Origin of the sequence: Snodgrassella sp. W8132 (genome assembly GCF_016100865.1) — a bacterium.
Classification (GTDB): domain Bacteria; phylum Pseudomonadota; class Gammaproteobacteria; order Burkholderiales; family Neisseriaceae; genus Snodgrassella; species Snodgrassella alvi.
In genome coordinates this window covers 1-42576 of record NZ_JACFRQ010000007.1, presented here as the reverse complement: position 1 = coordinate 42576, position 42576 = coordinate 1, and the positions used below count along the sequence as shown (strand labels likewise).

31 protein-coding genes and 1 tRNA gene are annotated in these 42576 nt (G+C 40.5%); 14 read left to right on the top strand and 18 right to left on the bottom strand.

The annotated features are described in order from the left end of the window. Nucleotides 1–409: 409 nt before the first annotated feature. A complete protein-coding gene (locus tag H3U82_RS10540; RefSeq protein ID WP_037475162.1) occupies nt 410–1135 on the top strand; it encodes a 16S rRNA (uracil(1498)-N(3))-methyltransferase in 726 nt (241 codons plus the stop codon). 65 nt (nt 1136–1200) lie between these two features. Here H3U82_RS10540 and ppk2 read toward each other — a convergent pair whose 3' ends face one another. Then, nucleotides 1201–2094 carry a polyphosphate kinase 2 gene (ppk2, locus tag H3U82_RS10535; protein ID WP_084547499.1) on the bottom strand — a complete coding sequence of 298 codons (894 nt, stop codon included), beginning with the start codon at nt 2092–2094 and terminating at the stop codon, nt 1201–1203. Between the two features lie 139 nt (nt 2095–2233). Beyond that, nucleotides 2234–3427, bottom strand: a complete 1194-nt coding sequence (locus H3U82_RS10530) for an MFS transporter (protein WP_198210460.1) — start codon at nt 3425–3427, stop codon at nt 2234–2236. A 393-nt stretch (nt 3428–3820) separates the two neighbouring features. Here H3U82_RS10530 and H3U82_RS10525 point away from each other — a divergent pair, with 393 nt between their 5' ends. The 3 genes from H3U82_RS10525 to H3U82_RS10515 are packed head-to-tail and all read left to right on the top strand — an operon-like array spanning nt 3821 to nt 7261. Then, nucleotides 3821–5236, top strand: coding sequence for an aspartate aminotransferase family protein (locus H3U82_RS10525; protein WP_084547501.1), 1416 nt, complete (start codon nt 3821–3823; stop codon nt 5234–5236). Between the two features lie 53 nt (nt 5237–5289). Then, on the top strand, nt 5290–6378 hold the full coding sequence (locus H3U82_RS10520; protein ID WP_025329812.1) for a GNAT family N-acetyltransferase: 1089 nt from the start codon (nt 5290–5292) through the stop codon (nt 6376–6378). Further along, nucleotides 6371–7261: an arginase family protein gene (locus tag H3U82_RS10515; protein ID WP_198210458.1), complete on the top strand. Its 891-nt coding sequence runs from the start codon at nt 6371–6373 to the stop codon at nt 7259–7261. Before H3U82_RS10520 ends, H3U82_RS10515 begins: the two co-directional genes overlap by 8 nt. On the opposite strand, the gene H3U82_RS10510 is transcribed toward H3U82_RS10515, so the two are convergent. From H3U82_RS10510 to H3U82_RS10485, 6 genes are all read right to left on the bottom strand, one after another. After that, the gene (locus tag H3U82_RS10510) at nt 7243–8430 is read right to left on the bottom strand and encodes a DegT/DnrJ/EryC1/StrS family aminotransferase (protein WP_198210457.1); all 1188 of its coding nucleotides are present in this window, start codon (nt 8428–8430) and stop codon (nt 7243–7245) included. The two genes, H3U82_RS10515 and H3U82_RS10510, sit on opposite strands and share 19 nt — an antisense overlap. Before the next feature lie 30 nt (nt 8431–8460). Then, nucleotides 8461–8871, bottom strand: a complete 411-nt coding sequence (locus H3U82_RS10505; RefSeq protein WP_037392847.1) for a multidrug efflux SMR transporter — start codon at nt 8869–8871, stop codon at nt 8461–8463. After that, nucleotides 8871–9227, bottom strand: a complete 357-nt coding sequence (locus H3U82_RS10500; RefSeq protein WP_037392850.1) for an EamA family transporter — start codon at nt 9225–9227, stop codon at nt 8871–8873. Before H3U82_RS10500 ends, H3U82_RS10505 begins: the two co-directional genes overlap by 1 nt. Nucleotides 9228–9261: 34 nt before the next feature. Further along, complete coding sequence (locus tag H3U82_RS10495; RefSeq protein WP_174830989.1) at nt 9262–10083, bottom strand: carboxylesterase; 822 nt, start codon at nt 10081–10083, stop codon at nt 9262–9264. Nucleotides 10084–10107: 24 nt separating this feature from the next. Further along, complete coding sequence (locus H3U82_RS10490) at nt 10108–10854, bottom strand: MtnX-like HAD-IB family phosphatase (protein ID WP_198210456.1); 747 nt, start codon at nt 10852–10854, stop codon at nt 10108–10110. Nucleotides 10855–11658: 804 nt separating this feature from the next. After that, entirely contained in the window at nt 11659–12876 is a 1218-nt protein-coding gene (locus tag H3U82_RS10485; protein ID WP_198210455.1) for a LysM peptidoglycan-binding domain-containing protein, read from the bottom strand. Between the two features lie 161 nt (nt 12877–13037). Between H3U82_RS10485 and def the strand changes: the two genes are divergently transcribed. The 7 genes from def (at nt 13038) to metF (ending at nt 20729) form a co-directional block, all read left to right on the top strand. Next, nucleotides 13038–13541 (top strand): peptide deformylase, encoded by a 504-nt coding sequence (gene def, locus H3U82_RS10480; protein WP_198210454.1) that lies wholly within the window; start codon nt 13038–13040, stop codon nt 13539–13541. Nucleotides 13542–13611: 70 nt separating this feature from the next. After that, nucleotides 13612–14553: a methionyl-tRNA formyltransferase gene (gene fmt, locus H3U82_RS10475; protein ID WP_198210453.1), complete on the top strand. Its 942-nt coding sequence runs from the start codon at nt 13612–13614 to the stop codon at nt 14551–14553. Beyond that, nucleotides 14550–15803 carry a 16S rRNA (cytosine(967)-C(5))-methyltransferase RsmB gene (rsmB, locus tag H3U82_RS10470; protein WP_198210452.1) on the top strand — a complete coding sequence of 418 codons (1254 nt, stop codon included), beginning with the start codon at nt 14550–14552 and terminating at the stop codon, nt 15801–15803. Before fmt ends, rsmB begins: the two co-directional genes overlap by 4 nt. After that, nucleotides 15769–16365, top strand: coding sequence for a DUF4390 domain-containing protein (locus tag H3U82_RS10465; RefSeq protein ID WP_025329802.1), 597 nt, complete (start codon nt 15769–15771; stop codon nt 16363–16365). Before rsmB ends, H3U82_RS10465 begins: the two co-directional genes overlap by 35 nt. 5 nt (nt 16366–16370) lie before the next feature. Continuing rightward, complete coding sequence (locus tag H3U82_RS10460; protein WP_084550136.1) at nt 16371–18473, top strand: PAS domain-containing sensor histidine kinase; 2103 nt, start codon at nt 16371–16373, stop codon at nt 18471–18473. Beyond that, entirely contained in the window at nt 18460–19731 is a 1272-nt protein-coding gene (locus tag H3U82_RS10455) for a sigma-54 dependent transcriptional regulator (protein WP_025329800.1), read from the top strand. The genes H3U82_RS10460 and H3U82_RS10455 overlap by 14 nt, the downstream gene beginning before the upstream one ends. A 164-nt stretch (nt 19732–19895) precedes the next feature. Then, on the top strand, nt 19896–20729 hold the full coding sequence (gene metF / locus H3U82_RS10450; protein WP_025329799.1) for a methylenetetrahydrofolate reductase [NAD(P)H]: 834 nt from the start codon (nt 19896–19898) through the stop codon (nt 20727–20729). Between the two features lie 164 nt (nt 20730–20893). Here metF and H3U82_RS10445 read toward each other — a convergent pair whose 3' ends face one another. From H3U82_RS10445 to H3U82_RS10435, 3 genes are all read right to left on the bottom strand, one after another. Then, the gene (locus H3U82_RS10445; RefSeq protein WP_025329798.1) at nt 20894–21622 is read right to left on the bottom strand and encodes an amino acid ABC transporter ATP-binding protein; all 729 of its coding nucleotides are present in this window, start codon (nt 21620–21622) and stop codon (nt 20894–20896) included. A 37-nt stretch (nt 21623–21659) separates the two neighbouring features. Next, complete coding sequence (gene rsmA / locus H3U82_RS10440; protein ID WP_041880532.1) at nt 21660–22445, bottom strand: 16S rRNA (adenine(1518)-N(6)/adenine(1519)-N(6))-dimethyltransferase RsmA; 786 nt, start codon at nt 22443–22445, stop codon at nt 21660–21662. 107 nt (nt 22446–22552) lie between these two features. Further along, nucleotides 22553–23290 (bottom strand): peptidoglycan DD-metalloendopeptidase family protein, encoded by a 738-nt coding sequence (locus H3U82_RS10435; RefSeq protein ID WP_232336166.1) that lies wholly within the window; start codon nt 23288–23290, stop codon nt 22553–22555. A 207-nt stretch (nt 23291–23497) separates the two neighbouring features. Between H3U82_RS10435 and H3U82_RS10430 the strand changes: the two genes are divergently transcribed. Continuing rightward, a complete protein-coding gene (locus tag H3U82_RS10430) occupies nt 23498–23956 on the top strand; it encodes an FxsA family protein (protein ID WP_025329795.1) in 459 nt (152 codons plus the stop codon). A 70-nt stretch (nt 23957–24026) separates the two neighbouring features. Here the strand turns inward: H3U82_RS10430 and lysS are convergent, their stop codons facing one another. Further along, nucleotides 24027–25550 (bottom strand): lysine--tRNA ligase, encoded by a 1524-nt coding sequence (lysS, locus tag H3U82_RS10425; RefSeq protein ID WP_084585625.1) that lies wholly within the window; start codon nt 25548–25550, stop codon nt 24027–24029. A 636-nt stretch (nt 25551–26186) separates the two neighbouring features. Between lysS and pgl the strand changes: the two genes are divergently transcribed. Continuing rightward, on the top strand, nt 26187–26885 hold the full coding sequence (gene pgl / locus H3U82_RS10420) for a 6-phosphogluconolactonase (protein ID WP_084564054.1): 699 nt from the start codon (nt 26187–26189) through the stop codon (nt 26883–26885). Between the two features lie 45 nt (nt 26886–26930). Here the strand turns inward: pgl and H3U82_RS10415 are convergent, their stop codons facing one another. The 6 genes from H3U82_RS10415 to phoB all read right to left on the bottom strand — a co-directional run bounded on the left by H3U82_RS10415 (nt 26931) and on the right by phoB (nt 38479). Further along, nucleotides 26931–29411, bottom strand: coding sequence for an autotransporter outer membrane beta-barrel domain-containing protein (locus H3U82_RS10415; RefSeq protein ID WP_198210450.1), 2481 nt, complete (start codon nt 29409–29411; stop codon nt 26931–26933). A 485-nt stretch (nt 29412–29896) separates the two neighbouring features. After that, entirely contained in the window at nt 29897–33112 is a 3216-nt protein-coding gene (locus tag H3U82_RS10410; RefSeq protein WP_198210448.1) for an autotransporter outer membrane beta-barrel domain-containing protein, read from the bottom strand. A 1767-nt stretch (nt 33113–34879) separates the two neighbouring features. Then, nucleotides 34880–35197, bottom strand: a complete 318-nt coding sequence (locus tag H3U82_RS10405) for a DUF3761 domain-containing protein (protein ID WP_198210446.1) — start codon at nt 35195–35197, stop codon at nt 34880–34882. A gap of 1106 nt (nt 35198–36303) precedes the next feature. Further along, nucleotides 36304–36379 (bottom strand) — tRNA-Lys (locus H3U82_RS10400). Nucleotides 36380–36392: 13 nt separating this feature from the next. Further along, nucleotides 36393–37754 carry a phosphate regulon sensor histidine kinase PhoR gene (gene phoR / locus H3U82_RS10395; protein WP_198210444.1) on the bottom strand — a complete coding sequence of 454 codons (1362 nt, stop codon included), beginning with the start codon at nt 37752–37754 and terminating at the stop codon, nt 36393–36395. Nucleotides 37755–37792: 38 nt separating this feature from the next. Further along, nucleotides 37793–38479: a phosphate regulon transcriptional regulator PhoB gene (gene phoB, locus H3U82_RS10390; protein WP_078474191.1), complete on the bottom strand. Its 687-nt coding sequence runs from the start codon at nt 38477–38479 to the stop codon at nt 37793–37795. Between the two features lie 982 nt (nt 38480–39461). On the opposite strand from phoB, the gene H3U82_RS10385 reads away from it, so the two are divergent. Then, the coding region (locus H3U82_RS10385) for an autotransporter outer membrane beta-barrel domain-containing protein (RefSeq protein WP_198210462.1) at nt 39462–42576 on the top strand (3115 nt) is incomplete at its 3' end.

Below are 42576 nucleotides of genomic sequence, written 5' to 3'. Positions count from 1 at the left end.
GCCTCCACAAATCCCCTGTCAACTCCTGCCTGCATTTATTTTTGACTTTCTCTTCACTCAACTGTTTTTCCTGTGTTTATTTTTGGTGCCTTTGACTCAGTTTGATTACTTTTCAAACTTTCATGACTTGCTTTGTCTGTGTGTTTATTAAACGAGCTGTGTATTCATATTCGTTAGTTCTAAGAATTAATACTCTTTAGATTGCGAAAAGGTATCATTGTTTATAATTTGTATTGCTGATATAAGAATTAATGTTTGTAGATTTATTTAAATGTATGGCTTATAGATTAGGTATTTTTATACTCATTTTTGTATTTCTATAAACAATTAGAATAGTCATTTAATTTTTTAAATGTTAATCCGGCTATTTTTATTCTCTGGATTATTGATTGATTTTTTTACTACTATTATGCCCCGTTTTTATTTACCGCCCAGTGTTTTAGTTTCAGATGCATTCTCTTTACCTGATACGGCTGCTCGCCATGTACAGGTGTTACGCTACCAGCCAGGTGAGGTAATTGAGCTTTTTGATGGGCTTGGAAAGGTCTATCAGGCTGAAATTACGTCAATGGGTAAGAAAAATGTGGATGTACTGATTCGTGAAAGTACAGATATTAATTTAGAGTCACCATTAAATATTACATTGATGCAATCCATATCAAGTAGTGATCGTATGGATTTAACTATTCAAAAGGCTGTGGAACTGGGTGTAACTATGATTCAGCCAGTACTAACGGAACGCAGTAGCCAGCGCTTAAGTGGCGAACGGGCAATGAAAAAACTTGAGCGCTGGCTGGATATCGCTATTGGTGCCTGTGAACAATGCGGCAGAACGGTAGTACCACGAATTCAACCGATAACGGGATTGTCAGATGCATTGTGTGCTCTGGGTGTGGATGATTTAAAACTGCTGATGAGTTTAAACCAGCCCCGAGCATTAAATCAGTTTACACAGCCACAGGCAGTAGTATTGCTGGTTGGTCCTGAAGGCGGATTAAGCCAGGCTGAAGAAGAGCTGGCAATTAATCATGGCTTTAATGCAATCAGCACAGGACCCAGAGTATTACGGACAGAAACAGCATCTTTGGCAGCTATTGCGGCAATGCAGTTGCTATGGGGAGACTTTCGCGGGTAAATTAGAAAAATTCGGAACTGATAATAAAACCAGCCAGTTTAGTCTGCTATCTGGCTGGTTCTGTATTAATATTCTTCTGGTATATAACGATAGGGATAATTAGGTTCCTGATAATCACCCTTATCCTGACGTTTTGGTAATTCGACCTTTTTCCGTGGCGTCTTTTTATACGGAATTTCACTCAATATATGTTTAATGATATTCAGACGCGCTTTCTTTTTATCATTAGAATCAACCACGTACCACGGCGCCCATGAGGTATCAGTTGCCATAATCATTTCATCACGAGCCCGGGAGTAGTCATACCAGCGGCTGTAAGACTTGATATCCATAGGAGAAAGCTTCCAGATTTTACGCGGGTCGTTAATTCGCCCAAGCATACGTCTATGCTGTTCTTCCATACTCACTTCAAGCCAGTATTTAAGCAGGATGATACCGGAATTAACTATAGCTTTTTCCATAAATGGAATAACTTCTAGAAATTCCTTACTTTCTTCTTCGGTACAGAATCCCATCACGCGTTCTACACCAGCACGGTTATACCAGCTACGGTCGAAAATCACGACTTCTCCAGCCGCAGGTAAATGAGGAATATAGCGCTGCATGTACATTTGTGACTTTTGGCGTTCACTTGGTGCCGGCAAGGCAATAGTTTGAAAAATACGAGGGCTGACTCTCTCAGTGACAGCTTTAATTGCACCACCCTTACCCGCTCCGTCGCGACCTTCAAAAATAATACATACTTTTTGTCCGGAGGCTTTTACCCATTCTTGCAGGGCAACCATTTCACCCTGAAGTTTTTCCAACTCTTTGTAGTATTTCTTTTGGGATAATTTTTTATGTTTGGTATTTTTATCTTGATTATGTTTGGTAGTTTTATTCGGACAAGTGTTATTCTGGCTTTCTCCCTGCTCAGTATCAGGTATTTTGGTTTCAGATTGCTGCTGGTTTGCAGTCATAATACTTCCCCTATCTGTTGTTATTAATAATTAAAGTAAATTTAATATTAACAGATTATTAATGTTAACAGTTATTTGCAACATCAGTTACATGTTTTTACAATATTATTTACTGTTCTGTATACATGAATAAACTTAGTTATTGCAGATTTGCGGCAGCAGTGCGCTGTTCATCTTTTACTGTAAACCACCATACGATTAAACCGATGATAGCAAGAGCAACGCCAACCCATGCTGTACTTGTCCATCCCCAGCCGGCGGCAATGGTTAAACCGCCTAAATAGGGTCCTAAGGCATTGGCAGCATTAAAAGCACTATGGTTGAGTGCTGCAGCCAGTGTCTGAGCTTCTTTAGCTACATCCATCAAACGAATTTGTAATAATGTACCTACAGCACCGCTCATACCGATTAGTACAACCTGAATACATATCCAGTAAGGATGATGCACTGCAAAAGGATATAAGGCCAGCATAGCAGCAGACCAGGCCAGTAAGCATGCTAATCCACCCATCACATGGCGACCGGCCAGGCGTGGCACGATAATATTGCCAAGAGTCATACCTACACCGTAAAGACACATCACCAGTGGTACGCTTTTAGGTGACATACCGGTAATATCTTCAAGTGTTGAAGCCATGTAAGCATATATGCCAAACATGCCGCCAAAACCGATGGCTCCTATAACCAGTGTCAACCATATTTGCCGGTTGGTCAGTGCACTAAGTTCACGCAGCGCATTGCTACCGCCTCCCTGCATACAATTTGCCGGTAAAAAAAGAGCTACCAGTATCACTGTTAAAGCAGCCAGTATGGCAACGATAAGAAAAACAACCCGCCAGCCTACTGCTTGAGCCAGCCAGCTACTCAAAGGCACGCCGATGGTGGTAGCAATGGTTAAACCTATCATCATTAATCCTACAGCCTGAGTTCTCTTATCCGGAGGCACCATAGCTGCGGCAACCAGTGCACCAACACCAAAATAGGCACCATGCGGCAAGCCACTTAAAAAGCGACATAACATCATACTGCGGTAATCTGGAGCCAGCATCGTGCCGAGATGTGTCAGAGAGAAAAATGCCATAAGCACCAGTAACAGGCTGCGCCTGCTAAAGCGTGCACCAAATATGGCAATAACCGGAGCGCCTATGACAACACCCAGTGCGTAAATGCTGATTAGATGGCCTGCTACGGGTTCGCTTATATTTAAACCACTGGCGATATAGGGCAAAACACTCATGGTGGCAAATTCTGTAGTGCCGATTGCAAAACCGCCAACAGCAAGAGCAAATAAAAGCCAGCGAGGATGAGGAATACGATTAGGTTCTGTGTTCATAGGTGTGTGATTAGGCTGGTCAATAGTAGCCAGTAAAATTGTGTGTTTATTGTGATTTAAGTCTAACTGATTGAGAAATATTAGTAAAAATTGATTTTAGTTTTTTTTGCATAAGTCTATTGCGGATAATTAAATATTGTTTAGTTTTGTGAATATAAAATTTTATTTGGTTAGGGTGCAATCTATATATTGTCGGTAAATTGCTAAGCCAATATGTTTTACACATTTTCTTTTTTTAAATTAAGTGCAAAGATAATTGAATATTGAGCAGATAATGGTTTTATCAGGTTATTAGCCTTTGTTTCTTACGGTTTTGATGCTTTAGCAGGATATAATAGTATTAATTATGTACTTTTTATTAAGATGTTTTATTTTAAATGAATGGAATAAATGATGAGTAAGCCTAGTGCTCAAACACTTGTAAATCGTCCTGATGATGCACAGTTACTGGCAGATGAAGCAAAGTACTGTTCGTTTGGTGATACGGTACATTATGTGAATCCGCCAAAAATCTTTGATGGCTGCGAAGGCAGCTATATGTACGATAAAAATGGTACACCTTATCTGGACTTACAGATGTGGTATTCGGCCTGTAATTTTGGCTATGCAAATGAACGGCTGAATGCTGTGCTGAAGCAGCAGGTTGATACATTACCGCAATGTGCCAGCCAGTATTTGCATCCTACTAAAATTGAGCTGGCTAAAACCATTGCTCTGGATATGAAACGTAAATTTGGTCACGATGGTCGTGTGCATTTCAATGTCGGCGGTTCTCAGTGTATTGAAGATTCATTGAAAATTATCCGTAATGCATCTGAAGGGCGTTCATTAATGTTTGCCTTTGAAGGTGGCTACCATGGACGTACTTTAGGTGCATCTTCGATTACATCTAGCTTCCGTTATCGCCGGCGTTATGGCCATTTTGGTGATCGCGCTATGTTTATTCCGTTTCCTTATCCGTTCCGCCGTCCTAAAGGAATGACGGCAGAAGAATATGGTGAACATTTGGTGGCAGATTTTGCCCGCCTGTTTGAAACAGAATACCATGGTGTGTGGGATCCGAAAGCCGGACAAGCTGAATATGCAGCATTCTATGTGGAACCACTGCAAGGGACAGGCGGATATATTGTACCGCCACGCAACTACTTTAAAGGACTGAAAAAGGTTCTGGATCAATATGGTATTTTGCTGGTTGTTGATGAAATTCAGATGGGTTTTTATCGCACCGGTAAATTATGGTCAATTGAACACTTTGATGTAAAACCAGATATGCTGGTATTCGCTAAGGCACTGACCAATGGCATGAATCCGCTTGGTGGTCTGTGGGCGCGGGAAGAACTGATTAATCCTCAGGTATTTCCCGCTGGTTCTACTCATTCTACTTTTGCCTCAAATCCATTAGGAACAGCGGTAGGTCTGGAAGTATTTAAGATGATGGCCGAAACTGACTATGAAAAAATGGTTATGGAAAGCGGAGCGTATTTCCTTGAGGGCTTAAAAACACTGGAACAGCGCCATAAGGAAATAGGTGAAGTAGACGGTCTGGGGCTGGCTTTACGTGCCGAAATCTGCACAGAAGACGGATTTACTCCAAATAAAGCTCTGGTAGACAAAATGGTGGATATTGGTATGTCCGGTGATCTGGACTGGCAGGGTCAGAAAATGGGGCTGGTACTGGATATTGGCGGCTATTACAAAAATGTCATTACTTTCGCGCCTTCATTACATATTACTAAACAGGAAATTGATCAGGGTATTGAATTGCTGGATCAATTGATTACACGTGCTAAAAAAGAGTTAACAGCTTAGGGCTGGTAATGGCAGCCGGCTGATATTCAGGCTGGCTGCCGTATTAGTAAATTATGAATTATCTGACTCAACTGGAACCGAATGAACTGGTCGACACTTTTCTGACCAGTCCGCCTCAGGATTTTACAGCATGGCAATTAACTAGCGGGGTACCGGCATTTGCTGCACGGTTTGATTTACTGACTACCGCAGAATCTGATTTTCAGCAAAAAATTCGCCATTGGCCGTTATTTAACTGGTGGCAGCAGTTTCTGAAACCTGAAACTTGTTTTATTGGTACTACTGTATCGGAATATGCGCTGTTTACTCAACAACAATCTGTGCAGCAGTTAGCTACGGAAATTAAACAGCATTATGGCAAAAAATATCCGCTGCTGATTGTGAAAGATATTCCTCAGCAATCACCATTACTGAATCATCAGGCAAATGAATATGCTGCATCACTGATACAGGTATTGCAACAAGAAGGATTTATTGCAGTAGAAGGTCAGGCATTAGCCTGGGTACCGATAGATTTTAATGATATTGATGAATATCTAGGCCGTCTGTCTTATCAGCGGCGTAAAAACTTCCGGCGCAAATTAAAAACGCAATCGCTGGTAGAAATCGGTTGTATACACAGTGGTGATGCCTATTTTCAGAATAAGGCCGTTTTAGATGAGTACTATCAGTTATATTTGAATGTTTATAATCAAAGTGAAATCCATTTTGATTTATTAACCAAAGATTTTTTTGTGCGCCTGTTACAGGACAGCAGCAATCAGGCCAGGATTTTTACCTACCATTATCAGCAAGAACTAATTGGTTACAATATCTGTTTTGTTCTGAACGGTATGCTGGTAGATAAGTATATCGGTTTTGTTTATCCTCAGGCACGGGAACTGAATTTGTATTATCTGAGCTGGTTTTACAATCTGAATTATGCCAAAGAGCATGGACTTAAAGTTTATGTCGCCGGCTGGACGGATCCGCAAGTTAAAGCATCTTTAGGTGCACAATTTACTTTTACCAAACATATGGTGTATGTCCGCAATCCTGTTTTAAGAAAGCTACTGGCAAAAATCAGTACTCGTTTCGAACAGGATAAAATCTGGCAGGAAAATAGCAATCAGCCTACTCAGGATAGTAAAAAACATGAATAAAACGATAATTCTGGATTTTGACCACAGTACAGGATCTATACCAGATGCAGTAAGAATTGAACTTGGTCAATGGCAGGAAGTTATTCGTTTTGGTTGCTCTCAGACTAGTTTTAAGAAATTACAGGCTGAACTGAATCAGCAATTACCCGAACATTATGGTACGGTATTAACCGGCAGTGGCGACTATCATCATATTTCACTATTGTTGATTAAGCGCTTACAGCAATTTTTCAGTGCCTCCAATCCGATACAAATCATTATTTTTGATAATCATCCGGATAATATGCGTTATCTGTTCGGAATTCACTGTGGTTCGTGGGTCAGTTACGTGGCGCAATTGCCTTTTGTCAGCCATGTACATGTATTAGGTATTACTTCAAATGATATAGGGGTGGCACATAGCTGGGAAAACCGGCTGGCGCCATTATTTCAGGGTAAATTAACTTACTGGTGTATGGATGTACAGGTTGGCTGGGCAAGAACAATTGGTCTGAAACAGGCTTTTCGGGCATTCTCCTCACCAGAAGAACTGGTAAGCGCTTTTATCCAGACACAGCAACAAGCTAATGAACCTGTATATATCTCGATAGACAAAGATGTTCTGGGTAAGGACGTAGTACAAACCAACTGGGATCAGGGGCGCATGCAACTGGAACATTTATTAACTGTGATTAACGCTATGAATCAGCGGATTATTGGCAGCGATATTACTGGTGAAGTATCTCAGTGGGAATATACCAGCCTGCTAAAACGCTTACTGAGTGCAATGGACAAACAGGAACCTATTCCGGCTACTACACTGACTACATGGCAAGAAAAACATCATGCTGTTAATCAGCAATTGCTTGCCTCTCTGGCTCAGAATCAGCGCACAGCATCCTGAATAACTTCACATATCTGGGAAAATTGAGCATCAGTAAGCCACAGGCTGTTGGTAATAGTGAACATACGTGCAGCAAAGTCTTCAGCATTCGGCATGGATGAAGCAGGTACAATCGGCTGCAAATAATCGTATTGAGACAGTGGGTGAATAAATAACCGTGTTACCCCCAGCGGACTAGTCCATAGCTGTTTTAATACAGCATCGCGATGTTGGCCTGTAGGCAATAACACCATTAGAAAAGGCCATACACCCCGCCCATGCTGATCGACGATCACGTCTATTCCGGAAATACTCTGCAATTGTTCACTACGCTGGTAGGCCTGCTTTTGCAAAGCATCTAAAAATGCCGGTAAACGCAGGAAAGCATTAGCAGCTACATGCTGACGCCAGCGACTAACCCGATGCATTGGAATATCAAAATCAAAATCATCTCCAACGGCTGCAATCCATTGCTGCCGGCGCAATGCCTTTCTCCTGCCTTGCCCATAAACAAAATGTAAACCGGCAGGATTATACAAAGCAGTATATCCAAATAATTCGAGAGTTCTCAGCAATTCCCATTTGCACCGGCGTGGCAATAATTTCTTGGACATAGCTTGTAAATTACTGCGTAATTGCATATCACTGGCGGTTAACAAACCGCCTTCATACATAGTTAGCCCTTTACCGGCCGCCAGACTGAACAGCACAATATCGCCATGCTGCCCTACTTCTGCACCCAATGCCTGCGCTGCATCCTCTATCACACTAATCTGATAGGACTGAGCCAGTTGTTTAACGGTACTGACATCTGTCACTCGGCCGCCCAAGTGTGTAGGTATCACTGCCAATACCTGCTCATTTAACAGAGTACTTAACTGAGCGATATCCATATCGATACTACCGGGTTTTAAATCACATAACTGTAACTGTAAACCACAATGATGAACGGCCAGCGCAACCAGCGGACAGGTATATGCTGGTACAATTACGATTTTACGCTGTGGCTGCTGCTGTGTCAGTGTTGTTAACGCAATAATCAGTGCTGCTGTACCTGAACAGGTAAGCTGTAAGGGCGGCAGATGCAATTGTTCGCTGACTCTGCTCGTAAGTGACTGACCAGCCGGCCACCAGTCAGACCACTTTAGCGGTAATCCGGCAGTAGGCGGGTTCTCATAGTAGTATGACATATATAATACTAATCTTCTGAACCGGAAAAGTTAACACGGCTCATCATCTTTACTATGTTCCTCGGTTTCCATGATCTCTTTTTCAGCCAGTGCTAAAAAGATAATACCAGCCACAATAAATATCGCGCCGAGGATACGAATGTTTGTGATGTGCTCATGAAACAGAAAAGCTGAAACCAGCATTACTGTAACCACTTCCAGATGCGATGCAGCAAATGCCGGACCAACCGGTGCTTTTTTCAACAACATCATCCAAGTAAAAAAAGCGCCAATATAACCGGCAATGGCAATATATACCCACGGCTGAGTAAATACGCGGGAAATCCAGTCCCAATCCGCAGCAAGTGGCTGCGCATGAATAGCAGTTAATTTAAAACTACTCTGCCCCAATGTATCAAACAATAATAAGAGCGCAAAACCAACTATATAAAATTTACGCATTATGACGCTCCTACCAGTACTACTCCGATGGTAATACAAAACATACCGGCTAACCGGAAACGGGTAAGCTTTTCCTGAAACAAAACCCGTCCTACCAGCATCAGCACGATAATGTTAATTGAGCCAAGTAAAATACCCTGTGACAATGGTACCTGACTTAAAAATGCCAGCCAAAGCAAAAATTCAGCGACATAGGAACCAATCCCAATCCACAACCAGTAATTACTGAACAGATCAATCCAGTAATACCAGCCATTGCGGTTATCTGGCGCAATGGCTGCATATTTAAATGCTATTTGCCCGAGCGTATCAAAACAGATATTGGCAAACCATAAAATGAATACAAGCATCGTCATATAATATTTCCTTTGCTGCGAGATAGATATTCACTTACGCTGTTTGCGCTATATGCTCGAAAAAGGCAACTGATTCATTGATTACTTCGCGCCGCTGGCGATCAATGGTAATCAGGTGATAGCTGTCATCCAGAACGATAAATTTTGTTACTCCGCTGACATATTTTTCTACCAGACGCGCATTAGTTTTGATATTGGCAATATCATCATGACCGGAATGCATAATCAGACAGGGAGCTGTAATCTGTGGCAATTGTCGCCGCACTATTTTGGCCAGTGCCTGCATTTCTGCCAGTGCCGGAAACGGATTACCGGCCAGACCGGCACTGGCACTATCACCACTGAACATACTGGCAGCAACAGTTGCACGAATACGTTCATCTTTCAGCCCATACGGTGGTTTCTCTATAAATGAGGTTTTCTGAAATAAATGAAATTTTTTAAAAAAAGGTAGTAGCACAAAAGATTGTTTTGCCCAGAATGGAATAGACCAGCCATCATAGCTGAATGTTACACCATAGACACCCACACCCTTTACAAGCTCAGGCTGATCGGCCGCCAGTTTCAATGCCAGCAGCGCACCCATCGATAATCCTGCTACAAACAGACAATCGACTTTTTGTTTTAGAAATTGCGCAGCCTCCTGCACACTGGCATACCAGTCACGCCAGGTAGTCTGACATAAATCAGCTTCATCACCGCAATGACCAGCCAGCTGCATGGCATAGACAGTAAAACCTGCCTGATGCAGCCCTTTGGCCAGAATACGCATTTCATTGGGTGTACCGGTAAGACCATGTACCAGCAGAACACCGTTGCGATTACCGGGTAAAAAATAGGAAGAGTCTTGAATCATAATTATAAATCAGGTATTAATGCCTTATGCTGGAATCAGGCAGCTATTCTCGGTCGGAGCTTTCAGCAACTCAGGTAAAATGGCAGTAACATCGCCAAAATTCTTGATTGGATAATACGCAATCCGCTGTTGCTGACAAAAATCAATTAATTTATCTTTGGCAAATACCATATCTACTTTATCTGCCACACAAAAATCCGATGTACCATCACCAACATAAAAAATCTTTTGAAAACCAGTCAGTTTCCGGCGGTGCTGACATTTACAATTACCACTGGCTTTAAGGCAGTGATCATTGGCATAAGGAAAATCCAGTGCCCAGTCTTGCTGTTGATTATGCAATAAGCGATTGGCAAAAACCGGTAAAAAGTTCAGATTATACCGCTTAAGGATGGACTGAATGGCATAGTCCAGTCCATCACTGACAATATGTACATTTAAATTTCTGCTTTGTGCAAAGCTGATAAACTCACTAAAAGCAGGATCAATTTTAATTTGTGCCAGCACACTGTCCAACTCAGCCTTACTGGCCTGCATATTAGCAATCTGCTGATGCATGCATTCCCGCGAACCAATAATACTTTCCTGCCACTGCTGCTCAAATAAGGCACATTTCTCATTACCAAAATGATTCAGTAAGGTATCAGTAACATCTTTTTCACTGATGGTTCCGTCAAAGTCACACAATACTGTATACTGACTCAAATCGTTAGCATAAAAAAGTGACTGATGATTTTGCGGGCTTTCCGCAACGGGGAAGAAACAACTCATATTGTTCCATATAAAAAATTACAAATGAAAACAGGCTGGCATTGTAACAAGGAAAATGAAAGATAACGCAAGATGTTTGAATATCTTAGTGTGTAAAGGCTAAACGTAAATAATTTCACTAAATTTTAGCCAATTACCCTAACATAATAATTGGCTAAATATGGCTGATAGATCGGAGATTAAGGGGACTAAATATATTCTATCAATAGAATAATACCCGTTCACTTTGAACACTAATTTCAGTTTAATATAAAATAAACGAAAATACATGTCAGAAATGTATTTTATACTTTGCTGAAACTCAGATTACCTGTCTGCTACACCAAGCCGCCAAATCTGTCCACAACAGAACTAATCTATACAGATAGCTGATATGTCTAGATATTTTAACCGAATAATTAGTCTATTTTAAAACATTTCTACCAGAAATTAAACTGACTGGATTTAAGTATCCTTTATGCAATATCAATATCGGAAAGAAGTAAGCTAATAATTGTTATTTTTTCACAATAATTTAAATTATATAGATAATTTATTTAATTCAAATGGCATAGAAGAATCAGATCGGATTCTCAGCAAAGACGATTCAGAAACACATAATTGTTTATCCGATATTTATTATTCTGATAAATATCGGATAATAAGCATAACTGCTATTTTTAGCAGCAGAGAATTTTGATGTCTATGCTTATAGAGAGCAATAGATAAAACTATATAAAATAAAAGTGCGGATATATCCGCACTTTTATTCGATTCATTTCATCAGCAATACATTTTTTACCAATATATTATTCGCTGTTTCAATTAGTGAATTTCTTTGAATGAATTGATCAGGTAAGTTGAGTCCTGTGTAACATCATCCAGATCATGACCCGGGTTCATTACTAAATCTCCTATCTGCACAGCTTGAGATGCGTTAATAATAAGAGCTGAAGACAAATTATCACTTACCCGATAAATCAGTGCCAGACCAACTTCCTCTGCCGGAATACTCAGATATTTAACCACACTGCGTGATTTCTTAGGCTCATTAGATAAATCAGCCTTAAGCTGGCGACTTTTTTTATACAGGCTAACTACGGTACCTTTATCAACTCCCTCATTAGTACCTAAATTCAAAGTAATTGTCTGGTAAGGACCTGCTTCCTGAATACCGTCCATTACAGAAACAATTTTACCTTTAATCTGAGTAGTGGGCGCATGAGGCATCATTTGGAACGGATCATGCTCATCTGTAATTTTTAACAGATAATCACCCTTATTAATTTCTGACGCTGAATTGGTAATAACCATTGGCTGAGCTGTACGCGTAGGAACCTTAATCAGTGATGTCTTACGGGTATAATACTCATCTTCGGGCAAGCTGGCTGCATCCTTTGGACTGCGTTCAGCCAGAGCAGTGTTCTGTCCGGCCAGCGTTGCTGCTTCACCACTAAAACGTACCAGCTGTCCCAGATATTTATGGGTATCAGGATCAGTAATATTCTGTTCTATACGGTAAATCAGATAGCGACCAGGCTCTAACTGACGATCCGCATAGATACGGTCACCTGTAGAATAAATAACCCGGTTATCCGGTCCGGCAATCAGACGTGGTGCCTCTCTGGTTTGTTCTTTACTAATTACTTGCGGGTGCTGCATAAACATACGGAAAAAATCGACATCTATGGTACTGATGCCATAACCAGAAGATAGATTACGTATTTGTGGCTGCAGTTTGATGGTCGGAATACCTCCGCTGTTATCAAAACCCAGACGCGGCTGCCCGTTAACATAGCGCAGACTTAAAACCTGTCCCGGATAAATTTTTTGCGGATTCCGAATCTGATCCCGGTTAGAACCCCACAGCTGCGGCCATTGCCAGGGGCTGTAAAGATACTTACCGGATATGCTCCACAAAGTATCACCACTTTTCACTACATATTGTGCCGGTGCATCCGGACGTAATTTTAATTTGGCCATTACCGGTGCAGATATTGCCATACTTAGTGCACACAGCAGAGTTATAATATGTTTATGCATGTAAGGTATCCTTAGGGAGTTTGCTATTTTAAATGATTGTGATATGACATAGTATGGATATTAGTATCAGTTTACCTGAATCCATATCAACAATCTTTAAAAAATCCATATTGCCATCATGTACTCAGGTCAGATTGATTGAACAAGGAATTAAACACATAATGGCTCTCTTAAACATTTTACAATATCCTGATGAGCGTTTACATACTGTTGCGCAACCTGTTACAAAATTTGATGACAGAATTCGCACGCTGGTACAGGATATGGCGGAAACTATGTATCAGGCACGCGGTATCGGACTGGCGGCAACTCAGGTTGATGTGCATGAACGTGTAGTAGTAATGGATCTGTCTGAAGAACGTAATCAGCTGCGTGTATTTATTAATCCGGTTATTACTTACAGAGAAGGTGATACCGAGTACGAAGAAGGCTGTTTATCTGTTCCCGGTATTTATGAGATGGTACACCGCTCTGAGCGCATTACCGTTGAAACTTATGATGAACATGGTGAAAAATTTACACTGGAAGCAGACGGATTACTGGCCATCTGTATTCAGCATGAACTGGATCACCTTGCCGGCAAGGTATTTGTCGAATATCTGTCGCCTCTGAAACAGAACCGTATCAAAACTAAGCTTAAAAAACGCGCACGCGAAAGAATGTAACAAAACCTCCTGTTGTCGGAATTTTTTATTGGCATAGCGATAGCTGTTATGCCTGTTGTGGATTTATTGCATGAAGCCTTCTGTTATTTTCGCCGGAACCCCTGATTTTGCTGCGACTGCACTCAATGCTATTGTTACAGCCGGTTTTAACGTACCTCTGGTACTAACCCAGCCAGACCGCCCTAGCGGCCGCGGGTTAAAGTTACAACCCAGTTCAGTTAAAAAAGCAGCACTGACACACGGCCTTACCGTAATGCAGCCAACTACATTAAAAACGGCCGAAATTCAGGCAATATTGGAAAATCAGCAGGCTGATGTCATGGTTGTAGCTGCTTACGGGCTATTACTACCACAGGCAGTGCTTAACATTCCCAGATATGGCTGTCTCAATATTCATGCGTCTCTGTTGCCGCGCTGGCGTGGTGCCGCGCCGATTCAGCGTGCAATTGAAGCCGGCGATCACGAAACCGGGGTATGTATCATGCAAATGGATGCCGGTCTGGATACCGGTTCAGTAATCAGTCGTCATAAATATACGATTAAAACAGACGATACAGCGAGTGAAGTACATGATGCATTAATGCAGCTGGGTGCTGATGCAATTGTTGCTGATTTACAACAAATTAACCAGCTACAGCCAATTCCACAAAGTGAAACAGGCGTTACTTATGCTCATAAATTAAGCAAAGCTGAAGCGCAAATTGACTGGACCCGGCCTGCTGCAGAAATTGTACGAAAAATTCGTGCTTTTAATCCGGTACCCGGAGCATGGACTATCTGGCAGGATAAACCGCTTAAAATCCGGCGCGCTAAAATAGTTTCATATACAGGCATACCGGGAATGGTTTTACACAGTAATGAACATGAACTGATTGTAGCCTGTGGCAAAGACTCCATCAGTATTGAAGAAATTCAGAAAGCGGGTAGCAAAGCCATGTCTGTAACCGCATTCCAAGCCGGTAATATCTTGCAACAGGGTACATTACTCGCTTCAGCGGAGACTGATGCATGAGTATGGCTCGCGCCCAGCAATTAGCAGCAAATATCATCGGCGAAGTCCTAAACGGATGTAATCTCAATGAAATTCTGATTCAGGTAATACAGCAACATCCTGAACTGTCAGCCTCTGACAGAGCTGCCTTGCAAGATCTTACTCATGGTAGCCTGCGTTATTTAGGTCTGTTGCAACAACTTGTACAGCAAATGACCACAGCTTCACCACCGGCAGATATTCGCCATCTTCTTATCATTGCTTTATACCAATTACATTTTACTCGCAATGCACATCATGCCGTCGTGAATGAAGCTGTGAATCATGCACGCCGATTGCACGGTGGTCGTTACCAGAAACTGGTTAATGCTCTGTTACGGCGCTTTCTACGCGAGCATGAGGACTTATTAGCCAATGCATTTAAACAGGATACAGCCCGTTTCAATCTGCCTGCATGGTGGTTAAACTATCTTAAAAAGCATTATCCTCAGCATTGGCATAATATGGTTACAGCAATGGCTCAGCATCCGCCTATGACATTGCGAGTTAATCGTCGCTATACTGATGCTGAGCAATATCAAACCAAACTGGCCGCAGCCGGTATACCAGCCAGAATTCTCGATACACACAGCATTATGCTGCAACAGGCAGTAGCCGTATCAAAGCTACCGGATTTCGCTTCAGGACATGTGTCTGTACAGGATTTTGGGGCTCAGCAAGCCATTCCTTTGCTCAATCCGCAATCCGGTGAGCGCATTCTGGATGCATGTGCTGCACCGGGTGGTAAAACAGGACATATGCTTGAATGGGCAGACTGCGATGTAACGGCACTGGATATAGATTCGCAGCGTCTTGAGCGCGTACAGGAGAATCTGCAACGCCTGCATCAGCAGGCACATTTGCATTGTGCCGACGCAAAAGATCTGCACTCATGGTATGATGGCAACACTTTTGATGCCATTCTTGCTGATGTTCCCTGTACGGCTTCAGGTGTAGTAAAACGTCATCCTGACATCAAATGGTTACGTCAGCCTCAGGACGGACAAAAAACTGCACTACAGCAGGAAGCTTTACTGGATAATCTGTGGCTTACTTTAAAATCAGGTGGGCGCCTGCTTCTGGCCACCTGTTCGATTTTTACAGAAGAAAACCAGCAACAAGTAACCCGTTTTTTAACCCGACATGCGGATGCCCGCGAGCGTCTCTCACGTATTTTATTACCGAACAGCAGACAAGATGGCTTTTTTTACGCGCTTATCGATAAAATCTAGTCTACTTTTTGCCTGTCTCCTCTGCCTGAGCATTACTGCAGCACTGGCCGAAGGCATAAGCACCACCCGTGCTCAGGCTAATATTACCAGTAATGGTCAGCTTTCCATCAATACACGTTTTAATACCCAGCTGCCCGACCAACTGAAACAGGCTCTGACTCAAGGCGTACCATTAAATTTTGATCTGAACTATCAGTTAACAGCCCCCACGCTCGCTTCTTACCGTAATCGGATTAATAACCTGATTGGCGGTGATAACCTTATACAGTACAAACTCGCTTATCACCCGCTGACTAACCGCTACCGTGTCAGCATGGGTTCCACGTTCTCTACCGAATACAACAGCCTTGATACCGCACTTAGAGCCGTTGGTGCTGTAGCCAACTGGCGCGTCCTGAGCAATGGCACACTCAGTGGTGTCTCTGCGAATGAAGTGCGTGCTGATGTTCGCCTTAGTCTGAGTATCAGCCAGTTACCCAAGCCATTTCAGATTAATGCTCTCACTTCCCATAGCTGGCAATTGGATTCCGGCTGGCATCGTCTAGTCATTAACGCGGACTGACCACAATGAGACGGCTGATTCTGGTCATGGCAGTACTCTGTGTAGTGACCCTGTATGTTCTGGCTGTCGCTACCGGCAACACTAATGTTTTCTCAAAATATTTCTGGTTTGCTTTTGGATTTGCCTCACTACTGGTACTGGCACTGATGCTGATGGCCGGTTCTTATTGGTGGAAATTGCTGCAAAGCCGGCACAGACAGGAGTTCGGTTCCAAAATTGCATTGCGTCTGGCTTCCATGTTTACCCTGGTAGCTGTATTACCCGGTTTATTTCTGTTCGGAGTATCTGCACAGTTTATCTCGCACAGTATTCATTCGTGGTTTGGTAACGATACAGAAGAAGCACTAAACCGCAGTATCAGCCTGAGTAAATCGGCTCTGGATTATGAGCTGGACAACACAGTTCGCCGGGCGGCCAATATTCAGATCGCACTGATTGCAGCCAATGGTCTGGAACAACCACTAGTACCCGTTCTAGAGAAAAATGGCAAAAGCAGACAGTTCAGTCAGTTAGATATTTATAATTTAAACAATAAACGGCTTGAAGCCGAATATAATCCTCAGCACCTGTCCACTCCTGAACTTAACCCGAATCTGATTCAGCAGTTGCATAATTCAGGCTCTGTCCGTGAGATTGAAAGTATCAATAATATTCTTTATGCACAGGGCTGGCTGCTTTTACCCGGACACAACAGCGATAAAGCCCTGTTTTTCCGCCAGCCAATTCCGGCCAAAGTAGCACGGGATGCAACTCTGATTGAAGCGGCACGGGCAAAATATGGGGAGCTGAGCTTTACTAAACAAAGTCTGCAAACCTTTTTTCTGGCTACATTACTAATGGCTACCCTGCTGTCCATTATTCTGGCTCTGCTGGTGGCGTTATATTTTGCCCGGCAATTTGTTGCCCCTATTCTGTCACTTGCCGATGGTGCCCGTGCAGTGGCCAAAGGTGATCTGGACGTACAACAAACCATTTATCGCAATGATGAGCTGGGAAAATTAACCGGTCTGTTTAATCACATGACAATACAGCTACGGCATTCACGTGAACAACAGGAAGCGGCCAGACATTATCTGGAATATATACTTAATAGCCTGACCACTGGTGTAGTTACCCTCAATCCAGAAGGATGCCTGATTACCTTTAATCAAATGGCGGAGAACATCCTTGGCCAGAATCTGAATCCGATACTCGGGCAAAATATCAGCCAACTTACAGAACAAAGCCCGCAAACAGCAATGCTGGCTGATGTATTTCAACAGATACTGACTACAGAATATCAGAACAAACCGGCGCAAATTACCTATAATCACAAAGATGAGGCTCTGATATTACTAGGGAAGGCCACACCTCTGCCCGAAGACAGCGGTGGCGGTACTGTACTGGTGTTTGATGATGTTACAGCTCTGGTAAGTGCTCAGAAAGAAGCAGCATGGGGTGAGGTTGCCCAGCGGCTGGCACATGAAATCCGTAACCCGCTGACACCAATTCAACTATCTGCCGAACGGCTGGCGTGGAAGCTCAGTGATAAATTAAACGAAGCGGACAGACAAATTTTAAGCCGTGCTACTAATACCATTATCCGTCAGGTAGCAGCAATGAAAGATATGGTTGAAGCATTCCGCAATTATGCCCGTTCACCGGCATTAAAATTCACAAACCTTGATTTAAATGAACTAATACGCGAGGTTTTGGTACTTTATGAAGGTAGTAATTGTACATTTACAGTTAATTTGAGTAAGATAGTAATGAATGTTAACGCTGACAGCGGAGCTTTACGTCAGGTTATTCATAATCTGCTGAAAAATGCAGTAGAGGCAGCTGCAGCATCTGACTCTCCTGAAGTAAGCATACAAACTGAATTAAATAGCGAACATATTCTTTTCTACGTAAGTAATAATGGTAAAACATTTAGTCAGGAGATGTTATTACATGCATTTGACCCTTATGTAACAGACAAACCCGGTGGTACCGGACTGGGATTGCCGGTAGTAAAAAAAATCATTGAAGAACACGGCGGGCGGATCCAAATCAGTAATCAGAAAAACGGACTGGCTTGTGTCAAAATAACCTTACCATTACAGGTGAATAGAAATGCGAAGCAGTGATATTTTAATTGTTGATGATGAAATAGGTATCCGCGATTTATTATCGGAAATCTTGCAGGACGAAGGTTATACCGTCACCACAGCCGAAAATGCCGATACTGCCCGCCAACTACGCCAGCAAACACGCCCTGCGATGGTATTACTGGATATCTGGATGCCTGACTGCGATGGGATTACCTTACTTAAAGAATGGGCAAAATCCGGACAGTTAACTATGCCGGTAGTGATGATGAGCGGCCATGCCAGCATTGACACTGCCATAGAAGCCACAAAAATTGGCGCACTGGATTTTCTGGAAAAACCTATTTCCCTGCAAAAATTACTCAGTACTGTAGACCGTGCTTTAAAATACGGGCAAATGCAGGCTGCTTCCAATCTGACACTGGATAAGCTCGGTCACAGCCCTGCAATTAAAGAATTAAATCAGCAACTGGAACGTATAGCTAAATTCAGTACTCCGGTATTACTAACAGGTGAACTGGGCTCTCCTTTTGAACTGGTAGCACGCTCATTTCATAAAAGCTCAACACCCTGGGTAGAACCGTCCAAAGTAGAACAAATCGTTGATGCTCCTATTGAATTATTACAGAAAGCCACCGGTGGCATACTTTATCTGGGCGATATAGCCCAGTATGGTAAAAGTACCCAGCAAAGTATCGGTTTCATTCTGACTAAAGCAGACCGCTACAACGCTCGCATTATCTGCGTTTGCAGCAGGTCAATTAAAGAAATGATTACCGATCCGTTACAGGATAACAAGCTGCTTAATACCTTGTCATCACTAATTGTTGCTATTCCTCCGTTGCGTTCGCAGCTGGATGATATGGTATTTCTGGTGGAACAAATAACGACCGAACTGGCAGAAAGCCAGAAAATTCCGCCAGTAAAATTCACTACTGCTGCCTTGAATGAATTGCGTCAGTACGACTGGCCGGGTAATCTGGAACAGTTGCGCAGTGTTGTTAAAAGCCTGATGCTCACAGCAGAAAATAACGAAATTGACGTTAATGTTGTCAGTACTATTCTGAATCAGTTCAAACATAACCAGCCTCATGAAACCATGAATGGCTTCAATTTTGATCTGCCTCTGCGTGAACTGAGAGAGGATCTGGAACGACGCTATTTCGAATACCACATAGCTCAGGAAGGACATAACATGAGTAAAGTGGCTCAGAAAGTAGGGCTGGAACGAACTCATCTTTATCGCAAACTTAAACAGCTTGGTATTCAGTTTTCGCGCCGGCAGGCTGAAAAATAATTCAGATAAACCGGATAATAAATTCTCTGCAAATTTTATCATGAATTTTATTCATATTATTTAGCGGATTTTTCAAAGAAAATCTGCAATAAAACATTGATTGAGCATGTCTGAAACGTTATGGTTAGATATCTAACCATAACCTACGGAGAAACTGTTTAATCATGAGTTTTACCCAGTTGAGCTTTGAATTTTTTCCGCCGCGTACTGAAGAGGGACGGCGCAAACTGGCCATCACCCGCAAACAGTTAAGCCAATATCAACCTGAATATTTTTCATGTACTTATGGTGCAGGTGGAACTACACGAGCCGGTACATTGCAAACAATTACCGATATTATGAATGATGGAGTAGCAGCCGCTCCTCATCTGGCCTGTATTGGCGCCAGCCGTGAAGAAATGATCAGCCTGCTCCAAACCTACAAAGACATGGGCATCCGTCATATTGTAGCCTTACGTGGTGACGTTCCGTCAGGCGTGGGCTTCGGACATCAGGGACTGCGCTATGCAAATGAGCTGGTTGCTCTTATCCGCCAGGAGTTTGGTGACTGGTTTCATATTGAAATTGCTGCCTATCCGGAGTTTCACCCTCAATCACGCAGCGCTGAAGATGATATCAATCATTTTGTACGTAAATGTCAGGCTGGTGCCGACTCAGCAATTACCCAATATTTTTTCAATGCAGACAGTTATTTCTGGTTTGTGGACGAAGTACAGGGCAGAGGAATAGATATTCCCATTATTCCCGGCATCATGCCTATTGCCAGCTTTTCCAAATTGGCACGCTTTTCAGAAACCTGTGGCGCAGAGATTCCGCGCTGGTTACGCCTAAAACTTCAGTCTTATGCAGATGATACAGCATCAATTAAAGCACTTGGGCTGGATGTAGTAACTGAAATGTGCGACCATTTGCTTCAGCAGGGAGCACCCAGCCTGCATTTTTATACTCTGAATCAGGCCGGACTAGTATCGACTATATGTCAGCGATTAGGTTACTAAAACTGAATAATAAATAAAATTAAAATATAAATTTTTTTAATACAGTACAAATGAAATAAGCCCTTATCGTCTTAATGATAAGGGCTGTAAAATCTGATTATTTCTTTATCAGCGAAATTATATGACTGTCTAATTTAAATTAATCACAACAAAATAATTAATAGCTAATGAGTTAACAACTGATTAAGAAACTGCTGAGCTCTTTCATGTTGCGGACGCTGGAAAAATTCTTCCGGAGTAGCCTCTTCAACAATTTCACCATGATCAATAAATACTACCCGATCAGCTACTTCACGGGCAAAACCCATCTCATGCGTGACCACCATCATTGTCATACCACTAAGCGCCAGATCTTTCATAACTTTCAGCACTTCACCTATCATTTCCGGATCCAGAGCAGAAGTCGGCTCATCAAACAGCATTACTCTTGGCTCCATAGCCAGACCGCGGGCAATGGCGACCCGCTGTTGCTGACCGCCCGACAACTGCTGCGGAAAAGCATCGCACTTATGCGCCAGCCCTACTTTAGCCAGCAGTTCCTTAGCTTTGGCTTCAGCCTGCGCGCGACTTTCTTTTTTCACCTTCATCGGTGACAAAATAATATTTTCCAGAACTGTAAGATGCGGATATAAATTAAAATGCTGAAATACAAAACCAACCTCAGTTCGTACCCGATTTAAATCAGCTTTCGGATCAGCAACATTAATTCCGTCAACCCAGATTTCACCCTGCTGGATTTTTTCCAGCTGATTTACAGTACGAATCAGCGTAGATTTACCGCTGCCAGAAGGACCGCATACCACTACCACTTCCCCCTGACTAACAGTGAGATTCACACCATTAATAACATGCAAATCTTTAAACCATTTATGGACATTCTTAAATTCAATCATGTATTCCCCACATCCTGTAACTGTCTGCATTAATCATTCAGACAGAAGCGCCATTGTGCAACAAATGATTACTTAATGCCACATAAAGCTCTGGCGTAACCCGTTCTGGCCGACTGCCGGGATCAATACCTACAGCCATCAATGCTGCATCATCTACAGATTCTTTCAGATTATTATGAATAGTTTTACGTCTCTGTTGAAAAGCCTGTTTGACCAATGCAGCAAAATGATTAAAATCCTCAGCAATACCAATGCGACCACACTGCGGAATCATTCGTACCACAGCTGAATCTACCTTTGGTGCAGGTATAAAGGCCTGAGGCGGCACATCAAGTAAATTTTCCATCTCAAAAAAATACTGCAACATAACACTTAAACGCCCGTAATCATTACTGCCTGCTACTGCCACCATACGTTCAACCACTTCTTTTTGCAGCATAAAGTGCATATCTATAATATCATCAGCATACTGACCAAAACGAAATAACAACGGCGTGGAAATATTATACGGCAAGTTACCAACAATCTTTTTTTTACCGGGTACAGTATTAAAATCAAATTGCAGGACATCACCCTCATGAATTAATAGCTTTGATGCAAATGGCAGCGTACGTAATCGGGCTACAATATCACGATCAATCTCAATCACATGCAGTTTATTGACAGCCATTGCAAGAGGTTCCGTAATTGCGGCCAGACCCGGACCAATTTCAATTACCGTATCCTCAGGCTGAGGACGAACCGCACGCACAATATCCTGAATAATACTTTTATCCTGCAGAAAATTCTGACCAAAACGTTTGCGGGCACGATGTTCTTTCATAATACTTCCTTCAATTTTGCCCAATTATAAAATAAAATCACCATTCTCAATTTACCAGACTAATCAGTACAACGTACCTGTTAACATCTGCTTTCAGTAGTCTGACGCTAATTTGACAGATAACGTAAAGGATTAACCGCCTTACTATTCACCCGAACCTCAAAATGCAGTTTTACACCAGTGGTTCCGCTATCTCCCATTGTTGCGATTGTCTGTCCGGCCTGAACTTTCTGCCCATTAACAACTTTCAGGGAATCATTGTATGCATAGGCCGTCATCGTACTGTTACTATGCTTAATCAGTACCAGTTTGCCATATCCGCGCAGTTCCTCTCCGGCATACTCTACGATACCCGCTGCAGCTGTTTTAACCGGCGTACCACGGCTACCGGCAATATCAATACCCTTTTGCGTCTGACCATTAAATGTACTGATTACTTTGCCCTTCACCGGCCATCGCAAACGAATATCAGGAGCAGCTGTTATAGTCGTTCCGGTATCCGGTTTAGGTGTAACACGACCAGGCTGTGGTTTTACTCCCGCAGAACCGCCTGATACAGAATTTGGTTTACGTACCCGAATCAACTGCCCCACTTCAATAGCATGAGGATTAGCCAGATGATTCCAGCGAACTAAAGTATTCACATCCTGATTAAATCGCAAACCAATGCGATATAACGTATCTCCGCGCTGTACCCGGTAATAACCATTTTGCGCTCTACCATTCATTACCGGCGCTTTAGCCGGATTATTATTGGCACAGCCGCCCAGCAACAAACAGCCGCCCAGCAACACACTTAAACCGGAACGCCATAATATTCCGCTCAATTTCCATATCTGTATCATTGATTTACCAAAATCTTAACAAGAATCTGTATAGCATAACTTGTTTAGCTAATCTTAGCTTGATATTAACATAGCTTTTCCCGCCTCATTGACTAGTAAGCCCTTCTTTTCAGACAGGCAGAGAAATCCATTTCACAACTGCTATATTGAATTCTTCGATCCTGCAACCATCTGTTAAAATGTTATAGCTTAAAAAGGGTAACTTACATGCGTTACATAGGTTGGGCATTACCGATACTGGCAGTACTGGAAGTCCTTTCCATTATTCTGGTTAGCAATCTGATTGGTGGCGGCTGGACACTGCTTATCATCTTACTGTCAATTGTCTGCGGTATTTTCATGCTGCGTAATATTGGCGTGTCCGGCTTATTTCTTGCAATGGCTACCATTCGTACTGGCAACAATGTATCGCTTTACCAGCTATTATGGCCAGTGCGCTACATATTCGCCTCCATCATGCTTATTAGCCCCGGATTTGTCTCAGATATATTTGCTGCCTTGTTATTACTACCTATTAGCGGCAAGCCTCTGACCGGCACAACCCAATCCTTCTCCCGTTCAACACAACCGGAACAGGGGGACATTATCGAGGGTGAGTACACTGTAGAAACCGATAACGAACAAACAGCTCACTCCGGCACACAATCAAATCTTCCGCATAAATAACCGAATAACAAAACCAAAAGCCGCACAGAATTAATCTGGCGGCTTTTAAATTACAGAAAAACGATTCTGACTACTCTAAACGCATTTGCGGAAACAGAATAACATCACGTATTGTTTGAGCATCTGTCAGCAGCATAATCAGACGATCCATGCCAATACCGCAGCCGCCGGTTGGCGGTAAACCATATTCCATAGCACGAATATAATCTGCATCGTAATGCATTGCTTCATCATCACCAGCATCCAGCTGTGCTACCTGCGCTTTGAAACGCGCAGCCTGATCTTCAGGATCATTTAATTCCGAATAGCCGTTAGCCAGTTCGCGTCCGACCACAAACAACTCGAAACGCTCAGTTAAACCCGGTTTAGTATCCGATGCACGTGCCAGTGGTGACACTTCTACCGGATAATCCACAATAAATGTAGGCTGCCATAATTGCGCTTCCGCGCACTCCTCAAATAAAGCCAGCTGCAAACTGCCCATGCCCTGAGCCATAGGTAAAGCTCCGCCCAGTTTTTTAATTTCAGCCTTCAGCCAGGTCTCATCCGTCAGCTGTTCATCCGTATACTGCGGATTAAAATGTTTAATTGCTTCTACAATAGTCATACGAGCAAACGGCTGGCTTAAATCTACCTCCTTACCGTTATAACTCACCACAGCACTGCCTGTTGCCTCAATAGCAGCAGCACGGATTACCTTTTCTGTCATGTCCATCATGCGCTGGTAATCACCATAAGCCTCATAGAATTCCATCATCGTGAATTCCGGATTATGGCGTGTACTCATGCCCTCATTGCGAAAATTACGGTTAATTTCAAACACACGCTCCAGACCGCCCACAACCAGCCGTTTCAGATAAAGTTCAGGAGCCACACGTAAAAATAAATCCATATCCAGAGCATTATGATGCGTAACAAACGGCTTTGCTGTAGCTCCGCCCGGAATCGGATGCATCATCGGTGTTTCCACCTCCAGATAGCGCTCACCTACCATCACATTCCGTATCGCCTGAATAATCCGACTCCGTTTCACAAAAGTGTCACGCGTTTGCTCATTGGTAATTAAATCTACATAGCGCTGGCGATATTTCTGCTCCTGATCAGCTAAACCGTGAAACTTATCAGGTAATGGTCGCAAAGACTTAGTCAGCAACCGCAGACCAGACACCCGTACCGTAAGCTCACCGTGATTGGTTTTCATCAGTTCACCTTCAGCACCCACAATATCACCCAGATCCCAGTGCTTGAATGTATCATGAACTTGCTCACCAACACCCTGATTGTTGATATACAGCTGAATACGACCGGTCATATCCTGAATGGTCGCGAAGCTGGCTTTACCCATATGACGTTTCAGCATAATACGTCCGGCTACCTTTACTGGAATTGCCTTTTCTGCCAGCGCATCCTTATCAAACTCATCATAAAGCTGATGCAAATCTCCGGCAAAAGCATCCCGCTTAAAATCATTTGGAAAAGCAATTCCCTCAGCACGAATCGCCGTCAGCTTCTCACGGCGGTGTGCCATAATCTGGTTTTCATCCAGTTGTTCTTCTTGCGCGGCAGCTACCGGCGCATTCTGCTGTTCACTCATATGCATCCTCATACTATATGCAATTGTTATCAACTAACAACTGCCCGCCTGACACCATTGAGCATAGTATTAAATTCAGGCAATAAAAAATTAAAAATAACCGCCTATTTTAAGTCAAAACAGCCAGTTTGACATCTAAAACACCTGATTCAGTTACAGCAATCCCATATTGCCATAACAAATTTCTTCAACCAGCAGCAATAACTTAACACCATCCGGCAGCAAAAACTTTAAACATCATCCCAAAGAAATAAATTATTACCAAACTGTAACCAAAGCACATAAACCTGCCCGGGTAAATTAATGATAGCAACATCTCTGATATCAGCTAAACAGAAGAGCAGACTTGAGCATAAATTTATCCGTAGCAATCTATAAACAGCCAATATTGAATATATATTTCTTGATTATTTATTAAAATAGCATAAAAATAACAATAAAATATTAACCGTCAACCTGTGCCATATCCGTTAGCGCATACGAAAATACCAACAGTCTATTATTTGTTTTAACAACAATTACATTGAAATACAACTCATTAACCCATTACCAGCGAATAATAATTTTAATATTAAATTTAACAACCTTATCGCTGTATCACCAATAAAACCCAGATATATCTTTCAGGAGATGAACATGTATCAGTTACATCTTTATGACACACCTATTGCGATGAATACAGCTCTGGCTACAGCTATTATTGCCAACCTGCAAAATGCCATTAATCTGCGCGATTGCGCTTCTCTTGCCGTTTCAGGCGGTCCGACTCCGGTAGAGTTGTTTGAGATACTAAGCAAAGCGCAACTGGCATGGGAAAAAGTTTATATTACACTCGTGGACGAGCGCTGGGTTGATAAACACCACGAAGACAGCAACGAACGGCTGATTCATACCCATTTACTACAAAATAAAGCTAAAGCAGCACACTTTATCAGCCTAAAAACCGTAGCTGAAAATCCATATGATGGTGTAGATGAAATTCAGGCACGTCTGGAGCAACTATTACCCCTACCCATAGATGTACTGGTATTAGGTATGGGAGACGACGGGCATACTGCATCGCTTTTTCCTCATGCTGAAAATTTATCCAAAGGCCTGGATATGCACTCCGAGAGAATGGTAATAGACATGAAACCCCTGACTGCACCGCATGATCGTATTTCCCTGACTTTACCGGTAATATTAAACAGTAAACATTTATATCTGCAACTTTCCGGCAAAAAACAACAACAGGTACTACAACAGGCACTGGCCGGAATCAATAGTAACGATATGCCAATCAGAGCTGTTCTGCATCAACAGAAACTGCCATTACAGATTTATCTGGCTCAATAAAAAATGCGCCGGGTAAAACCGGCGCATTGACAAAATTCAGCATAATTACCAGGAATAGCGATAATTAAAATTAATGCCGAATTTCTGCTCTGTATGCTGCCCGCTCGCATAATCAAGCTTGAAATCAGCGTGATTATTTGAATTAAAATCCACACCCAGCCCTGCTTCATACAGACCACTGTTACCAGCTCCGGTTATACGCATATTGCTATCATCAACAATAGCATGTCCCAAACTGTTTTTATCATGTAACCAGTAAGCACCTGCATACGGATGCAGATTCACCTTATTCAGTGCCAGAGTAGTTTTAACTGCCGCACCTAACTGACTACGATAAAAAGTCGTACTCTTTGTATAATCATCACCGGATAAACGACCGGCAGTTATACCAGCTTTAGGTGTGATTACCAATTTATCAGAAAGGCTGAAATCTTTACCCGCATCAACACTCAGACTATTACTATGCCATGTAGCCTTATCCATTTTGTTGGCATTAGCTTTCAGATGGCTATAACGATAAGCCGCATCGGCAAACCAGCCTGCTGTATTATACCAGCCGACATAAACACCAGTAGTAAGTGCTTTCAGATTACCGTCCTTATAATTACCATTAAAATCTACACTAGAATGCCCCTGCCCCACAAAAGCACCCAAATAAGTCTGATTACCGTCATTACCCAACGGTAACAAATGATCATAACCTAATTGCAAACTATATGATTTTTGCTTAAAACCAGAGGTAGTCAACCCATAGCTTGAGCCAGTACTGTCAAAATGATTATTGGTATAATTACTGTCCAACCACATATTATTAACATGTGACTCATTTTTCCGACTGCTGAAGCGTGCATTTAAAGGTTTTTGCATCTGATATACAAACTGGCTGGCCGCCTGACGCATACTGATAAGCGAATTGGCAAAATCACTGATTTCATGCCGAGGACCATAATGACCGCCTCCGGCTGATGAGGCACCATTATCATTACTCAGAATCCAGTCATTTCCGTTCTGATGGAAGAAATAGCGATATCTGCCAACATCAACATAATTCTGAACCATAGAGAATGATCCGTCACCACCTTCAGACTCAACCAAAGTTATCTGAGTATTCGGTTTTTTGGGCTGTTTACGACTATCTGCCACACTGATTTTATGTTCACCATGAACCTGACCATGAATTTTAATCTTATCAGATTGTCCATCGGCCAGACTGGTATTCATATTAAACAAACTATTGCTACCATTTAAATCGCCATTTATTGTCAGAGTTTTAAATTTACCACCCTGACTGAAAGAAACAACTGAATCATGAATATTCAGCTCATCCAGGACACTATCACCATTGATTGTCCATGAAGAACCATTATTTAGATTAAAAGTTATTTTAGGTGCCCGCTTCGGATCCTGATCAATATAAATACGTCCTGCCAATTGAGAATGATCCGCAGTTAAAGTAAATGGCTGTAATACAGCAACCTGCTCATCTCCTATAGCATCATCATCCTCAGCATCTTCAACATAATAACGATGATCATTGACACCTAGTAAAGCATTCTGCCCGATTAACTTGCTGTCTTTAATTGTAAATGTATGTTTATCCGCTTCCGTCTGAGTAGTTGCCAGCATAATGCCAATACCTGACTTTATAGTACTATTTTTAACATTTACTTCACTTCCGTTATTCAGATAAAAACCTGAACTGAGCGGATTAGTAAGATTTATTTCTGTGTTGCTAACATTGGCAACAGCATGATTCTCTGGACTCTGATTCACTATATCTATGCCAAAATTAATATATCCATCACCTTGTATTTTCATATTATTGACATTGACGAGTGCATTATTATTATCCGAAACTTCTATAGAAATTGCAGCTGAATAATCACTATCTTTATCTAACTTTATTTCTGAATCATGAATATTCGCTGTGCTGGCAGCTGTACCAGCCCCAGTAGCCGCTATATAATATGCATCAGAATGAGGAGCAGTGATTGTAAAATCAGCCTGTGAATCCAGATATCCTCCGCTAAGTTCAATTCCTTTAATACCTTCGTCAAATTCTTTTGGCTGCCCCTGCAAGCTAAAATGAACACCCTTAGGCATCACAAACCGTGCATTGCCCGTTTCTGATTCAAAACTGACACCTGTATGGTCTATATCCTCCCGATGATCTCCGTACTTTTTATTATTTAAATACGAGGTATCTATTGTAATTTCAGTATTTGGAGAAAATTCTGCCGTTAATGAATGTGCAGTATTATTTGATTCATGAATCCGGAACATCGACAAGTTATGACCATCTTCTCCGGGAGCTCCGGTAAACAACTCTTTAAATTCACTCTCAGTAGGAATGCCATTATAATATTGATCAGCTGTAATAATAATTTTATTATTTTCCGGATCTGGCACCTTACATCCGTCTATAGCATGACAAGTATTAGCAGCTACACTATAAGCTGACAATGATCCCAGAACAACTAGCAGAATAGTTTTTAACTTTAATGGCGGGTGTATTGATTTCATCATATAAATTAATCTTTTAACACAAATAAAAATAATATCACAATATTTATAAATTAAGTTAATATTTGTTTATTACAATTAAATTATTTTTTATTATATAATAAATTTAATTACACTCTTGCCTTAAAATTCCATTGTATTAATTTATTCATTTAAATTAATTACATTATCTTATAATTTTATTCAAATAAATCCTGTTTATCTTTTACTTTATTGTTGATAGCAATATACCCCTCATGTTGTGGGTAAATAATCTATTAAATCATACCTTAATAACATTTGATCTAATAATATTTTGCATCGTTTGGCGGTAGTACAGAATCCTTAGTAATCAGCTTATTCAGGTAAAGCCTGTTCATCATAATTATTCAGAGAGTATAGAAGTAATAATTTTTATAAAAAAAAGTCTTTAATTTAAAGTATTAATAAAAAAACAGGATTGAATCATAAACGATCAACCCTGTTTTGATTAAATTATCACAACTTTATTACCAGTTAACCTTTAATCCTACAGAACCATTTACAGGTGATTTCACATGTGAATCTCCGCCATTAGACCATGTATGGCCAATTTCACCATAAGCTTTCACCTTGTCGGTAATATCATAGCTACCACCAATAGCCATTTCAGTATTAGCATGCGAAGCACCGGCATTCAATGTAGTTGATGCTGCCTTTGTTTTAAAGGTAGTGTGATTTGCACCATTTGGTGAGTAGAAGAAATTAACCCGGGCATAAGGATGGAGCACACCTTTATTTACCTGATAATTACCTTCCAGACGACCGCCCAGACGGAATAACCACGCATTATCATGATCCTGTTTAACCGTGGTATTACCACTGATATCAGTATCATTTAAATCCAGCCATTGATGAATAATCTGTGCCTGAGGTTCAAATTTCCAGCTGCTGCTACCAATAGCAAATGGCTGACCGACCTCAATAGAAGCAGTAACACCATGACCTTTTTGCTTACTATTTGAGGTGCCATCAGGTTTGATATCTACATTATGGCGTGCACCCTGTAATACAACATCCATATAGGCACCATTATCTCGGGTGTAATTACCATAAGCACCCAGGAAATAAGATTTAGTACTATTTTTACCAACCTTACCATTAATGCCGCTGGCAAAACCATTTACATCAAGATTTCCATGTAAATAACCTAAGTAGCCACCAATACGCAGACCATTATTGCTCCAGATATCGCTACCAACCTGCAAACCGGAATAGTTACCTTTACTACGGGTATTAGCTGTTCCATTCTGACGAATATCGCTACGATTAGCAATTACTCTGCCCCAGCTCATCCGTTCATCAGGAGTAGGAGTAGCACCAATACGCTTATGCATATCACCGAGCATCAGACTGTCTGCCTGATGTAACTGGGCACTAACTGCACTATATAAAGGTACTTCTCTACGATAAGTTGTTTTTGTACCGGTTTCCTGCATTTTTTCAGAGTAAAGATTCCATTTATTATCTTCACTCTTTTGCAGCCTGTACTCATATGCACCGGCGTCAACATGATCGCGCAGTAATGTGAAAATATCGCCATCAGCAGTACCATCAACAGAGACAATTTCAATGCCATTTGTACCGGCTGTACTTGCACCCAAACCACTAACTTCAGTTAGATCAATGGCTGTCTCACCACTCGCATTTCCACCGATATGTAATTTATCAGCATTATTTTGCTCAGGTGTTACTTCCAGAAGCAGTTTACTACCCTTTTCGCCATGATAGTCACCCTGAATGGTCAGACGGTCACCAACATTATCGTTAACCAGATTAATATTACCGGCATTGTTTACATTACCTGAAATAGCAACTTCGTTCTTACCGGAAGAATTATCAATCTTATCAAGTTGTACTTCCGCCCCAGATCCGATATTCAGGTTTTGTGTATTAAGGTCACCGGTTAGAGTTAGTCTGGCTGATTGTCCAAGATGGATATTTTCCCAGTTAACAATACCAACATCACCTGCACTATTACTGGTAGAAGAACCGCGAAGATTAGTATTAAGGTAGAGTTGGTCATTACTGCTGTCTTTACCATTATCTATATCATTGCCGCCGTCCAGCATAGTAAGACCAGTAATATCAGCACCATTATTGATAGTGAGAATATCACTACCATGACCCAGATTAATATTACCGGTTACTTTTGCTCCGCTATTAATAGTAACTAAGGAGTTGCTATCGCCATCTTCAATTGCAATACCTGATGCAGCAGAAACATCTGCTCCCTTATTAAGGATAATACTACTGTTTGAAGCTGGTAAACCATTGGTAGAGATGCCTGCACCGGTACCACCCGCCACCTTACCTGACGTTTCTATTGACACAGCACCGCCGGTCGTATTTATTGCACTGATACCATCAGTACCGCCTGTAATGCTTCCTCCGGTCTGATTTACTGCTATACCTCTTTTCTCACCAGAATCCGCCCAATCAATATTAGTTGCCTGTATACCAGCACCACTAGTACCCGTTACATTACCTCCGGTTGTGATTTTGGTATCACCTTTACCTAAATTTGTCGCAACAATTCCGGTTTCTTTACCTTCAATACTACCTGTTGTCTGAGTAATATTGATTGCATTCGCTGTTTCACCATTGTAAGCAGAAATGCCGGTACCATTTATTCCCAGTCCGTCTGTAGCACTCACTGTACCTGCAGTGTTAATAGTTGTAGATCCGGTACCGGAATTTACAGCACTGATGCCTGTTGCTGTACCCTGAATTTTACTGCTTTCTTTTAATTGATGAATATTGATATCAGTCGCATTTTCATGATTTTCAGCAATAATTCCACTACCAGTATTAAATATGTCACCATTCGGATTCATCGGATCTATTGTATCATCAGTATCCACAGGTATTGATCCGGTTCCCGTTCCTTTACCTGTAACATTTCCGCTAATATTGATATTGATAGCCTCAATACCCTGATTATTCACCACGATTCCATTAACTGAACCGTCAATATTGCCTGTTTCAGCCTGACTAATATTAATTGCTTTTGAGTTTTGCCCATTATCTGCATAAATACCCACCTTAGCTTGTACCGTACCAGCAACATCTATATTAGTAGATCCTTTACCGCTATTAGAAGTTGTAATACCAATATTTTCACCCTTAATAGTACTGCTGCTTGCAGTCTGGTTTACAGTCAAATTGGTAGCATCTTCAGAATTGGTTATTGAAACAGCATCGTCAAATTTTGGCGTATCTGTATCACCTGGTATCATTTCATTTCCTGATGAAATGACATCTCCGGAAATATCAACTGTTGTTTCGCCTGTTCCGGAGTTTATTCCCCAAAGACTACCTTTCTGGCCGGTACGATCAACTTTAACTCTTATATTTTGACCATCTGCCAAACCAAGAACGTCAAAAACCCCTTCCTGTGAAGTAATTGGATCATCGGAAGGAATACCAATGAATGCAATATCCTTGCCATCAGGTCTGTCCCGATCTGAAATGACAACTTCCCCTGCTGCATTAGTACATATTTGATTTTGCTCCGAAGTAGAAACACACTGAGCCTGAGCTACATTTGCAGTTAAAGCCAGTGCACCAATCACTGTTGTGACAACCTTGGCTCCCACTACTTTCCCGCTTTTGCGAGCCAACTCAGAAGTCACAACATAAGCCTGTTCTCTGGCATTCCAAATCAGTTTGTATATTTTATTCATTTGGCAATCAATCTTTAATAAATTAAATTAAGTTAAGTTAACGAAACTCAAATATAATGCATTTTAAATTTAACACTTTATTACTTTAATAATCAATTATCCTATATAGACAAAATTAGGTATTTTTTTGTCATAGGTCAAATTATATTGTTTTAAAATATTTATATTTATTAAGTTGTATTTTTATGTTAAATGATATTATATTTATCTCATTGAAAATAATTTCACCGAATAAAGAATAAAATAGTGGAAAATAGAGAGTAAAATGTAATTTACATCATTAATTTATTGAATTTAATAAATTTAATTATAAATTTTAATAAATGAAATTATTTTATTGCTTAGTAGTCTATAACTTTATAAATACTCATTATTTTTTAATAAGAAAATTATTTATGAAAAGTTTGAGATTTATTGAACAGAAAAGGTAAAATATTGTGTTGAAATATCAAAAAGATTTTAATGAATTTAAATGTTCTATAAAATATATTATTAACTTAACATTCATTACAATTGCTGGCTTAAGTAAAAAAATTTTACCATCAAATAATAGCCAATCATCAAACTGACAATTCAAAAATAAATAGTCATTGATAAATTAAGAAAATTATAATAATAAATTTATATTATAAAATATTTAGTTAAATCTTTAATATAAGAGATAATTGATGGGTCATGAGCAATTCGAACGCTCGACCTACGGATTAAACGGTATAACATTATCAACTCACTTGCGCCAGCCGGAACGATGAAACAGACGTGGAAAATCAGAATGAAGAGAAACTTCAAGATAAAAGAAATACGTCACTAGATAAATAATTTATTACAGGAAGCAACCTAAAAGACCGAGCTCAGCAAAAAGCGTGAAGTACTTAATATTGTACTCTCTATATCCGCCAGAGCACTGCCAGATACCTCAAGAATGGCAGTAAAATAATTTTACAGTTAAAGATCATCAGTATTTATTTACCTTACATATGTAGGAATATCGAACAGATGAACTGCCATTTTACATATACATCATTGTAATTTTATAGTATATGGATTTTATTTATATGTTTAATCTACATAAAAATGATTTATATGTATAGCATTTTCACTTTGCAGAAAAATGCATGAACAAGTTATACCCTGTGCGACTACGCACTGCCATCATAGAGAAGTAATCATTAAAGAAAAGAATCTATATCATATTCCATGCATAAATATGGATACGTAAGCAATGTTCCTAAATAAATAGTAAAATAGCCTATTGAGGCGATACAACGCAATGGGAGACCAGCTCACACTTTCTAAAGGAAGCTGTCACAATTCAAACTTAAATCGTCAGCAACGATCTGCCCAAATAGCCAGAAAATTGTATAAGAATTAATATAGAACAGATCCAGAATTATCAGTAAATTAACATCTAAAATCTCTAATATTGAATTTACTACGCAAGCAATTTTTGATAAATTTGTGCAATGATTTAATTCAACATCAATCACACAATAATATCGTTTATAATATTGAAAGCTAAAAATTAACAATGATATTTATTTACCAGGTAGTCAATGGTAAAAATGAATCCACATTAAATCAGCTTTAGATGTACTTTTAATTAAACTTATCAGGATTTAAATTTCTTTATACTTTTACTCATTACTTTGGTTGCACAGGCAACCAAAGTAATTGTATAAAAGCGGCAGTAGCCTTTCTTAAAATTAAATATTTTTAAGTGCAGAATACTACTTTAAAAATATTATTCTCACACTATTGCTTAAATTTCTATCGTGCTATTCCACCGTGTCGCGAACAAGCCCCTTTTCCTGCTTTAGTTGAAGTTCCATCTTTACATTTAATAGTATTTTTTGGTTGTTCAGTTTTAGGTTTTTTATTTGATTTTCTTCTTGTTGGCAAATCATCATAAACAACCCCGCCATGATGAGAACATGTACCCCTTCCAGTTGAAGTTGAATATGTGCCATCTGCACATTTTGACTTCACTTCCGGATCATTTGCATTAGTTGTGATTCTTGCAAATCCTGATTGTGAGAAAAAAAAGCATAAGAAAAGCATGGCAAATCTGCTATTGATTTTTATCATAATTTCTTCGCAATTTACATAATTAAAATATAAATAATTTCTAACATATGTTTATTATAAAAATCAAATTTTCAACCAAATTATTTATATAATTTCAAATTTTAATTATTAAGAAATTATTTATACAACATTCAGCCTATACTTGGTATATTTAATATTATTCTTATTAATAAATTTTACAGTTCTACTGCTCTGTAACAACAGTTCCAATTTTCTAGTCAAAGTAGTAGCTGATAAAATTAATCATTCTTAATCATTTCAACTACTGTATTAATCAAATCAGAACCACATTCCAGCAGAAACCTTCAAATAATAAAAAACCGGTAACTTAGCCTTCTCCGGCTCTTCAGCATAAGCAGTATCTGGCAAATAGCCCTGCTTTACTGGCTGTTGCCCATCCGGAGCGGGAGCGGATTTAGTTTAAAAATCCTTATTCTTAATTTGTTTTTTAGTCATTTTTCAAAATCCTCAGGAAATAAAGACTTAAATCAGCAAATTTTTTGAGTTTAAATCAACTTAATTATCTTATCTATTTTAACGATATATTTTTTTAAATTTTTATAACTGAGAATTAGGTTATGGGTATTTCAGCTGAAGAATTTATAAAATTACTATGAAAAAATCTTTTAAATTTTAACGATTTAAAGGTGATATTATTCAATTAATACAGGCTAAAGTATCTAGTGTAGACATATCTGGAATTAAACGGCCTACAAACAAGAGTAGCGAATTTTGATTATTACTTAAAAAATACAATATGAGCTTAAACAGCTCGGATCTAGAAATACTATTACTGGTAGCACTGAAATCAGGAATATATGACCAGCAGAAGCTTTGAGTGAGAATTCAGCCAGCATGATTCATGACATACATGGGCTACCAGGCTAGTTGAAGATGGTGTTTCAATGCATGGCATTAGATATGAGCGGCTGGAAATCTCTAGAGATAGATGAAAGATATGCTCATTTAGTACTGAAGCATTTAATCCAGCCTGCATTAAAGATTAACAATATCATGACATCAAAATGGCACAGTTTTGTCACAACAGATAATACAAGGGAAGAAATGATAAAATACGTAGAATATTAGAATATATGGAGGAAAAATGGTGGGTCGTGAGCGATTCGAACGCTCGACCAACGGATTAAAAGTCCGCTGCTCTACCGACTGAGCTAACGACCCAAGAGCGCGCATTTTAGGCAGGAGTGCGGCTGCTGTCAAGTACTTTACTATTATTCATTTGCGGTAATATGGCACTAAAAGTGCTGCCTTTCCCAGTAATACTTTCAATCTGTAATTTGCCGCCATGTTCTGCCAGAGCGTGTTTGGCAATGGCCAGCCCAAGACCTGTACCACCGCTCTCGCGTGAGCGACCTGAATCTACACGATAAAAGCGTTCGGTAAGATGAGGAATATGCTCCGCAGCGATACCATGACCTGTATCGCTCACTTGAAATACAATTTGCTGACTACAATCCGGCACATCCTGTTCCATATAGAGCCGGATAGTAATAGTTCCATATTGCGGGGTATAGCGTACAGCATTAAACAGAAGATTACTGAATGCATTATATAAATCCTGCTGAATCCCCTCTATCCAGATATCTGCAGCTATTTCACAAATAAAATGATGTTTATTTTCAGACAAAATTTCAGCTTCATATACTACCTGCTCAGCCAGAGTACTCAGATTCACCGGCTGCTTGCGCACAGATGAAACAACCTGATTTTCCAGCCGTGATAAAGTCAGCAGATCAGCCAGCAGATGATTCATGCGCGCCCCTTCCTTACTCATCAGTGCAATAAATGACTGACGCTGCTCCTGCGGCAAATCCGGCATATCCGTTAAGGTTTCCAGAAAGCCGTTGATTACAGTTAAAGGAGTACGCAGCTCATGCGAAACATTGGCCACAAATGCAGTCCGGGTAGCGTTTAGCTGTTCGGCAGCAGTAATATCCTGAGTAATAATCAGAGTTGCCTGTTCGTCAAACGGAGTACGGATAATATTCAATACTCGTGGTAATCCGCTATTTATATTTTCAAGTGTAAGCTTTCTATTCACTGACTCTGTTGCCGGTTCATCCAGAAATCGCCGGAAATCACTATTTTCAATCAGATCAGCTAGCATACTGTTATTGTCTTGTTCAGCAACCAGATTCAGATGGATTGCGGCCAGATGGTTCAGCCACTGAACATGACCATCCTGCCCGAGGATTAATACGCCCTCTGGTATAGTTTCGGCAATGCGGTTAAAGCGTAACAAGGCAACACCCAGTTTCTGCTTGCGCTTTTTACGGCTACGTGCCTGTAGCATCAAAGTATTGAAAATATTGTTCCAGATCCCGATCCCCTGTGGCACATTACGTAATTTCGGTCTTTCCAGCCACCGGACCAGTTTAAATAAATGATACCAGTAACCCGCCAACCACAAAAAAAACAGGCAGCACAAGCTAATCAGCATGAATTGCAGACCGCCAGTCAGCAATGATGCTACGACAACCACTATCACGGTTGCCAGTATTAAATATAAATGATGGCGCAGTTCAGACAGAAGCATGTTATTTCACAGAAGATAAATTTAAGAAGTATTTCCGGCTATGGTGAAAAGCGATAGCCGCTACCACGCACAGTTTGTATAAGGTGGTCATGCCCCACTGTTTCAAGTCCCCGTCTTAACCGGCGGATATGAACATCTACCGTACGCTCCTCAACAAACACATGATCACCCCATACAAGATCCAGAAGCTGGCTGCGGGTGTATATCCGATCCGGATGTGTCATAAAGAAATGTAATAACTTAAATTCACTGGGTCCGAAGGGAATGGTTTGTCCGTTTACTTGTACACGCTGCTGCTGCGGATCGAGTTCCAGACCATAAATACGCAGTGGTACACTGGTTTTTTGCGGAGCACGCCGGCGCAAAAGTGCATTAATTCGCGCAATCAGTTCTCGTGGTGAAAAAGGTTTAGTAATGTAGTCATCTGCACCCAGATTCAGCCCCTGCTCTTTATCTGTTTCTTCACCGCGTGCTGTTAATAGAATAATGGGTAAATCACGACTGCGAATATCATTCCGCAGCTGCCGGATAAAATCAAGGCCGGAAAGTCCGGGTAACATCCAGTCCAGTAACAGTACATCAGCCAGCCTGGCCTGCAATAACGGCTGTGCAGCTTCTACACTGGGTACACATTGCACAACAAATCCCGCCTGTTCCAGCGTAAATTGAATCAGAGTAGAAATTGCAGCTTCATCTTCCACAACCAATACCATAACTTCTGTCATATACATTTCCTGACCAGATAATTATCTATTGTGACAGATTAAGAAGAAAAACAGAAAAATACAAAGTCAGCTATCAAGAAAAAACCTGTGCCGGAATATTTCGTTGCACAGGTTCAGAATCGGAGTAACCACAGTAATGCTAACACAATATAAATTGATATCATATCAGGAAATATCTGATATACAGACATACAGTATTAATTTTAGCTGGTAAGTTGTATTTTCAGTTTTGTATTGCATTTATCAGTGATTAAATAATTTCTGATTGATTATTATTAGCAAATCAATTGGTGAGATGAGACAAAATTTCGTATGTCTGATAATACTTATGTCTGATTAAACTTAAATCTGTTCTCTTATTTATTCTCACAAAACTCTCCAGCAGACCGTTACTTCATTTTGAAACAGCTTTTCCATATTATTACGTGCCTTAATTAATTTTTTATAAACTATCAACAATCCGCACTTACCAAATAATGTACAAGAAAATAATTTTTCTGCAGATGTCTTTATAAAATTATTAAATATATTTTCGCCAATTTTGAAACTAATTTACAACAGGTTAAAAAAATTAAATCATCTGATTATTATTTTTATTTCATTCTATTTTCATAAAATATAACTATTTGGTCTAAAATTTTCTTACCAAAGCATACATTTGGATGATAATACCGACATAAAAAAATATTCTAAAGATATAAAACTGTCCGGCTAACGCTTTTGCAGCCTGCCCTATACTGTTTAAATTTCAAACAGCATTAATGCCATTCAGATATTATTAATATAATAATATTTTACAATTGCTAACATTTAAATTCTAATTTTCATATAGTTAATTTTTTGACTTCATCAATTTTTTATAGTCGAATAAAAATAAGATATATCTTATTTATATGTTTATAAGTTGATTTAAAAATGTATATATCTAACTACGGTGTTTGACTGAAACATAATTCTCATTTACCTGATTATCTTAGCCAATATGAATAAAATCTATAAACTTATCTGGAATGCGCAAGTACAGGCATATATCGTTACATCAGAATTAGCCCAGAAAGGGGGTAAAACTGCACGGCTCAGGCTGGTTAGCATTATAGCTGTCAGCATGGCAACTACCGGACTGGCTTATGCACAATGTCCGCTTTCAGCACCAGACAACAAAATTTGCACAACTTTTCGAGAAAACACGCCTGTTATCAGTACATATGCTGACACTACCATCAGCGATAATCGCATTGAAAACAGAGATCCTGACAATCAGACCGTTGATACTTCCTTCGATGAATTAAATCAGTCGCTTACAATTATCAATCAAAATGGTGCCGGGGATTTAACTGTAAACGCAAATAATAAAAACATAACAAATATTGATGCAACAAATAACAGCCAGAATGGTGCGATTACAATTAACACCACACAAGATATGTTAACTCCTGATGCTAAAGGTATTTACATTAACAGCGCAGGAACAGATGTCAAACTCTCAACAGCAGCCGTCCATAGCAAACAACGCAAAGGTATTAGTATCGAAAATAATGGCAGTGGTTCCACAGAAATAACAGCGAATGATACTATCATGTCTGATACTGATGATGCCATTTATGCTGTCAATAATAATGCCAGATCAAAGGATTTAACTATTAAAACTGGTAATACTGGTAATACTGGGACTGTTATTGGTCAGGCACATGGTATTTATGCATATAACAATGGTACAGGGTCAACGACACTTATCGTTAATAAAGGCATTGAATCACACACTACCGATGCTATATGGGTTAATAATGCAAATATATCATCAACAAATTTAAATGTAACCACCCACGATACCGTTCTGGGACATACCAATGGTATTTATGCAATCAATAATGGTACTGGTGATACAACCATTGAAACTATCCAAAATGTGCAAGGAGAAGATGGCGATGGAATTTTTAGCGAGAATCACGGAGGGAAATTAACTATTACAAGTGGCGCTATTGAAGGTACAAGTAACGGTATTTACGCTATGAATTCTGGAAACGGTTCCACTACCATTACATCAACTGGTAATGTTATTGCTTCATCTGGTAATGGTATCTCTGTTAATAATGGCAATAATACAAACGGCCTGACTATAACTACTAACGTTATATCCGGTACAGATAACGGTATTTACGCTATTAACTCTGGAAATGGTTCCACTACCATTACATCAACTGGTAATGTTACCGCTTCATCTGGTAATGGTATCTTTGTTAATAATGGCAATAATACAAACGGCCTGACTATAACTACTAACGTTATATCCGGTACAGATAACGGTATATATGCAACCAATAATGGAACAGGCGAAACCAGAATTGTCAATCAGGCATTAGTAACAGCAGACAAAAATACCGGTATCAGCGTAACCAATACAAATCAGGCTAAAAGGCTGCGCATCGATTCACTTATTATCAATGCCGGTACTAATGGTATCGTTGCAAATAATCATGCTCGCGGTAACACAGAAATTTATTCTAACGGGCCAATTACAGCCACACACGGATACGGAATCTGGGCTGAAAACGGGGAACAGGCTGAAAATATCATCATTCAATCGAAAGGTGCAATTAGCGGAGGAGCCAGCGGCATTAAGGTACACAATTCTGGTTCAGGTAGTACTACACTTACCCTGGCCAATCCAATAACTGGGGGTACGGAAGCAGGTATTTTTATTCAGGATAAACCAAACAGTTCAACAACTATTACCCTTAATACCGGTACCAGTGTTTCAGCAGCTTCTGGTCTGGCTATTCGTGATGGTGATGGTAATGCTAAGGTTACGCTGTATAGCGGTTCAAACGTCATCGGACGAATTGAGCTGGGTAACGGTAGTGACACTCTTTTCATCAATCGCGGAGCCAATATCAGTAATATTACTGTAGTCGATGGCGGGGACGATACCAGCAGTAATGACGGAATGACTGATACACTGAATATTAATCAGTCATTAACCGGTTCAACCACCGGAAATAATAATGGTACTGCCGGAAATATTGCCATTCTTAACTGGGAAAAAATCAATCTTGCTCAAAACAGTACCCTCACCCTGAGCGGAGATTTGAATACTAATCAGCTTAATATCGGGAATGGTACCACAGTCAATCTTATCGGCGCTCTAAGACAGGCACAGATTAATGGCGATGTGTTTAACTCAGGCAATATTAATCTCAATAGTAATTTCACCGGAGACAATTTAACGATTAACGGAAATTATCAGGGTAATGGCGGTAAACTGACTCTGGATCTGAAACTTAATTCTGCTTTAAAAGATAATGACAGCATTGCTGACAATACTGCCGATAAACTGACTGTTCAGGGTAATGTGACAGGTAAAACCACCATCAGATTTGCCAACATTGATGGTCTTGGCGGAGATACCGGAAATACCAATGGCATTGAATTGGTACATATTAATGGTAACAGTACCGGAGATGCTTTTGCACTGGAAGGCGATCATTTAGACAAAGGTGCATATGAATACCATTTGTTTAAAGGTGATTTGCAGCAAAACGGGAATAACTGGTATTTACGCTCTCAAAAGCAAACAGATCCGGGTGATGGTAACTCCGGCGGAAATAATTCCGGTGGTAACAATTCTGGTAGCGACAATTCCGGTGGCAACAATTCCGGTGGCAACAATTCCGGTGGCAACAATTCCGGTAGCAACAATTCCGGTAGCGGCAGCTCTGGCGATAGTGGTACGACAACTAAACCATCAAAACTCAGACCGCTATACCGTAAAGAAGTACCATTATTTGCCGCAGTTGCCTCTCAGTTACGACAGGCCGACAGCCTCATGCTCGCTAATATGCATCAGCGTATCGGTTCTACTCCTCTGCCCGATGAACGTATGAGCTGGGGCAGAGTGATTGCCAGCCGTTCTGATATTCAGCAAAACGGGCCGGCCAATGCCCGTACTACCGGTAATTATGCCGGTTTACAACTGGGCAGTGATATCTGGAGCAACAACGGCTGGCGTGCCGGCGGATATGTCGGCTATCTGCACGGCAATCTCGATGTCGACGGCTTTACCAGCGGTATTGATACCAGAGCAGGTAAAAACACAACCA

What these genes read in the sequence shown, in the direction of transcription:
- ppk2 (WP_084547499.1), bottom strand. Translation starts at nt 2,094, where the DNA reads ATGACTGCAAACCAGCAGCAATCTGAAACCAAAATACCTGATACTGAG.
- def (WP_198210454.1), top strand. Translation starts at nt 13,038, where the DNA reads ATGGCTCTCTTAAACATTTTACAATATCCTGATGAGCGTTTACATACT.
- H3U82_RS10455 (WP_025329800.1), top strand. Translation starts at nt 18,460, where the DNA reads ATGCGAAGCAGTGATATTTTAATTGTTGATGATGAAATAGGTATCCGC.
- H3U82_RS10445 (WP_025329798.1), bottom strand. Translation starts at nt 21,622, where the DNA reads ATGATTGAATTTAAGAATGTCCATAAATGGTTTAAAGATTTGCATGTT.
- H3U82_RS10530 (WP_198210460.1), bottom strand. Translation starts at nt 3,427, where the DNA reads ATGAACACAGAACCTAATCGTATTCCTCATCCTCGCTGGCTTTTATTT.
- H3U82_RS10435 (WP_232336166.1), bottom strand. Translation starts at nt 23,290, where the DNA reads ATGATACAGATATGGAAATTGAGCGGAATATTATGGCGTTCCGGTTTA.
- phoR (WP_198210444.1), bottom strand. Translation starts at nt 37,754, where the DNA reads ATGCTTCTGTCTGAACTGCGCCATCATTTATATTTAATACTGGCAACC.
- H3U82_RS10490 (WP_198210456.1), bottom strand. Translation starts at nt 10,854, where the DNA reads ATGAGTTGTTTCTTCCCCGTTGCGGAAAGCCCGCAAAATCATCAGTCA.
- H3U82_RS10510 (WP_198210457.1), bottom strand. Translation starts at nt 8,430, where the DNA reads ATGTCATACTACTATGAGAACCCGCCTACTGCCGGATTACCGCTAAAG.
- H3U82_RS10495 (WP_174830989.1), bottom strand. Translation starts at nt 10,083, where the DNA reads ATGATTCAAGACTCTTCCTATTTTTTACCCGGTAATCGCAACGGTGTT.
- H3U82_RS10540 (WP_037475162.1), top strand. Translation starts at nt 410, where the DNA reads ATGCCCCGTTTTTATTTACCGCCCAGTGTTTTAGTTTCAGATGCATTC.
- H3U82_RS10485 (WP_198210455.1), bottom strand. Translation starts at nt 12,876, where the DNA reads ATGCATAAACATATTATAACTCTGCTGTGTGCACTAAGTATGGCAATA.
- H3U82_RS10460 (WP_084550136.1), top strand. Translation starts at nt 16,371, where the DNA reads ATGAGACGGCTGATTCTGGTCATGGCAGTACTCTGTGTAGTGACCCTG.
- H3U82_RS10520 (WP_025329812.1), top strand. Translation starts at nt 5,290, where the DNA reads ATGAATTATCTGACTCAACTGGAACCGAATGAACTGGTCGACACTTTT.
- H3U82_RS10415 (WP_198210450.1), bottom strand. Translation starts at nt 29,411, where the DNA reads ATGATGAAATCAATACACCCGCCATTAAAGTTAAAAACTATTCTGCTA.
- H3U82_RS10430 (WP_025329795.1), top strand. Translation starts at nt 23,498, where the DNA reads ATGCGTTACATAGGTTGGGCATTACCGATACTGGCAGTACTGGAAGTC.
- lysS (WP_084585625.1), bottom strand. Translation starts at nt 25,550, where the DNA reads ATGAGTGAACAGCAGAATGCGCCGGTAGCTGCCGCGCAAGAAGAACAA.
- H3U82_RS10410 (WP_198210448.1), bottom strand. Translation starts at nt 33,112, where the DNA reads ATGAATAAAATATACAAACTGATTTGGAATGCCAGAGAACAGGCTTAT.
- phoB (WP_078474191.1), bottom strand. Translation starts at nt 38,479, where the DNA reads ATGACAGAAGTTATGGTATTGGTTGTGGAAGATGAAGCTGCAATTTCT.
- pgl (WP_084564054.1), top strand. Translation starts at nt 26,187, where the DNA reads ATGTATCAGTTACATCTTTATGACACACCTATTGCGATGAATACAGCT.
- H3U82_RS10465 (WP_025329802.1), top strand. Translation starts at nt 15,769, where the DNA reads ATGGCTTTTTTTACGCGCTTATCGATAAAATCTAGTCTACTTTTTGCC.
- fmt (WP_198210453.1), top strand. Translation starts at nt 13,612, where the DNA reads ATGAAGCCTTCTGTTATTTTCGCCGGAACCCCTGATTTTGCTGCGACT.
- H3U82_RS10505 (WP_037392847.1), bottom strand. Translation starts at nt 8,871, where the DNA reads ATGCGTAAATTTTATATAGTTGGTTTTGCGCTCTTATTATTGTTTGAT.
- H3U82_RS10500 (WP_037392850.1), bottom strand. Translation starts at nt 9,227, where the DNA reads ATGACGATGCTTGTATTCATTTTATGGTTTGCCAATATCTGTTTTGAT.
- rsmB (WP_198210452.1), top strand. Translation starts at nt 14,550, where the DNA reads ATGAGTATGGCTCGCGCCCAGCAATTAGCAGCAAATATCATCGGCGAA.
- H3U82_RS10405 (WP_198210446.1), bottom strand. Translation starts at nt 35,197, where the DNA reads ATGATAAAAATCAATAGCAGATTTGCCATGCTTTTCTTATGCTTTTTT.
- H3U82_RS10515 (WP_198210458.1), top strand. Translation starts at nt 6,371, where the DNA reads ATGAATAAAACGATAATTCTGGATTTTGACCACAGTACAGGATCTATA.
- rsmA (WP_041880532.1), bottom strand. Translation starts at nt 22,445, where the DNA reads ATGAAAGAACATCGTGCCCGCAAACGTTTTGGTCAGAATTTTCTGCAG.
- H3U82_RS10525 (WP_084547501.1), top strand. Translation starts at nt 3,821, where the DNA reads ATGAGTAAGCCTAGTGCTCAAACACTTGTAAATCGTCCTGATGATGCA.
- metF (WP_025329799.1), top strand. Translation starts at nt 19,896, where the DNA reads ATGAGTTTTACCCAGTTGAGCTTTGAATTTTTTCCGCCGCGTACTGAA.